Annotated in this window: 53 protein-coding genes, 1 pseudogene and 1 riboswitch (2 of these 55 cut by a window edge); of the genes and pseudogenes, 23 read left to right on the top strand and 31 right to left on the bottom strand. The window is 39.5% G+C overall.

What is annotated here, in order from left to right; translation table 11 throughout:
* From metH to RM539_RS10900, 15 genes are all read right to left on the bottom strand, one after another.
* A protein-coding gene (metH, locus tag RM539_RS10830) for a methionine synthase (protein WP_311503416.1) crosses the window boundary here: on the bottom strand, positions 1 to 823 show its 5' end (the start). Its footprint begins 1,919 nt before the window's first position; only the first 823 of its 2,742 coding nucleotides appear in the window; it begins with the start codon at positions 821 to 823; the stop codon falls past the left edge of the window.
* 5 nt (positions 824 to 828) lie between these two features.
* Positions 829 to 1,845, bottom strand: a complete 1,017-nt coding sequence (locus tag RM539_RS10835; protein ID WP_311503417.1) for a homocysteine S-methyltransferase family protein — start codon at positions 1,843 to 1,845, stop codon at positions 829 to 831.
* 48 nt (positions 1,846 to 1,893) lie between these two features.
* Positions 1,894 to 2,005: riboswitch (SAM riboswitch) on the bottom strand.
* A 157-nt stretch (positions 2,006 to 2,162) separates the two neighbouring features.
* The gene (locus RM539_RS10840; RefSeq protein ID WP_311503418.1) at positions 2,163 to 2,582 is read right to left on the bottom strand and encodes an OsmC family protein; all 420 of its coding nucleotides are present in this window, start codon (positions 2,580 to 2,582) and stop codon (positions 2,163 to 2,165) included.
* 319 nt (positions 2,583 to 2,901) lie between these two features.
* Entirely contained in the window at positions 2,902 to 3,963 is a 1,062-nt protein-coding gene (locus RM539_RS10845; protein ID WP_311503419.1) for an NAD(P)/FAD-dependent oxidoreductase, read from the bottom strand.
* On the bottom strand, positions 3,956 to 4,549 hold the full coding sequence (locus tag RM539_RS10850; protein ID WP_311503420.1) for a precorrin-2 dehydrogenase/sirohydrochlorin ferrochelatase family protein: 594 nt from the start codon (positions 4,547 to 4,549) through the stop codon (positions 3,956 to 3,958). Before RM539_RS10850 ends, RM539_RS10845 begins: the two co-directional genes overlap by 8 nt.
* Before the next feature lie 168 nt (positions 4,550 to 4,717).
* Positions 4,718 to 5,482, bottom strand: a complete 765-nt coding sequence (cobA, locus tag RM539_RS10855; protein WP_311503421.1) for a uroporphyrinogen-III C-methyltransferase — start codon at positions 5,480 to 5,482, stop codon at positions 4,718 to 4,720.
* Positions 5,475 to 7,568, bottom strand: a complete 2,094-nt coding sequence (locus RM539_RS10860; protein WP_311503422.1) for a HEPN domain-containing protein — start codon at positions 7,566 to 7,568, stop codon at positions 5,475 to 5,477. Before RM539_RS10860 ends, cobA begins: the two co-directional genes overlap by 8 nt.
* A gap of 187 nt (positions 7,569 to 7,755) precedes the next feature.
* Positions 7,756 to 9,000 carry a sulfate adenylyltransferase subunit 1 gene (locus RM539_RS10865; protein WP_311503423.1) on the bottom strand — a complete coding sequence of 415 codons (1,245 nt, stop codon included), beginning with the start codon at positions 8,998 to 9,000 and terminating at the stop codon, positions 7,756 to 7,758.
* Positions 9,001 to 9,072: 72 nt separating this feature from the next.
* Positions 9,073 to 9,972, bottom strand: a complete 900-nt coding sequence (gene cysD / locus RM539_RS10870; RefSeq protein WP_311503424.1) for a sulfate adenylyltransferase subunit CysD — start codon at positions 9,970 to 9,972, stop codon at positions 9,073 to 9,075.
* A 12-nt stretch (positions 9,973 to 9,984) separates the two neighbouring features.
* Positions 9,985 to 10,614, bottom strand: a complete 630-nt coding sequence (locus RM539_RS10875; protein WP_311503425.1) for a phosphoadenosine phosphosulfate reductase domain-containing protein — start codon at positions 10,612 to 10,614, stop codon at positions 9,985 to 9,987.
* A 2-nt stretch (positions 10,615 to 10,616) separates the two neighbouring features.
* Complete coding sequence (locus RM539_RS10880) at positions 10,617 to 10,874, bottom strand: DUF2061 domain-containing protein (RefSeq protein ID WP_311503426.1); 258 nt, start codon at positions 10,872 to 10,874, stop codon at positions 10,617 to 10,619.
* A gap of 122 nt (positions 10,875 to 10,996) precedes the next feature.
* Positions 10,997 to 11,416 (bottom strand): RrF2 family transcriptional regulator, encoded by a 420-nt coding sequence (locus RM539_RS10885; RefSeq protein WP_311503427.1) that lies wholly within the window; start codon positions 11,414 to 11,416, stop codon positions 10,997 to 10,999.
* 348 nt (positions 11,417 to 11,764) lie between these two features.
* Positions 11,765 to 12,925, bottom strand: coding sequence for an O-succinylhomoserine sulfhydrylase (locus RM539_RS10890; protein ID WP_311503428.1), 1,161 nt, complete (start codon positions 12,923 to 12,925; stop codon positions 11,765 to 11,767).
* Positions 12,925 to 16,305 (bottom strand): bifunctional aspartate kinase/homoserine dehydrogenase I, encoded by a 3,381-nt coding sequence (gene thrA, locus RM539_RS10895; protein WP_311503429.1) that lies wholly within the window; start codon positions 16,303 to 16,305, stop codon positions 12,925 to 12,927. The genes RM539_RS10890 and thrA overlap by 1 nt, the downstream gene beginning before the upstream one ends.
* Before the next feature lie 81 nt (positions 16,306 to 16,386).
* A complete protein-coding gene (locus RM539_RS10900; protein WP_311503430.1) occupies positions 16,387 to 17,679 on the bottom strand; it encodes an O-acetylhomoserine aminocarboxypropyltransferase/cysteine synthase family protein in 1,293 nt (430 codons plus the stop codon).
* A gap of 790 nt (positions 17,680 to 18,469) precedes the next feature.
* Between RM539_RS10900 and metK the strand changes: the two genes are divergently transcribed.
* Positions 18,470 to 19,726 (top strand): methionine adenosyltransferase, encoded by a 1,257-nt coding sequence (metK, locus tag RM539_RS10905; RefSeq protein ID WP_311503431.1) that lies wholly within the window; start codon positions 18,470 to 18,472, stop codon positions 19,724 to 19,726.
* A gap of 110 nt (positions 19,727 to 19,836) precedes the next feature.
* On the opposite strand, the gene RM539_RS10910 is transcribed toward metK, so the two are convergent.
* Both RM539_RS10910 and RM539_RS10915 read right to left on the bottom strand, forming a co-directional pair.
* Positions 19,837 to 20,979 (bottom strand): Gfo/Idh/MocA family protein, encoded by a 1,143-nt coding sequence (locus RM539_RS10910; RefSeq protein ID WP_311503432.1) that lies wholly within the window; start codon positions 20,977 to 20,979, stop codon positions 19,837 to 19,839.
* 39 nt (positions 20,980 to 21,018) lie between these two features.
* Complete coding sequence (locus tag RM539_RS10915) at positions 21,019 to 21,888, bottom strand: SDR family oxidoreductase (protein ID WP_311503433.1); 870 nt, start codon at positions 21,886 to 21,888, stop codon at positions 21,019 to 21,021.
* Positions 21,889 to 22,160: 272 nt separating this feature from the next.
* On the opposite strand from RM539_RS10915, the gene RM539_RS10920 reads away from it, so the two are divergent.
* From RM539_RS10920 to RM539_RS10935, 4 genes and pseudogenes are all read left to right on the top strand, one after another.
* Positions 22,161 to 23,525, top strand: a complete 1,365-nt coding sequence (locus tag RM539_RS10920; protein ID WP_311503434.1) for an acyl-CoA dehydrogenase family protein — start codon at positions 22,161 to 22,163, stop codon at positions 23,523 to 23,525.
* A 24-nt stretch (positions 23,526 to 23,549) separates the two neighbouring features.
* Positions 23,550 to 24,479: a 2-hydroxyacid dehydrogenase gene (locus RM539_RS10925; RefSeq protein ID WP_311503435.1), complete on the top strand. Its 930-nt coding sequence runs from the start codon at positions 23,550 to 23,552 to the stop codon at positions 24,477 to 24,479.
* Positions 24,480 to 24,491: 12 nt separating this feature from the next.
* Positions 24,492 to 24,941 (top strand): annotated as a pseudogene (locus RM539_RS10930) (universal stress protein).
* Positions 24,942 to 25,401: 460 nt separating this feature from the next.
* Entirely contained in the window at positions 25,402 to 26,340 is a 939-nt protein-coding gene (locus RM539_RS10935; protein WP_311503436.1) for a pyridoxal-phosphate dependent enzyme, read from the top strand.
* Here RM539_RS10935 and RM539_RS10940 read toward each other — a convergent pair.
* Positions 26,337 to 26,849, bottom strand: a complete 513-nt coding sequence (locus tag RM539_RS10940; RefSeq protein WP_311503437.1) for a DinB family protein — start codon at positions 26,847 to 26,849, stop codon at positions 26,337 to 26,339. The two genes, RM539_RS10935 and RM539_RS10940, sit on opposite strands and share 4 nt — an antisense overlap.
* A gap of 39 nt (positions 26,850 to 26,888) precedes the next feature.
* Positions 26,889 to 27,353: a DUF4440 domain-containing protein gene (locus RM539_RS10945; protein WP_311503438.1), complete on the bottom strand. Its 465-nt coding sequence runs from the start codon at positions 27,351 to 27,353 to the stop codon at positions 26,889 to 26,891.
* A gap of 211 nt (positions 27,354 to 27,564) precedes the next feature.
* Between RM539_RS10945 and RM539_RS10950 the strand changes: the two genes are divergently transcribed.
* From RM539_RS10950 to RM539_RS10965, 4 genes are all read left to right on the top strand, one after another.
* Positions 27,565 to 27,981, top strand: a complete 417-nt coding sequence (locus RM539_RS10950) for a DUF2141 domain-containing protein (RefSeq protein ID WP_311503439.1) — start codon at positions 27,565 to 27,567, stop codon at positions 27,979 to 27,981.
* A gap of 265 nt (positions 27,982 to 28,246) precedes the next feature.
* Entirely contained in the window at positions 28,247 to 30,001 is a 1,755-nt protein-coding gene (locus RM539_RS10955) for an SLC13 family permease (protein ID WP_311503440.1), read from the top strand.
* Between the two features lie 137 nt (positions 30,002 to 30,138).
* A complete protein-coding gene (locus tag RM539_RS10960) occupies positions 30,139 to 30,465 on the top strand; it encodes a DUF202 domain-containing protein (protein ID WP_311503441.1) in 327 nt (108 codons plus the stop codon).
* A gap of 10 nt (positions 30,466 to 30,475) precedes the next feature.
* Positions 30,476 to 30,859: a DUF6122 family protein gene (locus tag RM539_RS10965; protein WP_311503554.1), complete on the top strand. Its 384-nt coding sequence runs from the start codon at positions 30,476 to 30,478 to the stop codon at positions 30,857 to 30,859.
* Positions 30,860 to 30,909: 50 nt separating this feature from the next.
* Here the strand turns inward: RM539_RS10965 and RM539_RS10970 are convergent, their stop codons facing one another.
* Positions 30,910 to 31,851, bottom strand: coding sequence for a DUF302 domain-containing protein (locus RM539_RS10970; protein ID WP_311503442.1), 942 nt, complete (start codon positions 31,849 to 31,851; stop codon positions 30,910 to 30,912).
* Between the two features lie 217 nt (positions 31,852 to 32,068).
* Here RM539_RS10970 and RM539_RS10975 point away from each other — a divergent pair, with 217 nt between their 5' ends.
* Positions 32,069 to 32,683, top strand: a complete 615-nt coding sequence (locus tag RM539_RS10975) for a deoxynucleoside kinase (protein WP_311503443.1) — start codon at positions 32,069 to 32,071, stop codon at positions 32,681 to 32,683.
* A gap of 12 nt (positions 32,684 to 32,695) precedes the next feature.
* The gene (locus RM539_RS10980) at positions 32,696 to 33,361 is read left to right on the top strand and encodes a sterol desaturase family protein (protein WP_311503444.1); all 666 of its coding nucleotides are present in this window, start codon (positions 32,696 to 32,698) and stop codon (positions 33,359 to 33,361) included.
* A gap of 8 nt (positions 33,362 to 33,369) precedes the next feature.
* Here the strand turns inward: RM539_RS10980 and RM539_RS10985 are convergent, their stop codons facing one another.
* From RM539_RS10985 to RM539_RS11025, 9 genes are all read right to left on the bottom strand, one after another.
* The gene (locus RM539_RS10985) at positions 33,370 to 34,407 is read right to left on the bottom strand and encodes an App1 family protein phosphatidate phosphatase (RefSeq protein ID WP_311503445.1); all 1,038 of its coding nucleotides are present in this window, start codon (positions 34,405 to 34,407) and stop codon (positions 33,370 to 33,372) included.
* Between the two features lie 17 nt (positions 34,408 to 34,424).
* Positions 34,425 to 36,854: a DNA ligase D gene (gene ligD, locus RM539_RS10990; protein WP_311503446.1), complete on the bottom strand. Its 2,430-nt coding sequence runs from the start codon at positions 36,852 to 36,854 to the stop codon at positions 34,425 to 34,427.
* A 3-nt stretch (positions 36,855 to 36,857) separates the two neighbouring features.
* Positions 36,858 to 37,634, bottom strand: a complete 777-nt coding sequence (ku, locus tag RM539_RS10995) for a non-homologous end joining protein Ku (protein ID WP_311503447.1) — start codon at positions 37,632 to 37,634, stop codon at positions 36,858 to 36,860.
* A gap of 8 nt (positions 37,635 to 37,642) precedes the next feature.
* A complete protein-coding gene (locus tag RM539_RS11000; protein WP_311503448.1) occupies positions 37,643 to 37,891 on the bottom strand; it encodes a DUF7218 family protein in 249 nt (82 codons plus the stop codon).
* Between the two features lie 167 nt (positions 37,892 to 38,058).
* Positions 38,059 to 39,315, bottom strand: a complete 1,257-nt coding sequence (locus RM539_RS11005; RefSeq protein WP_311503449.1) for an MgtC/SapB family protein — start codon at positions 39,313 to 39,315, stop codon at positions 38,059 to 38,061.
* Positions 39,316 to 39,645: 330 nt separating this feature from the next.
* The gene (locus tag RM539_RS11010) at positions 39,646 to 41,931 is read right to left on the bottom strand and encodes a sodium-translocating pyrophosphatase (protein WP_311503450.1); all 2,286 of its coding nucleotides are present in this window, start codon (positions 41,929 to 41,931) and stop codon (positions 39,646 to 39,648) included.
* Between the two features lie 118 nt (positions 41,932 to 42,049).
* Positions 42,050 to 42,562, bottom strand: coding sequence for an inorganic diphosphatase (locus tag RM539_RS11015; protein ID WP_311503451.1), 513 nt, complete (start codon positions 42,560 to 42,562; stop codon positions 42,050 to 42,052).
* Positions 42,563 to 42,626: 64 nt separating this feature from the next.
* The gene (locus RM539_RS11020; RefSeq protein WP_311503452.1) at positions 42,627 to 45,113 is read right to left on the bottom strand and encodes a DUF5686 and carboxypeptidase-like regulatory domain-containing protein; all 2,487 of its coding nucleotides are present in this window, start codon (positions 45,111 to 45,113) and stop codon (positions 42,627 to 42,629) included.
* Between the two features lie 59 nt (positions 45,114 to 45,172).
* Complete coding sequence (locus tag RM539_RS11025) at positions 45,173 to 46,150, bottom strand: pyruvate dehydrogenase complex E1 component subunit beta (protein WP_311503453.1); 978 nt, start codon at positions 46,148 to 46,150, stop codon at positions 45,173 to 45,175.
* A gap of 298 nt (positions 46,151 to 46,448) precedes the next feature.
* Between RM539_RS11025 and RM539_RS11030 the strand changes: the two genes are divergently transcribed.
* The 10 genes from RM539_RS11030 to RM539_RS11075 all read left to right on the top strand — a co-directional run bounded on the left by RM539_RS11030 (position 46,449) and on the right by RM539_RS11075 (position 55,185).
* Positions 46,449 to 47,195 carry an electron transfer flavoprotein subunit beta/FixA family protein gene (locus RM539_RS11030; RefSeq protein ID WP_311503454.1) on the top strand — a complete coding sequence of 249 codons (747 nt, stop codon included), beginning with the start codon at positions 46,449 to 46,451 and terminating at the stop codon, positions 47,193 to 47,195.
* A gap of 68 nt (positions 47,196 to 47,263) precedes the next feature.
* Complete coding sequence (locus RM539_RS11035; protein WP_311503455.1) at positions 47,264 to 48,232, top strand: electron transfer flavoprotein subunit alpha/FixB family protein; 969 nt, start codon at positions 47,264 to 47,266, stop codon at positions 48,230 to 48,232.
* A gap of 76 nt (positions 48,233 to 48,308) precedes the next feature.
* Positions 48,309 to 48,935 carry a bifunctional nuclease family protein gene (locus RM539_RS11040; protein ID WP_311503456.1) on the top strand — a complete coding sequence of 209 codons (627 nt, stop codon included), beginning with the start codon at positions 48,309 to 48,311 and terminating at the stop codon, positions 48,933 to 48,935.
* A gap of 78 nt (positions 48,936 to 49,013) precedes the next feature.
* Complete coding sequence (locus tag RM539_RS11045; protein WP_311503457.1) at positions 49,014 to 50,726, top strand: NupC/NupG family nucleoside CNT transporter; 1,713 nt, start codon at positions 49,014 to 49,016, stop codon at positions 50,724 to 50,726.
* Between the two features lie 107 nt (positions 50,727 to 50,833).
* On the top strand, positions 50,834 to 51,658 hold the full coding sequence (locus RM539_RS11050) for a thymidylate synthase (protein WP_311503458.1): 825 nt from the start codon (positions 50,834 to 50,836) through the stop codon (positions 51,656 to 51,658).
* A gap of 29 nt (positions 51,659 to 51,687) precedes the next feature.
* Entirely contained in the window at positions 51,688 to 52,062 is a 375-nt protein-coding gene (locus RM539_RS11055; RefSeq protein ID WP_311503459.1) for an energy transducer TonB, read from the top strand.
* Positions 52,063 to 52,102: 40 nt separating this feature from the next.
* A complete protein-coding gene (locus RM539_RS11060; protein WP_311503460.1) occupies positions 52,103 to 52,513 on the top strand; it encodes an energy transducer TonB in 411 nt (136 codons plus the stop codon).
* A gap of 102 nt (positions 52,514 to 52,615) precedes the next feature.
* Positions 52,616 to 53,779 (top strand): ergothioneine biosynthesis protein EgtB, encoded by a 1,164-nt coding sequence (gene egtB / locus RM539_RS11065; protein ID WP_311503555.1) that lies wholly within the window; start codon positions 52,616 to 52,618, stop codon positions 53,777 to 53,779.
* 9 nt (positions 53,780 to 53,788) lie between these two features.
* Positions 53,789 to 54,778: an L-histidine N(alpha)-methyltransferase gene (locus tag RM539_RS11070; protein WP_311503461.1), complete on the top strand. Its 990-nt coding sequence runs from the start codon at positions 53,789 to 53,791 to the stop codon at positions 54,776 to 54,778.
* A 125-nt stretch (positions 54,779 to 54,903) separates the two neighbouring features.
* Positions 54,904 to 55,185 carry a DUF427 domain-containing protein gene (locus RM539_RS11075; protein WP_311503462.1) on the top strand — a complete coding sequence of 94 codons (282 nt, stop codon included), beginning with the start codon at positions 54,904 to 54,906 and terminating at the stop codon, positions 55,183 to 55,185.
* A 60-nt stretch (positions 55,186 to 55,245) separates the two neighbouring features.
* On the opposite strand, the gene RM539_RS11080 is transcribed toward RM539_RS11075, so the two are convergent.
* On the bottom strand, positions 55,246 to 55,536 hold the full coding sequence (locus tag RM539_RS11080; protein WP_311503463.1) for an isoamylase early set domain-containing protein: 291 nt from the start codon (positions 55,534 to 55,536) through the stop codon (positions 55,246 to 55,248).
* 170 nt (positions 55,537 to 55,706) lie between these two features.
* Complete coding sequence (locus tag RM539_RS11085; protein WP_311503464.1) at positions 55,707 to 56,789, bottom strand: aminotransferase class V-fold PLP-dependent enzyme; 1,083 nt, start codon at positions 56,787 to 56,789, stop codon at positions 55,707 to 55,709.
* 34 nt (positions 56,790 to 56,823) lie between these two features.
* Here RM539_RS11085 and RM539_RS11090 point away from each other — a divergent pair, with 34 nt between their 5' ends.
* Together RM539_RS11090 and RM539_RS11095 are read left to right on the top strand one after the other, a co-directional pair.
* Positions 56,824 to 57,294: a 2TM domain-containing protein gene (locus RM539_RS11090; protein WP_311503465.1), complete on the top strand. Its 471-nt coding sequence runs from the start codon at positions 56,824 to 56,826 to the stop codon at positions 57,292 to 57,294.
* Between the two features lie 3 nt (positions 57,295 to 57,297).
* A protein-coding gene (locus tag RM539_RS11095) for a dihydrofolate reductase (protein WP_311503466.1) crosses the window boundary here: on the top strand, positions 57,298 to 57,671 show its 5' portion. It continues 109 nt past the right edge of the window; the window shows 374 of its 483 coding nt (coding positions 1–374); the start codon lies at positions 57,298 to 57,300; its stop codon lies off the right edge, out of view.

Genomic DNA, 57,671 nt, shown 5'->3' on the forward strand with positions numbered 1-57,671 from the left:
CATGATAAAGAAAAACCGAATGCATGGCTTCACGCACAGGATTATTTCCGCGGAAAGAAAATGAAACATTGCTCACCCCGCCGCTCACACTACAGTGCGGAAGATTCTCCTTTACCCAGCGCGTGCCCTCAATAAAATCTATGGCATTTCGCTTATGCTCGTCCATTCCCGTTCCCACAGGAAAAATATTAAGGTCGAAAATGATATCTTCAGGAGGAAATTTTACTTTATTTACCAGCAGATCATAAGAACGTTTGGCAATTTCCACCCGGCGTTCATAATTATCGGCCTGTCCAACTTCATCAAAAGCCATTACAATTACGGCGGCGCCATATCTCCTGATTTTTCGGGCGTGTGAAAGAAATTCTTCCTCTCCTTCTTTTAAACTGATGGAATTCACCACACATTTACCCTGCACCACCTGAAGGCCGGCCTCGATAATTTCCCATTTTGAGCTGTCTATCATAATAGGAACCCGGGCAATATCCGGCTCGGCCACCACCAGGTTCAGAAATTTGACCATGGCTTCTTTGCCTTCAATAAGACCATCGTCCATGTTAACATCAATAATCTGCGCGCCACCATCTACCTGATCCCGTGCCACTTCCAGCGCCTCATCAAATTTTTCTTCCTTTATAAGCCGAAGGAATTTTTTAGAACCGGCAACATTGGTGCGTTCCCCAACATTTACAAAATTGCTGTTGGGAGTAATTACAAGTGGCTCCAGTCCCGATAGTTTTAAAGGCCGTACCGCCTCACCAGGATTTTCCAAACCCGAGGAATCTTTCCTTTTTATTTCGTCTGAATTTATTTCTTCTAACATCGTCCTTAAATGCTTTCCGGTTGAAGATGGGTTACAAGCGGCCTGGGCTGATAGTTTTTAGCCATATTAGCTATAGCTGTAATATGAGCCGGTGTTGTTCCACAGCATCCGCCAATAATATTCACGAGGCCTTTTTCCATATATTCTTTAATTTGTGATGCCATTTCCTGATCGTCCTGATCGTACTCACCAAATGCATTGGGCAGACCTGCATTAGGATAAGCCGAAACGCCGAATTTTGCATAACGATTTAAGACTTCAAGGTGCGGCGTAAGCTGTTTGGCGCCCAAAGCACAGTTAAATCCGATACTAAGCAACGGAATATGAGAGACAGAAATTAAAAAAGCTTCCGCAGTCTGCCCCGATAATGTCCTTCCGGAAGCATCGGTTATCGTACCGCTTACCATTATAGGCACATCAACATTTAATTCTTCCTTCAGTTCATCTATGGCGAACAAAGCGGCCTTGGCATTAAGCGTATCAAAAACTGTTTCCACCAGCAAAACATCCACACCACCTTCAATTAATGCACGTGCCTGTTGCTGGTAAGCAACTTTAAGCTCTTCAAAGGAAATTGCCCGAAAGCCGGGATCATTTACATCTGGGGACATGCTGGCAGTCTTGTTGGTAGGCCCCATAGCGCCGGCCACAAAACGGGGTTTATCAGGATTTTCAGCAGTAAGTTCTTCAGCTACGGATTTAGCAATTTTGGCCGACTCGAAATTAAGCTCATAAACCAGCTCTTCCATCTTATAATCAGCCATGGCAATAGTAGTTCCGGAGAAGGTGTTGGTTTCCACAATATCAGCACCGGCAAGAAAATACTTGCGGTGAATGGCAGCGATAGCTTCCGGTTGGGTAATGGATAACAAATCGTTGTTTCCCTGCAATGGCACCGGCCAGTCTTTAAAACGTTCCCCACGAAAATCTTCTTCAGAAAATTTATATTCCTGAAGCATGGTACCCATGGCGCCGTCTAAAACCAGTATTTTTTGAGAAAGTAATTCTTCTATTTTCGACATGTTTTGTATTCTGAATCATTATCAAAAAAGAAGAGAAGAAGTATTCTTTTGTTATCTATCTTCAGAAAAAAATCTAAAGTAGAAGGTAGCACCTTCTCCCATTACAGGAGGGTTGCTAAGGTTTCACCGGGTCTATTCCCTCAACCTTTCTTGATAACGGTGTTATTTAATGAACTTATACCAGCAAATATAGGGTTAAGCCCCGAAATTGCAAGAGATTTAATGAAAAAGTTAATAAATGAATCAGGTCTATAGTTAAAGGAAAAAGGAGTTAGCAGATTCATTCCGCAACTCCTTCCCCATAACTATTACTTTAATTACAAAAGTTTGCCGTTAAGGTTAACTTCATAGGTGATTTCAGCAGCCTTTTCCAACATTTTTGCCACGGAACAATATTTTTCCATAGACAATGCCACCGCCCGCATGGCTTTAGCATCGGGCACATCCCCCTTCAGAATAAAATTAAGATGAATCTTTTTGAAAACATTAGGAATAGCACCATCTTCCCGAAATCCTTCCACTTCTACCTGAAGGTCCTCCAGTTCCAGATGCTGTTTCTTTAATATCATCACCACATCTATACTGCTGCAACCCGCAATTCCCCTTAAAATAAGATCCATAGGACTGGACCCCTGCGGACTTTCTTCTGATTTATTATCTAAATGGACTACGTCTCCGCGTTCATTTTTTGTTTCAAAATGGTATGCATCATTTAATCGTGTGAGGAATACTTTCATTTTATTGGAAATTTTGAGCATTTGAGCAAAGGTAGAAAAATAAACCAGCACGGCTGGAGCCATATAATTGTAAAAAAGAATAATTCACTCTTCCGCCACTTTGCTGAAGTGCCACCTTGCCGATAAAAAAGGAAAGATGCAGCTTTTTCTTAGGAAAAGCGTCACCTCCAGCGTAATCGAGAGGTACTTTTATAATAGGTAATGTAAAAGTTCTCGACTGCGCTCGAACCAACAGATTTTCAAAATGACTATCCCAGATTAGACTTTTCAGCTCCCCTCCTTTTTATGAGGAGGGGTGGCCGTTGACTGGTATGGTTACTTACTCAATACTTTGCACCACTTCTTTTTTAGCTTCTTTTTTGCTGCCATCAAATCCTTCCACACCTCCAACGGTGGTATATTTAAGGACATATTTTTTATCCGGATAGATTTTCTGGTAAGCACTCTGGCACATGATAGCCGCTTCGTGGAAACCGGAAAGGATTAGTTTCAACTTTCCTTTGTAGGTGTTTACATCGCCAATAGCATAAACCCCGGGAATGTTGGTTTGATAATCGTAAGAATTATCCACTTTAATAGCATTCTTCTCTATTTCAAAGCCCCAGTTACCTATAGGCCCAAGTTTAGGAGACAGTCCGAACAAGGGAATAAAATCATCCACCTCTCTTATTTCTTCTCCCCTGGCTTCATCTTTATGGCGAATTACCACCTGTTCCAGTTTATCTTCCCCGCGAAGTCCAACAACTTCAGCATTAGTGATCATTTCAATCTTGCCAAGTTTAGCAAGTTCAGAAACTCTCTCAACAGAGTCCAGCGCCCCGCGGAATTCCTGTCTTCTATGTACCAGGGCTACTTCCGCAGCAACATCGGCTAAATAAATTGCCCAATCCAATGCAGAATCTCCACCTCCGGCAATTACTACTCTTTTATGTCGAAAAACTTCAGGATCTTTAATGAAGTAAGAAATCCCTTTATCTTCATAATCTTCAATATTCTTAATAGGGGGTTTTCTCGGTTCAAAAGACCCTAAACCTCCCGCAATCGCTACTACAGGAGCATGATGTTGAGTACCTTTGTTTGTAGTCACTATAAAGGTGCCATCTTCCTGTTTCTCTAAAGTTTCGGCACGTTCTCCTAAAGTGAATCCAGGTTCAAAAGGTTTTATCTGCTCCATAAGATTGCCCACCAAATCTCCCGCAAGAATTTCCGGAAACGCCGGAATATCATAAATGGGTTTCTTTGGGTAAATTTCTGAACACTGCCCGCCCGGTTGTGGCAAAGCATCTATCAGGTGTGTTTTTAACTTTAACAATCCCGCTTCAAAAACGGTAAACAATCCGGTTGGTCCTGCTCCAATTATCAGGATATCTGTTTTAATCATTTTTCTCTTTCTTTACTGTTAAGGATTCGGTTATACTATTCATCTGGTCCACTTTGGCTTCAAAATCACCTTTAATGGATTTGCGGTATTCATTTAAATTTTCCACCATTTGATTAACATTTTCAGGAATCACCTCCTCAAAAAACTGGCGTAATCTTTTTGCCGTGGTGGGGGATTTTCCATTGGTGGAAATGGCAATTTTCACATGCCCTTTATTTACAATTCCACCCATATAGAAATCACACAACTCCGGAGTATCGGCAATATTTGCCAACAGGTAACGCTTTTTGGCATCTCTGTGAACACGCTTGTTCAGTTGTGAAAAGTTAGTGGCGGCAATTACGAAGTGCTTTTTCTTTAAATATTTCTTCTTATACCGGCCTTTAGTCAATTTTGCACCGTGTTTTTTTGCTAACTCCTCCGTTTCCGGCAAAAACTTCTTCGCCACAACTTCCACGTTAGCATTAGGACTGGATTTGAACAAAAAATGCAGTTTTTCATGACCCACATTCCCGCCGCCAACAACCAGAATATTCAGCTTGTTGACCTTTAGAAATACAGGATATAATTCATTTCTTTCTTCCATTACACTTAATTCTCTTTCATTTCAGCAGGTGTTTTAAACTGATGTCCCGACTCCGTTCAGCGTGACCTATCATCCTTCATCCTGAACTTGTTTCAGGATCTTTTGAGAAGCTTAAACAAGTTCAGCTAGACCTTAATAATCTTAAGCACTTCCTATTCTCAATATTCCTTAATCCTGCGGAAGGCTATTTACCTGTTCAAAAACTGCCTTTAATTCATTTCTTTCTTTTACCACTTCGCCAATTACTATAATAGCAGGAGCGGTTAACTGTTTTTCGGCAACTATTTTTTCAATTGTTTTTATGGTTCCAAAACCAGATTTCTCATTCACTGTAGTTCCATTCTGAATCACTCCAACGGGAATATCTTCTTTCCCACAGCGACTGAAAATTTCAACAATTTCATTCAGCTTACCCATTCCCATTAATATAACAACCGTAGCAGTTGATTGCGCCGCCAATCTAACATCATCAGACAGTTTACGCTGGGTGGTAGTTCCGGTAATTACCCAGAAACTTTCCGAAGTACCTCTTTGCGTTAGCGGAATTCCCACATTTGCCGGCACGGCGATAGAGGAAGTGATTCCTGACACAATTCCCGTGTCAATACCTTTACTTTTAGCGTAATTGATTTCTTCTGAACCTCTTCCGAAGACAAAAGGATCACCACCTTTAAGCCGAACCACATGGCCTCTTTCCGAAGCATATTCCACAATAAGCTCATTTATTTCATCCTGGGAATAGCGGTGTTTATCTTTGCGTTTGCCCACAAAAATATGCTCTGCCTGCGGGGCGTATTCCAGCAATTCACGATTTATAAGCGCATCATAAAGTACCACCTGAGCAGATTTTAATGTATTTACGGCTTTAATAGTAATTAGCTCGGGATCTCCCGGACCTGCACCTACTACTGTTAATTTTGGTAAATTAAGCATGTTGCACCTCCTTCGTTCTAAATGCATCTACCCTTTTTAGGAATAAATGCGCATCTTCAAGATATTTTATAGCGAAAGCCTCTGAAGGCTCATTTTCATTCATTTGATAAGCGAATTCTTTAAATGAAGTGGATAAATCGATTTTTCCGGTGTCCACAAACAACTCATCAAATTGAGAAATAATTCCCGCCTGTATATTGGTCTTCACATCATCTGCCAGCAATAAAGCTTTAGCGGAGTTTACTATAGAAGTGTAAGAATGGTAAATGCTGTCTGCCCAGTCTTTTCTCTGCAGTGCACTTTTTGCATTATCTATTTTTTCCTCACTTTCGAACAAAAGAGTAGCAATCAAATCTATAACCACACCGGCACATTCCCCAACACCAACTGCTTTTATATAGGGTTTCTCATGGCCCCAGTCGATAAAATCATTTTCTGAGAGATTGGAAGTATCGGCAAGATCTTTTAAAAGATCATAGAAATAAGTTTTCCCCTGCCGGTCATAATACTGCGTAAATCTCTCCTCTGCTTCAGAATTTGCCTCATAATCATTAAGAATTAATCTGAACGCTTCGGGGCCGCGCTTACTGGGAACTTTTATTACCTTATCGGCAAAACGTCCTTTTCCGTCACCCAGTGTCCCGCCGCCAAGCAACACCTGCAATGCGGGAGCCACAGATTTACCAACTTTTACAGACATTCCCTGAAAACCAATTTCAGCCATATTGTGCTGGCCACAGGCATTCATACATCCACTTATTTTTATTGTAATATCCCTTCCGTTTACAAACTGCGGATATTCTTCTTTCAATACATCTTCCAGAACATCGGCAATTCCTGTACTGCTGGCAATTCCAAGATTACAGGTATCTGTTCCGGGACATGCGGTAATATCAATCGTTTTATCATAACCGGTTTCAGCATAACCCAGTTTTTTCAATTCAGTATAGAAAAAAGGAATTAGTTCTTCACGTACGTGGCGAACCAGGATATCCTGTCTTAAAGTTAACCGGATCTCATTCCCTGCATATTTCTTTATTAAATCGGCCAGCTTTCTTGCGCCCCCGGTATAAAAATCTCCTAATGGAACACGAATTCCAACCGCAACCAATCCTTCCTGCTTCTGTGGAACCAGGTTAGTTTTTTTCCAGTTTTTGAAATGTTCCTGGTCTTCAATAGTTACTTCAGGCACTTCTACCTCCTGTAAAGGCGGTGCAGCTTCAAATTTTTCAATTTCGAACCCAGGCTGCTTTTTAGATAAAGCAGTTTCCTGCTCGGCAACCAGTTCCATAAAGGCATCTTTACCAATATCTTTAACAAGATACTTCATCCTGGCTTTCATTCTTTTGGCTCGTTCCCCGTGACGATCAAAAACCCTTAGTACTCCCTCAATAAGAGAAAGAATTTTATCTGCTTCAATAAAGTCATAAAGCTCATCGGCTTCTCTTGGCTGAGAACCAAGGCCACCACCCAGCATCACTTTAAATCCTCGTTTGCCATCCTGAAGTTTAGGGATAAATCCAAGATCATGAATATAACTCAGTGCAGTATCTTCATCTGAAGAAGAGAAGGACATTTTAAATTTACGTCCCATTTCCTGGCAAATCGGATTCCGCAGAAAAAATTGGAACGCCGCGTGAGCATAAGGGGAAACATCAAACGGTTCCTTTGGATCAATACCTGCTGTTGGAGAAGCAGTAATATTCCTTACGGTGTTCCCACAGGCCTCCCTTAAAGTAATATCGTCCCTTTCCAGCTGCGCCCATAATTCCGGTGTGCGGTCCAGACTCACATAGTGAATCTGGATATCCTGACGGGTGGTAATGTGCAGTCTTCCTCTGGAATATTCATCGGAAACATCTGCAATTCTGTGTAGTTGTTCAGAAGAAACTTTACCAAACGGCAGTTTTATACGAACCATTTGCACGCCCGCCTGCCTTTGGCCGTAAACCCCACGGGCAAGACGCAGACTCCTGAATTTCTCTTCATCGGCTTTTCCTTCACGAAACAACCTGATTTTTTTCTCTAAATCAATGATGTCTTTCTCAACAACAGGATTCTCTATTTCGGTTCTAAAACTTTGCATGGTTAATATGTATTTAATTTGATGCCTGTAAAACAGGCGTTTAATAAAAAAGGTTCTTTTTAGCATTTGCACTTAAAAGAACCTTTTATAATTTTTTTTATAAATATGTTCTTAAGTGCTGGCTTTGCAGCGCATACACATGGACATTGATAATGATTTCATAATAAAACTCATTTCTCTTCTTTTCTTACTTTATAAAGCCAACTCCGGCAGTAGTATTGGTTTGTGTGTCTACCAGGATAAACCTGCCATTTGCCTTGTTTTTTTCAAAATTATCAGCAAAAATCGGTTTGCTAAGCTTAATAGAAACCTGCCCTATTTCATTTAAACCAAGCGAGGAAGCTTCACTTATTCCGCCGAAATTGGTGGAAATATGACCTTGAATTTTGTCAATTTTCGCCAGTACCCCGTTTGTATTATGCTGAAGCACATATTTTGTGCCAGGCACCAATGGTTTTCCATCCATCCAGCAAACGGTGGCATTCAATAACTTTGCTTCCTGAGGTACTTCAGAAGATTTTACCAAAGTATTTCCACGTGCCACATTAATATCATCTTCCAGGGTAATGGTAACCGAACTTCCTGCCGGAGCTTCCTGAAATTGTTGCTCAAAAAAGAAAATTTCTTTTATGGTTGAAACCGTTAAGGATGGAAGTACGGTGACTTTATCTCCCACTTTAAGACTGTTCCCGGTCACTTTCCCGGCATAACCTCTAAAATCGTGGTGATCATCGGTTTTTGGTCTTATTACAGTTTGTACTGCAAACCTTGCCTGTGCTTCTTCCCTAAAATCTTCAGCCTTAATATTTTCCAGGTGTTCCAGCACGGTATCTCCATTATACCAGGACATTGCAGTAGATTTTTCAGCAATATTTTCTCCCCATAATGCACTTACCGGAATAAAGGTAATTTTTTGTTCCTTAAAGTCGCTTTTCTCCTGAAGCTCCTTAAAATCGGCAACAATCTCATTAAAAACATCTTCAGAATAATTTACCAAATCCATTTTATTTACCGCCACAACCACTTCTTTAACGCGAAGCAGGTTGTTAATGAAAAAGTGACGGTAGGTTTGCTCAATTACTCCTTTTCTGGCATCGATTAAAATAATGGAAGCCTGAGAAGTGGAAGCGCCTGTAACCATATTTCGGGTATACTCAACGTGGCCGGGAGTATCGGCAATGATGTAACTTTTTTTCTTGGTAGAAAAATAGATATGCGCCACATCTATAGTAATTCCCTGTTCGCGTTCTGCCACCAAACCGTCAGTAGCCAATGAAAAATCAAGATAATCAAGACCTTTCTTACGACTGCTCTTATCGATAGCTTCAATTTTATCTGAAGTCAACGATTGGGTATCGTACAGCAACCTCCCGATAAGAGTGCTTTTACCATCGTCTACGCTACCGGCTGTTGCAATTTTTAAAACTTCCATCTTCTTATTCTTTATTTCTTATTTTTTATCTCTAAAAGCTGTATTAATTAACAAAGGTTGAATTTTCACCTTTTAGAAGTATCCTTGTTGCTTTCGGGTTTCCATTGCCGCTTCAGAACGCTTATCGTCTATTCTTGCCCCGCGTTCAGAAATTGAAGATTCCCTTATTTCTGCAATTATCTTCTGTATGGTATCAGCTCTGGATTCCACCGCCGCCGTACAGGTAATATCCCCAACGGTTCTAAATCTCACACTACGGGTTTCAGTTAACTCGTCATCTTCTTTATAGACATATTCTGAAGCCGTCCATATAAGACCATCACGTTCAAAAATCTCCCTTTCATGTGCAAAATAAATAGACGGAATCTCTATTTTTTCCTGATCAATATAACTCCACACATCCAGCTCTGTCCAGTTTGAAATTGGAAACACCCTTACATTTTGACCAATTTCAATCCTTCCATTCAGCATATCAAAAACCTCAGGGCGCTGATTTTTCTCATCCCATTCGCCAAAATCATTTCTTACTGAAAATATTCTTTCTTTGGCTCTTGCTTTTTCTTCATCCCTTCTTGCCCCGCCAATACAGGCATCAAATTTAAATTCTTCAATGGCATCTAAAAGGGTATTAGTCTGAAGGGAATTGCGGCTGGAGTATTTGCCTGTTTCCTCTACTGCCTTTCCATTATCTATATCGTCCTGAACCTTTCTTACAATAAGCTGAAGTCCCAGCTCCTCCACTAGCCTGTCCCTGAATTCTATAGTTTCCGGAAAGTTATGGCCGGTATCGATATGAAGTAACGGAAAAGGAATTTTTGCTGGATAAAATGCCTTTTGAGCCAGCCGCACCAGCGTGATGGAATCTTTTCCGCCGGAAAAGAGCAACACCGGGTTTTCAAACTGCGCCACCACCTCTCTAAAGATGTAAATAGCTTCGCTTTCTAAGGTATTTTGATTTAAAATCGAGTTCATCTATATTTCTTTTTAAGCGTGTAAACCACACTCTCTGTTGGCTAATACTTTTGTTGGGTCAAAATATTTAAATTCATTTGGCAGGCCATGTTCTTCCATGTAGGCATCAAGCTTTTCATCACTCCAGTGATAAAAAGGACTAACCTTCAAGACCCCGTCTTTACTATAACTTAAAACATCTATACTATCCCTGAAGGAAGTTTGTCCCTTCCTTAGGTTCGTAAACCACACGTCGGGTTGCTGCTGTTTCATTGCTCTCAGGAAAGGCTCCAGTTTTACCTGCCTGGTAAATTCTTCGTGCTGTGGATTATCCACCTGAGGAATACCTCCAAAAAGAGCATCCCGGTATGCGGCTGTTTGTTGGGGAGTATACAACTTTACATTTAATTGTAAAAGATCTATCACTTTTTTCGCATGCTTATATGTTTGCGGCGTATTATAACCGGTATCACACCAGATTACTTTTATAGCCGAATCTATTTTTACACAGGCATGCAGGATAGCAGCTTCATAAGGCCGGAAATTGGTGGTTACCACGGGCTTTTCAGCATTGGATATTACCCACTGTACAATTTCAGCAGGGGTAATTCCTTTCAACTGCTGATTCAATACTTTCAATTCTTTTTCGCTATACCTTTTCATAATTATTCCTTTCCAAAATTTATCATATTCCAAAGCCGCTCGTGCCCAAAATAAAGTATCATTTTTGTTACCAGTTCAACCGAACCTATGGCAAGTGCCGTTTCAATCTCTCCCGTTAAAATCCAGGAAATTGCAATAGTATCCATCGTTCCTACTATTCTCCAGCTTATAGTCTTTGCTATACTGCGCAGAGGTCTTTCTGATGTTTTATCCTTTTTGTAGCTCTTTTTCCCTTTCGACTTGTCCAGTAACATAAGCATAGCCATTCTTATTAATCCATTACCCTATCGGGTTAGTAGGTTATTAAACAAAAGTAAACTTCATATTCCATAACACCAATAATTTACAACTTAATTTATGGTTTTTAACATTAAATTCTCAATCACTCTTCCTCTATAACTAAATCGGCAAGAGTATTATCACCCAACACTTTTAAAGTACTGTCCCTCACCTGTATCATCAACGCATGAACCGAGCAGGTTTCTTCACTCTCGCAATCCTCACACTTCTCATAGTAATTAAGGCTTACACAAGGCACCATGGATATTGGCCCTTCCAATACCCTGATTATCGCGGTCATCCTTATTTCTTCCGGTTCCTTAATTAAATAATATCCTCCCCCTTTTCCTTTTTTAGACCCCAGAAAGCCGGATTTTCTCAATTCCAGCAAAATACTCTCCAGAAATTTCTGGGAAATATTTTCGCTTCGGGCAATTTCTGAAGCCTGTACAGGTATTTTCCCTGGTTGTTTCGCAATAAACGCAAGAGCTTTAATACCGTATTTCGTCTTTTTTGAAAGCATATCTGCGAAGATAGCCAATTTTAAAAAGTAAGTGGTATAGAGTTCTTAGTTCAGAGTTTTGTCTTATGCTTTTTATCCCCCGGATGATAGGCTTAGCGTAATATCCGGATCTTTACCATCCAAAACTCATAACCAACAACCGGTAATTTTTTTCCACTCTTCACATTTAACTTCGTACTTCTAAGATATATTCTTCACTCTTTTTGTTTACTATCACACTTCAAAAACCATCCCGGCCTGCGGCCACCCCTCCTTAGAAAAAGGAGGGAAGCTTATTTTCAGTTACCTTCTTTTCAGCTCTCTTTTTAAACTTTTAACTTCCTGCTTCTAGCCTCTTTTCACTTTCCACTAACCAAGCGCCTGCTTTAAATCTGCAATTATATCTTCAACATGCTCCAGCCCTACTGAAATTCTCACCAGTCCGTCTGTTATTCCTGCTTCCTGCCGGGCTTCCTCACTAAGTTTACTATGGGTAGTAGACGCTGGATGGGTAACAATACTCCTGGTATCCCCCAGATTAGCGGACCTTGAACATAATTTAACCGCATCTATAAATTCTCTTCCTGCTTCAATACCGCCCTTAATTTCAAAAGAGATGATACTCCCTCCCTGTTTCATCTGCTTTTTAGCAATTTCATAATGCGGATGGGATTTAAGGAAGGGATATTTGACATTTTCTGTATTTGGCTCTTTTTCTAAAAATTCTGCCACTTTTAGCGCATTTTCGCAGTGACGATCTAACCTGACCGGCAGTGTCTCCAGGCTTTTGGAAAGCACCCAGGCATTGAATGGTGATAAAGCCGGACCGGTATTTCTTGAAAACAGGTAAATTTCCCGCACCAAATCTGCCTTTCCAACTGTTACTCCGCCTAAAACCCGCCCTTGCCCGTCTATTAATTTTGTTGCAGAATGAATTACCAGATCGGCTCCAAATTTAATAGGAGTTTGTAAATAAGGCGTGGCAAAACAATTATCTATAATCAATAGAAGATCGTGCTTTTTCGCAATCTTGCCCAGGTATTCCAGATCAATAATATCAACCCCCGGATTGGTTGGGGTTTCAGCAAAAATGATCTTTGTTTCAGGTTTAATCAATTCCTCAATTTTGTCAACCTCATTGACATTAAAATAGCTGTGTGAGATATTCCACTTCGGAAAAAATTTAGTAAACAGGCTATGGGTTGAACCAAAAACCGCCCGTGCAGAAATTATATGATCGCCACTATCCAGCAAAGCCGCGAGGGTTGAAAAAACTGCAGACATCCCCGTTGCAAAGGCATAACCACTCTCTGCACCTTCCATTTTTGCAATTTTATCCACAAATTCTGAAGTATTCGGATTGGTAAAACGGCTGTAAATATTACGTTCTTTTTCTTCAGAAAATGAAGCCCTCATATCTTCAGCATCTTCAAAAATATAACTCGAAGTGAGGTACAAAGGCGTTGAATGTTCCAGGTATTGTGAACGTTCCATTTGCGTTCTTATGGCAATAGTTTCAAAGTTTTCCATTAAGCTTTTTTTTCTGATAATTTTAAAATGTCTCCAAATACACCTCTTGCAGTAACGGCAGCACCGGCACCGGCACCCTGAATTACAATGGGACGATCGCCGTAAGATTCGGTATAAATTTCAAAAATTGAATCGGCTCCCTTCACCTGCCCAAGACTGCTATCTGCCGGAACCGAAACCAGATTTACTTCCAGCTCGCCCTTATCCTGTTGCAAATCTCCGGAAAGGTCTCCTATAAATCGCAAAACATGATTTGGTTTTTGTTGATCTTTAATTTTTTGATACTTTTTATCTAATTTTTCTAAATTGGAAATAAAACTTTCGGCATCTCCTCCTCTTAAATCTTCCGGAACGAGATTTTTAATTTTTACATCCTCAAATTCGTTCTGCAAATCAAGCTCCCTTGCCAAAATGAGCAATTTTCGGCCTACATCATTTCCATTTAAATCCTCCCTGGGATCAGGTTCCGTGAAACCTTTTTCAATCGCCTCTTTCACAACGCTGCTGAAGGGTCTGTCTTCCGAAGAAAATGTATTGAAGAGAAAGCTCAATGTACCGGAAAAGACACCTCTTATCCTTGTAATATTCTCTCCTGAAAGATGCAGAATTCTAATAGTATCTATAAGTGGAAGTCCTGCACCCACATTTGTTTCATAAAGATAACGCTTCTGATTTTTTTCCAAATCTTCCCGCAAATCTCTATAAAAATTCATGTCTAAAGTGTTCGCGATTTTATTGGAGGAGATCAAATCAAATCCGTTCTTAATTAATTTTGGATACTGCTGAACGAAATCCCTGCTGGCTGTATTATCTATCGCAATAAGATTTTCCAAATGATGCAGCCTTGCGTAATTAATAATTTCTGAAACCGAAGATTCTTTTTCTGATGACTGCAATTTTTCTTTCCAGTCTTGAGAAATACCTTCGGAAGCTAGCAAAAGTTTTCTCGAATTGGCAACCGCAAAAACATTCAGTTTAATTTTTTTCCGTTCTTCAATTGAAGTTGCCGAATGCAAAATCTGGTCAATTAAAGTTCCGCCAACATTTCCGTGCCCGAAGATCGCAATATTAATCTTTTTGTAAACTTCAAAAATCTCCCCGTGAATCACATTCAGCGCTTTATGAAGCTGCGTCTTTTTAACAACCAGACTCACGTTTTTCCCGGTGACGGTATTATTGAAAAGCAGCGGTACAATCTGGTTCCTTATGAGCGCGTTATAAGGTTTGTGAAAAGTGCTTAGGTCCTGCCCCACTATAGATATTACTGAAACATCATCTATAACAGAAATTTTATTGACATCTTTGGAATAAAAATCACTTTCAAATTCCCTTTCCAGGGACTTCACCGCACGATTTGCATTCTGGGCATCTACCACAAGCCCGATACCTCTTTCCGAAGAGCCCTGCGAAATGATGCTTACGCTTATTCCGCTATCTCCAAGGGCTCTAAAAATCCTGGCATCAATACCCGATTTTCCCAAAAGTCCTCGGCCTTCCAGATTTAACAAGGAATTGTTTTCAAGAACGGAGAGCGATTTAATTCCTCCTTTTGTAGGCTTGGCGGTAATTAAAGTTCCCTGATTATCATGATTAAATGTATTTAAAATTCTCAGCGGAATATTCTTCTCAATTAAAGGAATAATTGTTTTAGCGTGCAAAATCGTCGCCCCGAAATTGGCCAATTCGTTTGCTTCACTATAAGAAAGCTCCTCGATGCGTTGTGCATTTCTTACCAAATCCGGATTTGCAGTAAATATTCCGTCTACGTGCGTATAATTCTGCAGTTCTTCCGCATCCAGATAATTGGCCAGCAGCGCTGCGGAATAATTGCTTCCATTTCTACCCAAAGTGGTCGTTTCGCCATCTGATGTTGAACCAATATAACCGGTAATGATATTTACCGTCTGCCCGTTATACTGTTCAAAATGTTTAAGAAAATGTTCTTTTGAAACTGCTTCGAGGGGTTGGGCACTGCCAAACTTGTTATCGGTTTTTAGAAGATTGCGGGAATCTGTAAAATGAGCCTTATGCCCTCTTTGCTGAAGTACTTCGGTTATCAATTTGGCCGATATTATTTCTCCCTGGGCAAGCAGGTGGTCTTTCACTTTAGGGCTGTAATCGCCAAGTAAACGAACTCCTTCCAAGAGATTTTCAATATTTTTAAATTCTTCGGAAAAATCTAAAGAATCAAAACCACCAATCTGATATTTTTTAAATTTCTTAAAGGCATTGTTATAATCCTGATTTGAAGCAGCCATTTCCAACAAATCTTCAAGTTGATCTGTTGTTTTCCCCCGGGCCGAAACTACCACCCCTATTCGCTCCTGTTTTTCAATTTTACCTTCAATAATATTAAGAACCGCTTTAATCCCATTTCCATTGGACAATGATTTACCCCCAAATTTGACAATTTTCAGCTTATTCCCCTGCTGGAAAATCCCGGAAATTATCTGCTCCACCTGCTTGTTTTCTATTAAAAAAGCATCATGGCCGTGAACAGAATGAATTTCGCTATAGGTAACTTTGTTGCTGCTTTGTGCAAGCTGCCGATGGGTTTCCCTGTTCTCTTCCGCCGTAAAAAATAAATCTGAATCTACCCCAATGATGCAAATATTCCCTTCAATTCGCTCCAGGATTTTATCTAATTCGGGTCTGCCACGGGATACATCAATGGTTTTCAATAGCTGATTCATCAATTTATAAGCACCAATCTGGAAACGCTCCTGAAGTTTATTTCCATGATGTAGCAGCCAGCTTTCTACGTTAAAAACCTGTAGCTCTTCATTGGTACTTCGCTTAAAACGGGATTTGAAGGATTCGGGGGTGCGATAACATAACATTGCGTGCATCCTGGCATCATGCACCGGATTTTTGGAATTATTGAGAAACAGTTCCTGCACCTGGCAATTAGCGATAAGCCAGTCGGTAGATTTCCAGTCAGTAGCAATGGGTATTAAGTTTTGAGTAATAGAAGGGTTTATCGCAGCCATTTCCCAGGCAATACCACCTCCAAGTGAACCTCCTATTAAAGCGAATAATTTTGCAATTTTTAATTCTTTCAGACCAAGAAGAAAAATACTTGCGACATCCCGGGCTACAAAATCCTTATAATTCTCTATAATAAAGCCATCATAACCATTTCCGGGAATGTTGAAAGCCAGGATTGTGTATTTATTAGTATCGATACATTTTTCCTCACCAACGAGAGCTTTCCACCAACCATCATTCCCGGCTACATTTGAATTTCCGGTAAGGGCGTGGTTAATCATTACAACCGGAGCCGTGTTTAAGGGCTGGCCAAAGATTTGGTAAGAAAGTTGAATATCCTGAACAATCCCCGCTGAATTTTTAAAGTTCTCTATGCTAATTTCTTCAAGCATTTTTTTCTTTTTTCGGAAGGCTGAAGGGGAAAAACCTTTAACCTTAATACTTTTCCCCAAAACCTTCCAACCAACAAATTTTTAAATCAAAGATTTTTTCTGAATTTCAGCGAAAGCTTGCTTCAAATCTTCTTTAAGATCTTCAATATCTTCCAACCCAACAGATAATCTTATTAAATCCTGAGTCACCCCGGCGGAAGCCTGCTGCTTCTCATCAAGCTGCTGATGTGTGGTACTCGCAGGATGTATAATTAAAGATTTTGTATCGCCGATATTTGCTAAAAGCGAGAAAATTTTAGTTTCATCAGCCACCACTCTTGCTGCTTCAAATCCTCCCTGTACACCAAAAGTCACCACTCCGCTCTGACCTTCAGGAAGATATTTCTTTGCCAGATTGTGGTATTTATTATCCTCCAGCCCGGGATAGTTCACCCAGGTAACCTCTTTCTGCTCTTTCAACCATTTTGCCAGTTCAAGAGCGCTTTCGCTATGTTGCTTTATTCTAACCTTTAGTGTCTCCAGTCCCTGAATAATCTGGAAAGCATTAAAAGGGCTTAAGGCCGCACCATGATCCCTCAAACCTTCTACTCTTAGTTTTGCTATAAATGCTGCTTCTTTAAGCGCTTCGTGATACACTAATCCGTGATACCCGGGCGAAGGTTCAGTAAATTCAGGAAATTTCCCATTGGCCCAGTTAAATTTTCCGGCGTCTATCACCACTCCGCCAAGCGCTGTCCCGTTGCCATTGATGTATTTAGTAAGGGAATGGATTACGATGTCTGCTCCATATTCTATAGGGTTTAACAAATACGGTGTAGCAACTGTATTATCAACTATAAAAGGAACTTTATGGGCTTTAGCTTCCGCAGAAATCTGCTCAAGATCAATAACATCCAATTTTGGATTTCCAAGCGATTCCGCAAAAAACACCCTTGTATTCTCCTTTGCCGCTTTCTTAAAGTTTTCAGGATTTCCGGGGTCTACAAAAGTGGTATTAATTCCCAGCCTGGGCAGGGTGACGCTAAGCAGATTATACGTACCTCCATACAGGCTGTTGGAAGCCACAATATGATCTCCTTTTTTAAGCAGGGTTAGAAGGGTAGTATTTATCGCGGCAGTTCCCGAACCAGTAACCACAGCTGCAATACCTCCTTCCAATGCAGCGAGACGCTGCTCCAAAATATCGTTAGTAGGATTGTTAAGCCTGGTATAGATAAATCCAGGTTCTGCCAGCGAAAATAGATCGGCAGCATTTTGGGAATTTTTAAACACGTAAGACGTGGTTTGATAAATTGGCACTGCCCTTGTGCCTCCGTTAGCAGTAACATCGTGGCCGGCGTGAAGTGCGTTTGTTGAAAATTTTGGTGTACTCATAAATATAATTTTAAAAATTGTTGTTCTTGTTTTATCTCTCCTGAACCTTTTCAGACATTAACATTCGCGAAAAGGATTAAAGTTTTCGCATAAAAAAATCCCCCTGGTTAGCTATTACCAGGGGGACTTTCGAATTGAACTATATAAACTAATTTATATCCTCGAGTTTTGGCAATAGCTTTTCATGTGACGCATACACATCACCATCATTATGCTGCACATTATCATTTGTATTGCTTTATTATTTGCCATTGCTATTCTTTAATTTCCGGTTTGATCTCTTTTTTATATTCCGGAAAAATTCTACATCCCAAAATTTGCTACTTCTGAAATCACTGGATTTTAAACAAAAAAAGCCGCTGCGATCGGCAGCGGCTTTTTACATTTTATATCTTCAGTTTTATGCAAAAATGTGCGCTGCGGAAATTTCCCCCATCATACACATCATTATATTGCAAATAAACTGCTTCATTTTTCATTTTTGTCTGAAACAAAGATAAGCACAGAAAAAATTAATATGCAAATTAAATTTCAATTTTCTTTAATAGAATTTTTTACGATTTAATCTTTTCCGCAGAAATACAGAAGCGACAATGTTTAAAAACAAGTTAAAGCAATTTTGAATCTAAACTATTTTTATACATTTGTATGCGATTTATTTACAGGGAAAGATTTGACTGATTGCAACCCTAAAACCGAAAAAATTCGGTTGAAAATGCTAAAGCAGTAATATACTTCTGTAGCCCTTGCACGTCACCTCTACCTGTTTACTTTAACTAAAAAAGAAAACATGGCATATTTATTTACTTCAGAAAGTGTTTCTGAAGGTCATCCAGACAAAATTGCAGACCAGATTAGTGACACCCTTTTAGATAACTTTCTTGCTTTTGATGAAAACTCCAAGGTTGCCTGTGAAACTCTTGTAACTACAGGACAGGTAGTATTGGCAGGGGAAGTACGCAGTGACACTTACCTTGATGTTCAAAATATTGCCCGGGAAGTAATTAATGATATAGGTTATACCAAAGGTGCTTATAAATTTAGCGGCGATTCCTGCGGGGTAATTTCCCTTATTCATGAGCAGTCCCAAGAAATTTACCAGGGGGTGGACCGTGGCAAGAAAGAAGAACAGGGTGCCGGGGACCAGGGAATGATGTTTGGGTATGCCACTAATGAAACCGAAAATTACATGCCGCTTGCCCTGGATATTTCTCATAAGATACTCATTGAACTCGCCAGATTGAGAAGGCAGGGAAAAGATATTAAATATCTTCGTCCCGATTCCAAAAGCCAGGTAACGATTGAATATAGTGATGATAATGTGCCGCAGAAGATAGTGGCTATTGTAGTTTCCACTCAGCATGATGAGTTTGATGAGAATGACGAGGAAATGCTGAAAAAGATTAAAAAAGATATTATTGAAATTCTTGTTCCAAGAGTGAAGGAACAGTTGCCGGAATACGTTCAGAAATTGTTCTCCGATGATATAAAATATCACATTAATCCCACAGGAAAATTCGTAATTGGCGGACCTCACGGGGACGCAGGATTAACCGGAAGAAAAATTATTGTTGACACTTACGGGGGCAAAGGTGCTCACGGCGGGGGTGCATTTTCAGGTAAAGATCCAAGTAAAGTAGACAGGTCTGCGGCTTATGCCAGCCGGCATATAGCTAAAAATCTTGTTGCGGCCGGGCTTTCAGACGAAGTTCTGGTACAGGTGTCTTATGCTATTGGAGTGGTGGAACCTACCTCTATTTTTGTAGATACTTATGGCAAATCAAAAGTAGATATGACAAATGGCGAAATTGCGCAAAAAGTTAGTGAGATTTTCGATATGCGCCCTGCTGCCATTGAGGAGAGATTGAAATTGCGCAACCCTATTTATCGGGAGACTGCTGCTTACGGCCATATGGGTAAAGAACCCCGCAAAGAAACCAAGGTTTTTCATAGTCCGTATAAGGGGAAAATCACCAAGGAAGTAGAATTGTTCACCTGGGAAAAGCTGGATTATGTGGATAAGGTGAAGGAGGCGTTTGGGCTTTAAAACAAACCGCTTTCACCTCTGCAGCGGGAAGAACAATTAAATGAAAGAATTCCATTAAAAAACCTCACAGATCCTGAAGACCTGTGAGGTTATTATTTATCGGGAAAAAACTAATTATGTATCTCCACTCTTTTTCCTCCTGCTTCTGCAGATTCATAAATGGCCATTAAGATCTTCATGTCGCGCAGTCCCATTTCTCCGGGAACAATAGATTTCTCATTTTTCCTGAAGCTTTCTGCCTGACCATCCATTTGTTTTACCTGCTCATATATATTGGGATAATCCATTTTTCCTTCACTGGTTTCTCCTTTTTTACCTTCATAAGCATATGCCGGACTAACCTTCCACCATCCATCCTCGGCCTCAGCTGAAAGTTCATTTTGATCTTCTGCATAACTGCTGTTGCTTTTTGCTTTAATCCCTTCTTCAAATTCCAGTTCCCAATTTATAGATTGCTCTACATCATGAAAAACCAAGGGCTTTGTCACCTCACCATAATTAGCGGTTACCGCTACCGGTGGTTTTCCCATAGTATAAACTGCCCCCTGCACCGCATAAATGCCAAGATCCATTAAAGGCCCTCCTCCGGCAAGTTTCTTATCAAGACGCCAAATATTAGGTTTTTCAGAAGTCATATCACTGCTGTTATTTGCGGTAATACTTTCCACTTTACCAAAAACCTGCTGTTGTCCCAGCTCCATTACTCTTTTATTAAAGGGTTCGAAATGCAGCCGGTAACCTATGGCCAACTGTACACCATTTTCATTACAGGCCTCCAGCATCCGCTGTGCGTCTTCCACATTGGTGGCCATAGGTTTCTCACAAATTACATCTTTTTTAGCTTTAGCTGCCCTGATAACATATTCAGCGTGCAGAGCATTCGGCAGTACCACATATATAATATCTATATCATCATTATTCGCTATCTCATCAAAATTCTCATAATTATAGACGTTTTTATCGGGTATATTATATTTCCTTTTCCAATCATCTACTTTTGATGGTGTGCCGGTAACAATCCCCGCTAAATAGCAATTTTCGGTTTCTTGTAAAGCAGGTGCCAGCTGATGGGTACTATAACCTCCCAATCCAACCAGTGCAATCCCAAGTTTTTTATCCTGTTTCTTTCTTCCTGCAGCCCGTGAAGACATTAGGGACATAAAAGGTGCGCTAAGCATTATTCCTCCCACACCTAATGTTACGCCTTTAATAAATTTACGTCTCTGTACTGATTGTGAATTATTCTCTTCCATAGCAATTATTTGATGTTCTGCGGGGAGTGATAAAATCTTTTAAATAGTGGGCCTTCCACCGGTAATCTGTATTGTAGATCCAGTCATATAACTGGAATCCTCTGAAGCAAGGAGCACATAACTGGCCGCAAGTTCAGCAGGTTGTCCTGCCCTTTTCATAGGAGTATCTTTTCCAAAGTTCTTCACTTCTTCTAGAGGCATGGTGGCAGGAATCAACGGAGTCCATATTGGGCCGGGAGCCACACAATTAACCCTGATTCCTTTCTCAGCCATTAATTGCCCAAGGTTAGCCGTCAGGTTTTGAATAGCTCCTTTTGTAGCCGCATAGGCCAGTAAGGTAGGCTTTGGTTTGTATGCATTAATAGAGGTGGTATTTACAATGGTACTTCCCGGCTTCATGTACGGTTCTGCAGCTTTACATAAATAGAACATAGAATAAATATTCGTCTTAAAAGTATAATCCCATTCTTCAGCCGAAACATCCTGTAAAGATTCCCTTGCCATCTGGAATGCAGCATTATTTACAAGAATATCAATCCTACCAAATTCATCAACGGCACGTTCAACTATTTTTTTACAGTGTGATTCCTCCCCCACATCACCTGCCATAAGGATAGCCTTTCTTCCGGCCTCCTCCACATATTTTGCAGTTTCCTTAGCATCTTCAGTTTCTTCAAGATAGGAAATTAAAACATTAGCACCTTCCCGCGCATATGCTATGGCCACCGCCCTGCCTATACCGCTGTCACCGCCGGTAATTATAGCATTTTTGCCTTCCAGTTTTCCGGAACCTTTATAAGAATTCTCCCCGTGATCTACCTTTGGTTCCATCTCAGCTTCATGACCCGGAACGTCTTGTTTGTCATTTGAATACGGTGGTTTTGGATGTTTTTCCTGTGGATCTTTCATAATATTTATTTTAATATGTTATTTCCCTGTTTAGCACTATCGTCTTCTCTCTAATCGTCTTCTCTCTAAATGTAACCACTCTTATACATTTCCGGAAGAGGACACCCGCTAAATCTTTCATAAAAATCAGTTTATTTTTTAAATAATTATAAGACCAAAAAGCCATAATTGCACAGTAATCAGTCTTTTCTATTTTTACTTTTTCTTCGGAAAGCTTTAACAGCTGCCAAGGTTTTAATTAGCTACTTTGTGAAAATAACAATACTACTATTATGTCTTTCTTCGGAAAAGTGAGAAACACTATTAACCTGTTAAAATCGGTAGATTTGGACCAGTTAGCAAAAGTGAATGAGCAAATTGATCTTTCTGAAGCAATGAAAACTTTGGGCACTTTAGATGAACGACAATTGCAGGGATTGATGAAAATGTTAAAAACCAAGCGTACAAAAAAACAACATGAGCTACCGCCGGTGGATGGCGATTTTTACAATCTTGAAGAAAAATTAACACCAGACCAGAAAGCACTTCAGTTTAAAGTACGCGAGGTCATGCAAAATGAAGTTCGCCCCATAGTCAACGATTACTGGAACAGGGCAAAATTCCCTTTTGAAATTATAGAAAAATTCCGTGAACTTAATATAACGGGAGTACCATATAAAGGTTATGGCTGCCCGGATTTACCATTTTTGATGGAAGGTATAATTGCACAGGAAATTGCACGTGTGGATGTTTCAATATCTACTTTTTTTGGAGTGCACAGCGGTCTGGCTATGGGTTCCATATATTTATGCGGAAGTGAGGAACAAAAACAGGAATGGCTTCCAAAGATGCAAAAGCTGGAAAAAATAGGAGCGTTTGGATTAACCGAACCCAATGTAGGGTCAGGGGTGGCAGGAGGCCTGGAAACCACCTGCAAATTTGATGGTGAAAACTGGGTTTTGGACGGACAAAAGAAATGGATTGGAAACGCTACATTTGCCGATGTTATCATTATTTGGGCCAGGGATGTAGACAGCAATCAGGTAAAAGGATTTTTGGTAAGAAAGGAAAATCCCGGTTTTAAAGCCGAAAAAATGCAGGATAAGATGGCGCTTCGGATTGTACAGAATGCTCTTATTACATTAACCGATTGCAGAATTCCTGAAAGTGACAGGTTACAGAAAGTCAATTCTTTTAAAGACACCGCCAATGTTCTTAGAATGACGAGGGCCGGTGTTGCCTGGCAGGCAGTTGGCTGTGCCCGCGGTGCTTACGAGAGTGCTTTAAAATATACAAAAGAAAGAGAACAATTTGGAAGGCCGATTGCTTCATACCAGTTAATTCAGAACCATTTGGTGGAAATGCTTTCCAATTTAACGGCTATGCAGACGCTGGTTTTCCGGTTGTCAGAAATGCAGGATCAGGATTTGCTTACAGATGAGCATGCATCCCTTGCAAAGGTTTATTGCAGCATGAGAACGAGAGACGTGGTAAGTCGTGCCCGTGAAGTTATGGGTGGCAACGGTATACTTTTAGAATATGATGTTGCCCGTTTTGTAGCCGATGCGGAGGCTATTTACAGCTATGAAGGAACTAAAGAAATAAACTCATTAATTGTGGGACGGGCCATTACCGGCTTCAGCGCATTTGTGAGCTAATATTTAATATAAAAACAAAAAAGAATGTCATTTTTAATTGTAAGCCCGGGTAGAGACCCGCAACCATGGATAGAAGCTTTAAAAAATCAGCATCCCGGTTTAGATATTTATGTCTATCCTGAGGACCATAATAAAGAAGAAGTTGAATTTGCACTCGCCTGGAATCATCCAAGAGGCCTTTTTAAAAATTATCCAAACCTGAAGGTAGTGGCTTCTATGGGTGCGGGTGTAGACCATATTACCAGTGATAAGGAATTACCGGAGCATGTAAAAATCACGAAAGTGGTAGATGACCAGCTCACAACGGATATGAGCGATTTTGTGCTGAGCCTTGTTATGGACCATACCAGAAGATTATCCATATATAAAGATCAGAAAAAGGAGAAAAGTTGGAATCGTACCCCTTATAAAAGACCAAGAAATGTAACCGTAGGAATTATGGGAGTTGGAGTACTTGGTTCTGCCGTAGGTGAAAAACTTTCCGCTAACGGATTTAACGTATTGGGCTGGGCCAAAAGCGAAAAGGATAAACAAGATATGAATACCTACTGCGGACAGGAAGGCCTGGAAGAATTTCTTTCCAAATCTAATGTTCTGGTGTGTTTACTTCCTTTAACTTCTAAAACCGAAAACATCCTGAATGCTGATGTTTTTGAAAAGTTACCTAAGGGAGCATACGTGATCAATGTAGCCCGTGGAGAGCATCTGGTTGAGCAGGATTTACTTGAAATGATTGGCAGCGGGCATTTATCAGGTGCTGCGCTTGATGTATTTAGGGAAGAACCTTTGCCGGAGAATCATCCGTTTTGGGAAAATTCAGAAATCCTCATCACTCCTCATATTGCCAGTGTAACCAGTGCAGAGTCTGTGATGCCTCAAATAATTGAGAATTATGAACGTATGAAAGAAGGGGAACCGCTTAAAAATGTAGTAGAAAGAGATAAGGGTTATTAAACCACAGAATTCATGAATGGAATAAGGAATATCCTTGTTGCTGTAGATTTTAATGAAACAGTGGGAGAACTGCTGAACTATGCTGAGAGTTTTGCACTAAAATATACTTCAAAAATCTGGCTCCTCCACGTTACTAATCCGGAGCCGGATTTTATAGGTTATGAGCCCGGCCTCAATATATAAGGGATTTAAAGGCCGAAGAATACCGGGATGAGCACAGAAACCTGCAGGCATTATGCAAGGCTTTTAGACAAAAATATAAAAGCTGAAGCTTGGCTTATCCAGGGCTCTACCGTAGAAATGATCCTAAAAGAAGCTAAAGAATTGCAAGCAGATCTATTGATCGTAGGTGCACATCAACACGGGTTTTTCTCTAACCTTTTTTCTGAAAGCATCTCTTTAAAACTGTTTAAGAATTCGAAGATCCCGTTGCTCCCTATTCCTGTTGAGGAAGATGAGTAACTTTAGTTGCAATTTTTCCTGTAAAATCTTCACCACAAATACTGTATTTTAAAAGACCATACCTCCCAAGCCCTTAAAAATCTGGGAGGTTTTATTTTTCAAAGAGACTAAAGCTATATCAGCTTACCGAAAAAGTAGAATTTCACACAAATCCAGTCGTAGATTAGTGTTCTATATTTCCTTCACTTTAATGCTATATTCATAAAGATGAAGGTCCTGAAACAGTAATACGATGTTTTTAACATTCTCTTATTTAAATTCTTAGTACAAAATTCTCGACACGAGAGACCTCAAAGGTTTCAAAAACCTGTGAGGTCTGGTGGTGCTGGTACTCGATACAGATTTCTGAATTTATGAATAAATACGGATATTCAATTCACAAAGCCAATTTTCGACCTCTAATAACTTTTTATCCTGATTAATTCCCTCTAATGCCTTAATTTTACAGTAAAAATCAGCTATGCATTCTAAGCAGGAACTTAAAAAAGTACATCAACGGATTCTTCCTTACATCCATAGAACACCTGTTTTACAATCATCACTGGTGAATGAGATTTCAGAAACCAAATTATTCTTTAAGTGTGAAAATTTTCAGCGGATGGGCGCTTTTAAAATGCGTGGGGCCACCAACGCCATCCTTCAGCTTTCTAAAGAACAGCAGAAAAAAGGCGTAGTCACTCATTCCTCAGGAAATTTTGCCCAGGCTTTGTCACTGGCTGCCAAAAGCATCGGCGTCCCTGCCTATATCGTGATGCCTTCCTCTGCCCCGCAGGTAAAAAAAGATGCGGTAAAAACATACGGTGGAAAAATAACCGAATGCCCTCCCAACCTTAAAAACCGCGAAGAAACCGCACAACAAATAATACGGGAAACAGGAGCCAGTTTTTTACATCCTTCCAACGATACTAACGTAATTCTGGGTCAGGGTACAGCAGCAATTGAATTACTGACCGAAATTGAAGATCTTGAATTTATCGTTACTCCGGTTGGCGGCGGTGGATTGATTGCCGGAACGGCCCTTGCCGCCCATTTCTTTGGAAAAAACTGTAAAACCATTGGTGCCGAACCTTTTGAAGTTGATGATGCTTATCGCTCCCTGCAAAGCGGAAAAATTGAAATTAATGAAACTACAAATACAATTGGTGACGGCCTGAAAACACAGCTTGGCGACAAGAATTTTCCCATCATCAAGGAACATGTTTCTCAAATAATTCGTGTAGAGGAAAAAGAAATCATTGAAGCTTTGAGGCTTATCTGGGAAAGGATGAAAATAATCATTGAGCCTTCCAGCGCAACTGCTTTGGCTGCCGTTCTAAGGGAAAAGGAGAAATTCCGCAATAAAAAAACCGGGATCATTATTTCCGGTGGAAATGTTGATTTAAAAAATCTGCCGTTTTAGTCTATTTTCACCACACTTATGGTTACCAATAGCTGCCCCACATGACGCTGACTATGTTCTGCAGCATGAAAATACAGGCCGATAACAGAAGATGGTAACTGCTTTCTGCCCACGCCACGTTTTTCAGTTAAAACCCTTTCGGGGATATTCCTGAAAATACTAATAGCCTCCTCCACTTTCTTTTGAAAGGCATTCACAAGAAGCTTCACATTAACCTCATCTAAAGGCATACCTTCATTTTTGAGATAATCCAATTGTTCAGCGGTAAGTTCTTTTCCTGCTGCGTAAGTTAGCATCCTGTCTAAAACGCCGGTTAAATGTTGAAGATGAAAACCTGCCGATGCCCTTCCCGCAGGTCTTATCCACAGCTTTTTTTCAGAAAAATCTTCCGTATATTTTTGAACATCTTCCACTGCCTGCAGCAAAGCATGTGCGGCAGGCTGGAGTAAATCAGGAACCTCCGGAATTTTTCCTCTTAGCCATACTTCAGGTTTATTTGCAGTATTCATTTCAAAATTTTATATAAAAGCAAAGATAACAGGAGTTATTCATTGTTGTTCATCCTGAATAAGGGTAGAATGCAGCATTTGCAATTTCCAACCGTTTTCAGTAAATACAGCAGTAGCACTTTCCAGCCAGTTCATTTCATTTACAACTTTATCATCCTTTTTAAAAATAGCTTTATTGCGGTAAGCAACCCAGGCCATTTTATCCCAAATTTTAATTTCTATAAAATCGAACGAATTTATTCTTTCTGGCTGTGCCCCCTGTGCTTTTGCTCTATTCATATAACTGGTAATAATATCCATATCCCAGACTTCTCCATTTTCCAGAAGTAAAAAATCATCTGAATAATATTTTTCAAGTTTTTCTGTATCCATATCAGAAAATATATCATCAAAAGAACTGATAATTAAATCCTTTATCTGCTCCTCATTTTCCTTTACACAGGTTTGTGCTGATGCCGGAGCAATTAGAAACAGCAGGAGTGAAAGTTGTATGATTTTTATCATCTGTAGCATTTTATTTGTTACGCGAAAGTTATAAAAAGGATTATAGAATTTTAGTGGCGCATATTTTGATTCGTTCTTTATTTTATTGGAATCAAATATGACTTTAGAGATCTTTGATAAGTTCAGGTTAACGAACTCTTTTATCACTTTTAAAAGATATTCAACCAAATATCAACTATTATTGTAACTTAACACCCTATTTTATTAGCTTATGAAACTACTGCCTATTTTTCTCAGCTTTTTCTGCGGAATTCTTAGTCTAAATGCCCAAAACAATATAGAAGTTGAAATTACCGATTTTGAATCTGATAAAGGACAGGCCATGATTGGTCTTTACAATACAGAAAACTCTTTTCTTAAAAAGGAATTTAAGGGGAAACAGTTAAAGATACAGGATAAAAAAGTGATGTTCACTTTTGCCGATATTCCTGAAGGCAATTATGCCATAATGGTTTTTCACGATGAAGATAAAAATAATGAACTCACCACCAATTTTCTCGGCATTCCTAAAGAAAATTATGGTGCTTCCAACAATGCTCCATCAAAATTTGGTCCGCCAAAATGGAAAGATGCAAAATTTGAGGTTAAAAACGGTAAAACCCTGAAGCAAAAGATCATGCTCAACTAACAGTGAGATTTTTATAGTTCTTGAGATTGTACCTTACAGCCCCGCATTTGAATGGTATGAACAGAGCCTCGGTATACATTTATCAGGAGATGGTAATAGTCCATTAGTTTTATCGCTGCGCTGGGAATTTGGAGTTTTAGTTGTAAGTCTTTTCAACTTAAAATTTTTATTTTCTCTTCACTATCCTCTTAATTCCTGCTAATCGTTAGGAAAAATATGCCTCAATTTTATATATCTTTAGTTCCCTAAAAAAACTCAAGGAATTATGGAAATAGCTTTAGTGGTCGGTCTTTTGATTGCAGCCATAATTCTTTTTGCGACTGAAAAATTCTCTGTTGATGTTGTAACCATTGGATTACTGGTAATTCTATGCCTTTCAGGAATTCTAACCCCCGGAGAAGCTTTTGAAGGTTTCAGCAGCGATTTTATGATTATTCTGGCTTCGGTATTTGTCATTTCCGGTGCGTTATCTGAAACCGGTTTACTGGATACACTGGGGGCAAAACTGGTAAGGCATACAAAAAGCAAAACGTCATTTATCGCCTACACCATGTTTGTTACCGGAACATTTTCAGCTTTTATGAATAATACCACGGTAACAGCATTGGTCACCGGGCCTGTGGTGGGAATCTGCAGAAAATTAAATATTAGTCCTTCCAAAGTTTTGATTCCTGTTGCATATTCTTCCATACTTGGCGGCACCTGTACGCTTATTGGCACCTCAACCAATGTAGCCGTTAGCGGATATATGACGAGTGTGGGAATGGAAGCTCTTCATTTTTTCGAAATTTTCGGAATAGGTCTTATCTTATGTGTCACTGGAATGATTTTTATCCTGCTTTTCTGGAAAAAAATCCTTCCGGATTATAAGGAAGGAAGTTTTGCTGAAGAATATAAGATCAAAGAATATCTTTCAGAAATAATAATAAAAGAAGAATCTGCACTTATAGGCCAGCAGGCTTTTCGTTCAGACCTTAATAGATGGAATGTAAGGATAATAAAAATCATTAGGGGAAAAGATGAATTGATACCAAACCGCTTCACCAGGCTTGAACTAAACGACATTTTACTTGTTGAATGTAAAATGGAGGATCTTATAAAGATAAAGGAATCGGCAGGACTTCAAGTTCTTGCCGATACCATTTCAAACCATGATATACAAAGTGATAAGATTAGGCTAATGGAAATTTTAGTAACTCCGGGCTCTATCCTGGCAGATAAATCACTAAAGGAAGTACGCTTTCGCCAGAATTACGACCTGGTGGTTTTGGGCATTCACCGTTTTAGAGATACCGTATCCCAGAAAATCGGCAGCCTTAAATTTAAGATAGGAGATGTACTCCTGGTGCAGGGCACAGAAGAATCCATAGATGCAATGAAACATTCGGTTGAATTTTCTGTGGTTGGAGATTTCAAGGTAAACATGTTCAAGGAAAGAAAAGGAATATTTTCTGCCCTGGCATTTTTTATTGCTATTATAGCAGCATCCCTTCAGCTTGTTCCACTTTCCATCGCTTTCCTCACTGCCGCACTACTTACCGTAATAGTTGGCGCCATAACTATTGAAAGGGCTTATGAAATTATGAACTGGAAGCTTCTTGTTTTAATTGGAGGAATGAGTGCCTTTGGAACTGCTATGCAAAATTCGGGAGCCTCAGAATTTATGGCTATGAATATTGTCTCCCTGCTGGGGGATTTTGGAGTGATGTACGTACTGGCCGGTTTTGTGATTTTGGTTATTTTACTTACCCAGCCCATGTCCAACGCCGCTGCAGCCCTTGTTGTGTTACCGGTGGCCATTGAGGCTGCCCAAATGTTAAATTCCGATCCACGGACTTTCGCAATAGCCATAATGCTAGGGGCCTCGGTTTCACTCATCACTCCTTTTGAGCCTTCCTGTATCCTTGTTTACGGTCCCGGGAAATATAAATTTGTTGATTTTATTAAAGCCGGTGTGCCGCTTACAATTATTTTACTAACTATAATCCTCCTCCTGGTACCTGTCTTCTGGCCGCTATAATGAATTTGGCTGTTTCATAAAAGAATTTAGCCGGCTTTTGGCTAAGTTTAATTTTTCTAATTACCTTTCTTTTGCAAATTGCAGTAACAAAGGTTTCTGCCTTAAATTCAGCTTTTATTTTTAATTTTCCTTTTGTTATGAGAAAAGTAAAATTACACAATCCGTTCAAGACCAGAATTATTGATGAAAAGCTCATTAGGGAACACCTGGCCCTGGAACGCACCAAGCTGGCCAATGAACGTACCGTACTTTCTTATATTAGAGCTTCCCTTTATTTACTAATTGGCGGCCTGGCACTTTTACAGATTAAAGAATATGAACATGTAAAATGGCTTGGATACCTCTCGCTGTTTATTTGTGTGGTTTTTATTACTGTGGGGATCTCACGGTATATTGCTTTGGAACGAAAATTAAACAGGCTTCTCCAGCCACAGGATGAAGAGGACAAACCTTCTGAAACCTGAGAGAATTTTGATGCTACAGCCTTACCTGCATTATTTTCTTCATTTTATAGCTATTGGTGCAATCGCATGGTTGTATGACAAGAAAAACTGGAAGCGCAACTGGGTTATTTTACTGGCTACTATGCTGGTGGATCTTGATCATCTTTTTGCCAATCCAATATTTGATCCTAAACGCTGCGGAATAGGTTACCATCCATTACATTCTGAACTGGCAATTATTACTTATTTTCTTGGAGTAATTTTTACTAAAAACCGGTTATTACGATTAATTTTCATCGGTTTGATTTTTCATATGTTCACCGATTTTATTGATTGTCTATGGACATTTTCAAAATGCCGGGAGTGCTACTTCTCTTCTGAAGTTTTTGAATGGGCACAACAGCTTTCATTTTGATTTAATCTTCTTACACACGATTTTCAAACGAGATGTTGGAATAAATAAACCTAATTCGCAGAAGCGATCCCTGAAATTTCATCCAGAATGGTGATTATTTGCTCCAATTCTTCAGGATTGGTAGTCAGGTTATGACGTTCTGCAAGAAACGCAGGATCATTGTAAGAAATTCTCACTATTCCCTCTTCATCTTCCCAAACCAGAATTTTCTGCGGAAAATCCAATGCCAGCGTCTGGGAACCCTGCATTAAAGCAGTACCTAGATCTGGCATTCCGAAAATTATGAGTCTGGTTGGCTTCAACCCCGTTTCCTCATTTTCTTCATTTCCCTCAGTTTGATATTCTGCATCTGCTTGAAAATCTATTTCAGCTAAAAACTCTAAATTCTCACGGGAATTAATATTGTTTCTCACTTCAGCATAAGTTTCTGCAAAGGTATGCGGACTGTCTTTGGTTATAATTCCTTGCTCCGGTTCAACAACAAGATCTGCAGAAGATCTAATTTCGGCCATGGTTGCATTAGTGGATAAATCATTAAGTACAGTTGCCGAATTTTGAAGATTTCCTGCCTGTTCAATCCCATAGCGGGAGGCGAGGTACGCTACAGCATTATAAACCGCGAACACTTCAGAATTTTCATTTTGAAAAAATAACATTTTTTGAGGCAGATCCAGGCCGGCCAACTGATTTTCCCGTAGAAGGAGATTGCTTATTTCCGGATTCCTGAAGAAAACAAGGCTTGTAGCGTCCAAAACTCTGCCTGTAGCAATGGCATTGGCAGCATGGTCTATTTCAAGAAAAACCTCCAGGCTGTCTTCTTCATTTAAGGCTGTTATAAATCCGGAATATGTATTCTCAAAATCAACATTGCTGGCCGAATACCTGGTGCCGGTAATTTGAACTACATTTGAAGAGAACACAACATCTCCCGGCTCATCATTTACACATGACATCAAAATTATCAAAAAAAGAATAAAGAAGATTTTTTTCATTTCGAGTGGAAATTATTGCAGGTAATTTAAGTTTTATCCGGCAGGCACTAAAATCTTAAAACATTTTCCTTCTCCATTATATTCCCTAACAATATTGCCCAACGCCATAAACACCTGCAGAGATAACAGGAAAACCCATATTTTATTTGAAAACTTGTATCTTTGCGCCGTTGTTATAATATCAGTTGCATCAACAATCACCCTAAATTCTTACTTTATGCACGTAGCCATTGCCGGAAACATTGGAGCGGGAAAAACCACTCTTACTAGATTACTTGCAAAACATTATAAATGGGAACCACAGTTTGAAGATGTTCTGGAGAATCCTTACCTGGAGGATTTTTATAATAACATGGAGCGATGGTCTTTTAACCTTCAGATTTATTTTTTAAACAGCCGGTTTCGCCAGATTCTTCAAATTAGGGAAAGCGGTAAAGATATTATCCAGGACCGGACTATTTATGAAGACGCGCATATTTTCGCGCCTAACCTTCATGCAATGGGATTGATGCCCAACCGGGATTTTGAGAATTATAAGTCTCTTTTTGATCTTATGGAAAGTGTTGTGCAGGGGCCTGATCTTCTTATTTACCTCAGGAGTACTATTCCCAATCTGGTAGCACAAATTCAGAAACGAGGCAGGGATTATGAAAATTCTATTTCCATAGATTATCTAAGCCGGTTAAATGAACGCTATGAAGCCTGGGTGCATAATTATAATAAGAGCAATTTATTGATATTTGACGTTGATAATATTAACTTCGTAGAAAATCCCGAAGATCTCGGAGACATCATCAACAGGATTGATGGAGAATTACATGGTTTATTTTAAAAAATTGCAGTTATGGAATCTACAAAATTAAAAAGGCCTAAACATAAAGGCTCACCAAAATTGTTCGATAATCCCATTCTCGAAAAATTAACTCACACGCATATTTCACTGCCGCTTATCATTTTTTCAGTAATTGCGGCCGCACTTATTTATTATGGAATCATTGAAAAAGGTTTTGAAGCACCCTTTATGATTCTTCTTTTTGCAGCAGGATTATTCTTTTTCACCTTTGTGGAATATATCATGCACCGGTATCTATATCATATTCCGGCAACCAGTGAGAGAAAAAAGAAAATTTCTTATACCATGCACGGGGTACATCATGATTATCCTAAAGACAAATCACGGTTAGCCATGCCCCCTCTTTTGAGCCTTATTATTGCTACAGTATTATTTATTATTTACAGAGCTGTTCTGGGAGATTACGCTTTTGGATTTCTTGCAGGATTTCTAATTGGTTATGCTGCTTATCTCGCTGTCCACTATTCGGTGCACGCTTTTAAAGTACCGGACAACTTCCTGAAGACCCTATGGCATCATCATAGTATTCATCATTATCGTGAACCGGACAGGGCTTTTGGTGTTTCTTCAGCATTATGGGACCATATTTTCAGAACTATGCCAAGAAAATCACCTATGGCTAAAAGAGCTTCCGTGGGGACAAGTATAGATGAATAATAAAGAATTTATCGAATAAATCCATTCTCCCGCGCGTGTTTAAGTGCTTCTTCAGAGGAATTGGCCAGTAATACAGGAGTAGTATCAAAATCATCAATTACACTCCTTACCCTTTCCATTTGTCTTTTATGTTGAACACTACGCAAATAAATCGCTAAAATCCTATCAGAATATTGCGCGGCAATTTCAGTATATATTGAAGCATCATGCTCCCCGCTGTCACCAATCAGAATAAATTTAAGATCGGGATAAGCTTGTAGAATATTTGAAATTTCCTTTTGCTTATGAGGTTTTTCAGGCTTTGTTGCCGCCTCAAAAGGTGTACGAAAATCCCTGAGCAAAATCGGACCTACGGGAAAATCATTATGATCCAGGAAAAGCTTAAGATATTCATACATATTCCACGGGCTATTGCTGAGATAGAACATGGGGTTTCTGTTCTTTCCGCTTTTGCCGGCCTGTAGTTTTTTGTACAAATCCGGTGCGCCCTTTAGCGGAATTCTCTTATAAGCATTGGTAAGTAAAGAATTTTTTAGCAGGCGCCACTTTAAGAAGGAAGTAACTCCTGTATGTAAGATAGTATCATCAATATCGCTAATCACACCAAATTCTGCATCTACAGGAGGCACAAGAAACTCCCCCTGAAAGTGACTTTCCAGGACGTTGGTTTCCGGCTCCAGCTTTTCTTTATAGTGCAATTTATAAGACACCCAGCCCTCATTTGAGGAATGTTCTGCCAGGTTATTTTCCAGGATTTCATCAAATCTAAAATAGCCTTCAGAATTTGTCTTTGCAGACAATTTCACTTTCCCCGGCAGCACCAATTCAATTTCAGCGTCCGGAATTTCAAAACTGTCAAATTGTTTCCACGTATTTTTCACTGTTCTATAAGCAGACTGATCTTTTACAATCTTAAGCGGTTCATTGTCCAGCGCCCTTCCTTTTACATACAATCTTGAATAAGTACCGTAGCTGCGGTAAGGTATCAGCAAAATTTGCTCATAATTTCGATATCTTCCCAACAGTTTCTTTATACGTTTCAGCATTAAATTTTCTTTCTTTTCTAATTATTAAGTCGCTCCAGGACTGCCCCCATATCTATTCCTTTTTCAAGCACCCCTTTAAAAAAGTCTCCTTCCTTCTCTATCCTCTCCGGCATATTTTTTATATTAAAATCTGAAATTTTTAATCCGTTTTTCACTTCCTCCCAATGTAAAGGGGCAGAAACGGTAGCTCCTTTTTTAGGCCTTGCGCAATATGGCGCGGCCAGTGTTTGCCCCCTCCTGTTCTGAAGAAAATCCAGATAAATCTTTCCTTTCCTGCTTTTTACCGCCCGCTCCATACTGGTGATTTTAGCAGTTTTCTCCTGAACAAAATAACAGAGCAATTTCGTAAAATCCCGGGCTTCCTCATAAGAATATTCTCCGCCCAATGGTATATAAATGTGCATCCCGCTGGATCCGGAAGTTTTACAAAAACCATCTATTTTTGCCATATCCAGCACTTCTTTGGTAGCCTGTGCCACTTCAATCACTTCTTCAAAAGTATTTTTATCTGTAGGGTCTATATCAATTACTGTATAATCCGGGTTTTCCAGATTACCCACTCTTGAATTCCACGGATTTATTTCTATACATCCAAGATTTGCCATATAAAGCAAAGTAGCTTCATTCTGGCAAAGCATGTATTCTATATCACGATTATTATGTTTGGAAAAGATTTTCACAGTTTCCACCCAATCTGCCAATAAGCCTTCATTATCTTTCTGATAAAAGCCGGTGTGGCTAATTCCGTTGGGATGCCGGTGCAAATTTTGCGGCCTGTCTTTTAAGTAAGGTATTATATATTCTGAAACCTGCAAATAATAATCAATCAGATCGTATTTTCTGAAGCCGTCTTCCGGCCAGTATATTTTTTCAAGGTTTGTAAAAGAAACCGGAATCCCTCCAATTTCCAACTGATTGGAACCTACTCCTACTTTTGTTTCAGAATCTTCTTCAGGATTTGCTGTTTTCTTCTCTTTATGAACTTCGGTAATATTCTTGTCCTGTCGTAAACCTTTATAAGCAGGATGCCGCATATTGCCGCTCTTTGTCCATTCTGAAAATCTCACCTCACAGATAAGCTCCGGCCTCACCCATACCGGTTTTCGCCCCTTAAGATTAATATTCTTTTCAAAAGGATTTTCTTCAGTTTCCAGTGATTTTAGCTGCTTCCGCAACTCTTTTTGTTCAGCATGGGAAAAACCCGTTCCGCAGTTTCCTATATACTTCAGCTTATTATCCTCCAGCATTCCCAGGATCAAAGAACGAAAAACAGAATTATCTTTATCAGATTCTGTATAGCCACAAATAATTGCTTCCTGGCTCTCCATTGCCTTTATCTTTAACCAATGTTCGGTGCGATAACCCGGAGCGTAAGTAGAATCAGCCTTTTTGGCAATTACTCCTTCCATTCCCGCGTCTATGGCTTTCTTATAAAAAGCACTGCCCATGCCCTCAACATGGTCACAATAAAGTGTAATACTGGCCTCTTCAATTACATCGGGAATTAAACTTTTTCTTTCCAGGAGTGGTAATCGCAGCATACTGTGGCCATTAAGGTAGAGCATGTCAAAAACATAAAATCTTAAGGCACCTTGAGTATCTGAACTGTAATTCTGCAATTCCTGGAATATAGGAATACCATTTTTATCCAGCACCACCACTTCACCGTCCAAAATCACGTCCTGCTGAATTTGCTCCAGGTCATTCACCAGATTGGGAAATTTTGAGTTATAGGAAATCCCATTCCGGGAATGTATGCTTACATTTCCATTTTCAATATGAGCGATAAGGCGATAGCCGTCCCACTTCAGTTCATAAATCCAATCCGGATTATTAAAAATTTGCTTCGTGGAAGTAGCCAACATAGGTTTTACAGGATCTTCAGGGTTAAGTTCCCTTATTACCGGCTCCTTTTTTTCTTCGGAAGTAGTATAAGTTTCCGCATTGTAATCCAGATCTGTAGAAAATTCATCCTTCTTTTTGATGAGCAGCCATTGGTTATCTTTTCCACCGCGCGTGTGCACCAGAGCAAATTCTCCTCTTATTCTCTTCCCTGAAAATTTGATCTTTAGATTGCCTTTATCAAGCTGCTCCTCCAAATCTTTATCTGCGGCAGCTTCTGCGGAAAAATATTCGCCTTCATCCCAAATGGTCATTTCCCCGGCGCCATAGTTACCTTTGGGAATGGTACCGTGAAAATTAAGATATTTTATAGGATGATCTTCTGTTTGGATTGCCAGGCGTTTATCTGAAGGGTTCATAGAAGGACCTTTAGGAACAGCCCAGCTTTTAAGAACGCCTTCCATTTCCAGGCGCAAATCATAATGCAGGCGGGTAGCTTTATGCCTCTGGATTACAAACCTACCGCGATTATCACTGTTTAATTCACCTTCGGGTTCAGGAGTATTGGAAAAGTCCCTTTTTCTTATGTAATCGTCAAGGCTCATTATTTATGATGCCTTACCTTTTTTCTTCTTATCCAGACTGGCTTTTAGCTGGGACATTAAATCTTTGGCAGGCGTAGGCTTATCTTCAAATTCTTCCGGTTGCACAGTTTTCCCTGCAGATTTAGATTCAATAATCTTATTTAGCTGATCATTATATACATCTTTGAATTTTTCAAAACTAAAGTCGCTGGTGTACTTCTCTATGAGGGAAATGGCCATATCAACCTCCTTCTTCTTTATTTTTGTATCAGGTAATTTAAGGTCTGAAGGATCCCTTATTTCTTCTGCAAACCTTATAACATGCAAAACCAATGCATCCTTGTAAACTCCCACAAGGCTAAGATGTTCCTTTTGGCGCATCACGAAAGTGGCAACTCCCAGTTTTTGCGTCTTTTTTAATGCATCACGAAGTAAATTATAAGATTTACCGCCTTCTTTTTGCGGCTCAAGAAAATAAGGTTTCTTAAAAAGAACATCAGCAACATCTTCCTCATCAATAAATTCTTCTATATCTATGGTTTTGCTCTTTTTCAAATTGGCACTTTCAAAATCCTCTTTTTCAAGTACCACGTAACCTTCATCTTTTTTGAAGCCCTTTACAATATCTTTCCATTCCACTTCCTTGCCCGTAGATTCATTTATGCGTTTATAGCGTATACGGGAATGGTCATGCCTGTCCAACATATCCAGGTCCAGCTTTCGTTCTTCAGAACCCGAATACAATTTAACAGGAATTGACACCAATCCAAAGCTTATAGAACCGTTCCAAATGGATCTCATACCTATTCTTAATGATTGCGCAATGCGTTAATCAATTCCTTTTTACTCATCTCACTTCTTCCTTCAATTCCCACTTTCTTGGCTTCCTCATATAGATCTTCTTTAGTTCTTTCCTCATATTTATCAGCCTTCCCACCTTTCTTCCCAGAGTTGGGATCATTAGCTATACGGGCGGCTTTATTCTTACTCATCCCTTTATCCCGCAGTTCTTCGTACTGCTTATCATTTTTAATTTGTGATCCATGATCTTTAGCCATAACGAAAAAAATTAAATATTTATAATCTTCTAAATCTACAAAGAAAGCTGTGTTCAGCTTAAAAAAACCTTGTTGATTAACGCTGTTTTAACTTCATAATAAAATGAAAATTGGTTGCGAAAGCCGAGAAGCAAATCCCTGCCCTTTTAAAATTTATAAAAAAAGTATTAAAAATGCCAGTTTTCGGGCCAGAGGAAGATGGTAAGTAAGCCTATTGCTATGGAAAGCCCGAAACTAAGGGCAAGCCATTTTACAATTTTACCGGTTCCTATTATCATTGCCATTATTCCCTTGAAAAGCAGATTAGCCAGGGAAGCTAGCAGGATAAGTTTCCAGCCTAACTGAGTAGAAACTCCCCCGTTTTTAATCATTTTAGACATAGAAAGAGTGATGGCATCAACATCTGTAAGGCCACTGATAATTGCTACTACATAAAGCCCCTGATTCCCAAATTGTTCTTTTGTAAAGGCAACCAATAGCAAGATAAGCCCATATAATAATCCGAAAATAAGGGCGGCCTTAAATTGGGCCGGATTTTCGGGTTCAGGCAATTCACCTGTGTCTTTGTCTTTTTTAATATTATAAAAAAGCCAGGAGCAAATAAGGCACATTATTACAAAATTAAAAGCTATAGGCATAGCCAGTTGTGGCAATTCGGCAGGTGCCACTACAGAAATCTCTATTAATACACGGGCAAGTGCAATAGCCGAAGCTGTGGTTATAATAAAAACCGCAATTTTAGCAATATCCGGCGCCTGTTTTTGTTTACGCGCAAAGCTTACTGTGGTGGCGGTACTGCTAATGAGCCCACCCAGAACTCCGTTGGAAATCACTCCGGAATCCTTGCCTACAAATTTGTAAATAAAATAACCAACCACGCTTAACCCTACAATAAATACCACCATTAGCCAGATATTATGCGGATTAAGCACATTATAAGGTCCATATGTTTGATCAGGAAGAACTGGTAAAATTATTAGTGAGATCCCCGCAAGAGTCATAATTGCAGAAACATCGGAGTCTTTTAGTTTGTCGATAAAATTATGAAGACGGGATTTTGCGTACAGCAGCATTGTAAGAAGGCCGCCTGCTATCACTCCTATTACACGGTTCCCCAAAACCAGGTATGCACCAATGGCGAACATGAGCAAAATAGCGACTTCAGTAGTTTTTCCGGGGTCTCTTTGATCTTCCTTACTTCTCCCGCCGGTGTAAACTAAAGCCGCCAGGGACAAACCAAGTGCCGGAAGTATAAATTCATTCTGCATGTCCCTGGTTAAAAATCCCGCCACAGCTCCAAGAATAGAGATTATTGTAAAAGTCCTTACCCCGGCAATAACCTGGTGGGAATGCTCCCGCTGTAACCCCACAAGCATACCTAATCCCAGCGCAATTCCTAAAGTAGTTAAGTCATCATAGTTCATAACCCGTTAAAATAAATAATCCCTGAAGATTAGAAGATCTGCTTAAAATGAAATTAACATTTAAATTACCATTGCCCGGTGAGGACTTCATGACTGCACTGCTAAAGGAAATAAGAGACGGGATTCAACTTTATAGTGAATTCAAGGCCATATTCAGGGTTATTAATTTCAGAAGAAAAAATATCCTGCTATACAAGGTTTAAGTGAATTTCAGTTAGCTTCTGAAATTGATATGCTGTAATTTTGAATGATAGATTTTATTATTGCCTTGACATATAATATTGTTTATTTGAAACTCCTCATTATTAATTGCCAATTATCAATTGTTCATTACCTCTGTTCGATGTTCCGTTGTACCTCCCTGCTTACCTTTTCCACTTTAGAAACCTGCGTCTGCTCTTCCCTTACCTCTTCGGCATCAGTGGTATGGCCACCTAAAATTGGCGCCAGCACAAGACCAATAAGACAGGTTAATTTAATAAGTATATTCATGGATGGTCCTGATGTGTCTTTAAAAGGATCTCCAACCGTATCACCGGTGACTGCCGCTTTATGGGCATCAGAACCTTTATAGGTCATCTCCCCATTAATCATTACCCCGGCTTCAAAAGATTTTTTCGCATTGTCCCATGCACCGCCGGCATTGTTCTGAAATATAGCCCACAGGACTCCGCTTACCGTTACCCCGGCCATATATCCCCCTAACATCTCGGCAATCAGAACTTTTTCATAACCGAATACCATTGGCAAAAGGGCAATTAGAATAGGAAAACCAATAGTCAAAACTCCAGGCAACAACATTTCCTTAAGTGCTGCATTTGTTGAGATCTCCACACATTTATCGTACTGCGGTTTTGCGGTCCCTTCCAAAATTCCCGGGATTTCTTTAAACTGCCTTCTAACCTCATTTACCATTTGCATGGCGGCTTTTCCCACAGAACTCATAGCCAGAGCTGAAAATACCACCGGTACCATTCCGCCTACAAATAACATGGCCAGTACAGGTGCTTTAAAAATGTTTATTCCGTCTATTCCTGTAAAAGTAACGTATGCTGCAAAAAGTGCCAGGGAAGTAAGTGCTGCTGAAGCAATGGCAAAACCTTTCCCGGTAGCTGCGGTGGTATTTCCCACGGAATCCAGTATATCTGTTCGCTCTCTAACCTCGGCGGGAAGTTCGCTCATTTCTGCAATTCCCCCGGCATTATCTGAAATTGGCCCGAAAGCATCAATGGCAAGTTGCATGGCAGTGGTAGCCATCATTGCTGAAGCTGCCAAAGCCACTCCGTAAAAACCTGCAAAGGCATAAGAAGCCCATATTGCTACCGCGAAAAGCAATACTGAAGAAAATGTGGAAATCATTCCGGTAGAAAGCCCGGCGATAATATTTGTAGCCGCCCCGGTGCTGGAATTCTGAACAATTGAAAGCACTGGCTTTTTTCCCAGGCCTGTATAATATTCGGTTACTGCAGAAATAATTCCGCCTACACCTATTCCCACAAGCGTGGCATAAAAAACGCGCATGGAAGAAATATTCACAAATTCAAAGCCTTCGCGTCCACCCACAAAAAAGCCCATTTTCATGGTATTTTCAGGCAACATCCAACGTACAAGAAAAAAGCTGGTAACAGCCACCAGAGCTATGGAAACCCAGTTTCCAATATTCAATGCTTTCTGTACCTCATTTTCTTTGGCATTATTGTCTTTTATTTTAACCAGTAAAGTACCGATGATTGAAATAATAATCCCGGCACCGGCGATTGCAACAGGCAAAAGAATGGGGCCTATTCCGCCGAAACCTTCAGCAACAATATTACCGCCCATGTCTTCAATAATATAATTTCCCAGCACCATGGCAGCCAGTACAGTGGCTACATAACTTCCAAATAAATCGGCGCCCATTCCTGCCACGTCTCCCACATTATCCCCTACGTTATCTGCTATAGTCGCAGGGTTGCGAGGGTCATCTTCAGGAATCCCGGCTTCCACTTTTCCAACCAGGTCGGCTCCCACATCGGCTGCCTTGGTATAAATTCCGCCGCCCACACGGGCAAAAAGTGCAATAGATTCTGCTCCAAGAGAAAATCCTGCCAGGGTTTCCAATACTACGGTCATGTCTAAAGTATTGGTCCATTCCGCATCCATAAAGTAGTAGAAGAAAAAGATAAAGAACAGGCTAAGGCCCAAAACTGCAAGACCGGCAACGCCCAACCCCATAACTGTACCGCCTCCAAAAGAGATCTTTAAAGCTTTAGGTAAACTGGTTCTTGCCGCCTGAGTAGTACGCACATTGGTTTGGGTAGCGATCTTCATGCCCATATTTCCTGCCAGAGCTGAAAAGAATGCACCAAAAATGAATGCAATTATGATTAGCCAGTGAGTGGTAGGAACAACAAAAGCAATTGCTGCCAGCGCAATGCTTGCACCAATAACAAAAATGCTTAATAACTTATATTCTGCTTTAAGAAAGGCAAGAGCCCCTTCATAAATGTGTGAGGAAATATCTATCATTTTTCCATCGCCGGAATCCTGTTTTAAAACCCAGGATCTTTTGAACCACATATAAAGCAGCCCGAGAACCGCCATTACAGCAGGCATGTATATCATTATTGATTCCATAAATTATTAATTGTAAGTTAATTACAGCTAATGTAGTAAATCAATAATAATTAAAAAAGCAATAATTTTTTAAGATTATTGCTTTTAAATCATTAATTGTATAAGGATTTTATTGTGATTATATCCCAAACTTACTTTTATCTCCATCATAATTCTCAAATCTCTCCACACATTGTCTAATAATTTCACGTGCTTCTGCCGCGTCACCAAAATCACCGGTATCTACTTTTTTCTTCTCAAGATCCTTATAAACCTTGAAGAAATGCTCTATTTCCTTCAACATATGGCCGTTTAGCTCCTTTAAATCATTTAACCTATTCCAGATAGGATCAGATACGGGAACACAAATTATTTTTTCATCAGGACCTTTTTCATCTGCCATGTGGAAAACCCCTATAGGCTTTACTTCCATTACAATTCCCGGGAAGGTAGGTTCAGAAACCAACACCAACACATCAAGCGGATCACTGTCCTGCGCAAGGGTGTTTGGGATAAATCCATAATCTGCCGGGTACATCATGGAGGAAAAGATCATACGATCATAACGGACTTTCTTAAGATCAAAATCGTATTCATATTTGTTTCTACTCCCTTTCGGGATTTCTATCATTACGTCAAAAGTTTCAGACATTTTTATATGTTTTTCTATTTCTAAGGGCGACAAATATAAGTAATTCCACTTTTAATTAATGTTATTAAAAGTGTAAACCCATAGAAGCTGTAATGGCGAATGACCTGGCATCCAGATTATCAAAATAATTTCCGCGGAAATGTGCATCCAGCCGCAGGAATTTTAAAATATTCCCAATCCCTAAACTATACTCCCAGTAAGGCCCGTCTTCAGGAGCTTGTAAAAGCAGGCCGGAAGCATTAATTGCTTTATTTTCTTCGGAAAGGGATCCCCATACAGCCCTTGCCCCAACTATTTCCCTGAGATTAAGGTCACGAATTAAAGGTATCCTTGAAAACAATCTTCCGTTAAAATTATGTTCCAGGTGAGCTGAAAGATAAGTATCAGTCACAAATTCATAAAAATTGAGCACCGGAAAGGAGTTGTAGGTAGCAAAGTAGGTTTGATTTCCCGGAACCACACTTAACAACCCCAGGGGTACATTTCCGAAGTTTTTACCTGCTTCAAGATTAACATAAGACCTTCCTAAACCACCAATCTTTAAAGGCTGATTATAAAAAAACTGCACCCGCTCATAATCAAAATCACTGTTAAAGATGTCTTTTACGCCTATACAGTAGTTGAGAAAGAAGGTGGGGAAATCTTCTTCATTTATTATCTCCCTTTCCACCCCATAACCTACAGTTTCCCTACCCGGGGTAAAAGTAAGAATAGTAGATATCTCGGTTTGCTTAATTTCAGAACTGGTGGTTGTATAAGAATCATCAATGTAATAATCCAGGCTAAATTCCGGCGAAGCAGATTCCATAGTTCTGTAGGAACCACCAACACGTACAGTAAAATTTTTGATTGGTTCCAGTTCAAAATTAAGCGCAGTAAGATTTATGGAAGTAAGTTTGTTGTTATCACCTACACTAATTATAGAGGAAGAAGCAAGGCTCCTGCCCAGGATATCTGTACTATTGGTAAGGCTGGCGCCCAGCTGCTCCACATCCCTGCGATTGCCGCCGGAAATAATAAGCCGCAGTTTTTTATCCAGGAGCAATTTGCCCGAAATTCCATATTTGAACTTGTTATCCTTAAAGCCGTACGCTCCGTAGCCTTCAATACGCCAAAGGTCATTTTGGCCAAAATACGTCCTTCCCCCAAGCCGTGTCCTAAAACCCTCTACCTGATTATACCCAAACAGGGAATACACCGGGCCAAAATCCCAGCCATCAAATTCCACATAACCCGATTCTGCTATAGTCACCAAATCGTATAACCGGTTAAAAGCTTTTGTTTGTTTCAGGGAATCCAGCATCACGTAGATATCTTTTTCCTGGGAACTTAATGGTTCACGACGATTTTCTTCCCAAAAACCATCACTCCTACTGTATATTTCCTGCTTTTGTTTATAAACAGCTTTTTTATAAAAGCTGCGGGGCTTCTCTTTATTAAAATGATAATCGTTATAAAGCACAGTTTTTTTTCCATAAATACCGCCTGATTTATCTTTTTTATCATAAGAGAAATCCACCATAAAGAAGTCCCTGGTAAGCAAAAAAACCGAATCGTTAAGTACATTAAATTCCTGCTCTATATAAACATTTCGCACCCAATTAATATTAGCATCTTTGGAGGTCTCCAGGTTTATTTTTTTTATTGCCCAGGTAGAATCGTTTACCCAAAAATTGCCTTTAAAAGTCAATTCATTCTGCCTTCGTGGATAATATATTATATTGTAACAAAGCTTATCTTCAATATAAGCCGTATCTGCTAGAACATAATTATAGGTATTGATTCCGGTTTGCGAAAGTGGACTCACAAAGCTTTTATCAAAAAACTTCAGGTAATTATCATAAATATCATACTCATCGTAGACATCTTTGACCATGGCAATTAAATTCTGATTTTCACTAAACCCGGAATTTTTATTGCCTAAAACCTCTTCTGTTTTTTCTCCAATAATATTATCACCGTAAACTCTGGAAACAGATTCGTTGATAAAGACCGGCAGATAGGTTTTCCCAGTAAGATTGTTGGTATCGGCATAATCAAAAATAAATTCCATCCCATTGAAAAGAGGGTTTTTGACTACCGTACTGTCTATACCATTCAGATCAAATTCCAGTTTTTCATATTTTTGAAATTGGTATTGATCAAATGCCTTTACGCCATTCTTCCTTTTATTTTTCCATATCTTTTTCAGAATATCAACAGCCGGATTATTCTTTTTTGAAGTTTTTCCACTCACAAGCCTTACTTCCCCCAATTGATCTGTCTTTTCTTCCAGCACTATTTTCATTTCCACACTTACAGGATTTTCCAGTGGAACCACCCTGGTACGATATCCTAATAGTGAAAAGACCACTGTTCTGAAGTTTCGCGGAGACTGCAGGTAGAATTTCCCATCCTCATTGGTAGTGGTACCTTCTGAAGAATTTTGGAAAACCACATTGGCAAATGGCACCGGGGCTCCATTATTATCTACTACCTCCCCACTTATTCTGGTTTGGGAAACCGCACCCAAAGCGCACAGCAAAAAGAGGAAGAAAATTTCTTTTTTCATACAGGGGCAAAAAAAAACTTCATCGGTTAAGATGAAGTTTCAAAGATAAGTTTATATCACTATTTGTAAAGTACCTTTTTTACGGCTTTTATTACGTCTTTGCTCTCTGGCAACCATTCCTTCAATAGCACCGGGGAATAAGGTGCAGGAGTATCGGCAGTGTTTATTTTAATAATTGGAGCATCCAGATAATCAAAAGCTTTTTCCTGAACCTGATAGGTGATTTCAGTAGAAATATTTCCAAATGGCCAGGATTCTTCAAGAATTACCAATCGGTTTGTTTTCTTAACAGATTTGATAATGGCATCATGATCCATTGGGCGAATTGTTCTAAGATCAATAATCTCACAGGAAATATCTTCTTTTTCCAATTCTTCAGCTGCTTTGTAGGCTTCCTTGATTATTTTTCCAAAGGAAACAATAGTGACATCTGTACCTTCACGCTTTATATCAGCTTTCCCTATTTCAATAGTATATTCTTCTTCAGGAACTTCACCTTTATCCCCGTACATCTGCTCACTTTCCATGAAAATAACAGGATCATCATCACGAATTGCAGATTTCAGCAATCCTTTTGCATCATAAGGATTTGAAGGTACAATTACTTTTAAACCGGGACAGTTGGCATACCAGCTCTCAAAAGCCTGGGAGTGTGTGGCCCCTAATTGTCCGGCAGAACCTGTTGGGCCCCTGAAAACAATTGGAATATTAAACTGTCCACCACTCATCTGGCGCATTTTAGCCGCGTTGTTTATTATTTGGTCAATTCCAACCAGAGAGAAATTAAAGGTCATAAATTCAATAATCGGGCGGTTACCGTTCATTGCACTTCCCACTCCAATTCCGGAGAAACCAAGCTCAGAAATAGGGGTATCGATTATACGATCGGGACCAAACTCATCCAACATCCCCTTAGACGCTTTATAGGCGCCATTATATTCGGCTACTTCCTCACCCATAAGATAAATGGTGTCGTCTTTGCGCATTTCTTCGCTCATTGCCTGCTGAATGGCTTCCCTAAATTGAATTGTCTTCATTATAATGTATTATAATTATTGTAAAACTTGCGAGAACAAAAATAGTAATTCAATAAAGTTTTCAGCACAATAGCATGACAAAAATTTAGCATATTTAACGCTGAAGGGAATATTTAGTTATTTTACCTATAAAACCACTAATCCCGCACGTTTTAATTCCCTATCCACCCGGATTTTTCTTCACATTAGCGTTAAAATTCGGTAGAAATTTAACAAATTTTACTATGCATGCATAGTATTTACTATTTAAATTATGTACCTTCGTGATCAAACGATTTATTAAAAAACGACCTTATATATGAAAATCTTAGTATGTATTAGTCACGTACCTGATACTACCTCTAAAATTAATTTTACCGAAGGGGATGTCAAATTTGATATTAATGGTGTACAGTTTGTTATTAATCCTAATGATGAGTTTGGACTTACCCGGGCAATGTGGTTTAAGGAGAAGCAGGGAGCTACTGTGGATATTATAAATGTTGGAGGCCCGGAAACCGAACCTACGCTTAGAAAAGCGTTGGCCATTGGTGCCGATAGTGCCATACGTATAAACATGACACCAACAGATAGTTTTCAGGTAGCTAAAGAACTTTCCGGTGCTGTTAAAGATGGAGACTACGATCTTGTTATTGCCGGCCGTGAATCTATAGACTATAACGGTGGAATGGTACCGGGAATGCTTGCCACTATTTTAGGCGCAAATTTTGTTACCAATTGTATAGGCCTTGAAATAGAGGGAGATAAGGCTACTGCTATTCGCGAAATAGATGGCGGAAAAGAAACTTTAACCGCCGCTTTACCACTTGTAATAGCAGGCCAAAAAGGACTGGTGGAAGAGAGTGACCTTAAAATTCCAAATATGAGAGGAATTATGCAGGCACGTAAGAAGCCGCTGAAAGTTGTGGAACCTTCACAATCTGAAACCAGAACCGAAGCTGTCAAGTTTGAAAAACCTGCTCCAAAAGGAGAAGTGAAAATGATTGACCCCGATAATCTGGACGAACTTATAGACCTTCTTCATAATGAAGCCAAGGCTATCTAAGAAGCTGAAAGAAAAAAACTAAGTAGTAATTGACTTCCGCTTTCGCGGACACACCAAAATACAAAAGCATGTCAGTTTTAGTATATATAGAATCAGAAGAAGGAAAATTTAAGAAAGCATCCTTTGAAGTTGCTTCCTACGCCAAAGAAGTTGCCGGTATGATGGACACTTCAGTAACCGGGGTAACATTTAATGCCCCCGATACTGCAGAATTAGGCACTTACGGGATTGAAAAAGTTTTGAATATTAAAAATGAAAAATTAAATAAATTCAATGCTGAAGCTTATGCGGATGCTTTAAAACAGGCCGCCGAAAAAGAAAGCAGTAAAGTCATTGTGCTTTCCCAAAGCGCAAACAGCCGCTACCTGGCTCCTGCTTTAGCCGTACAGTTAGAAGCAGGATATGCTTCCAATGTAGTAGCCTTACCTGAGAGTACCGAGCCTTTTACAGTTAAAAGGAATGCCTTTACCATGAAAGCATTTAACATCACAAAGATCACCACAGATGTTAAAATAATAGGATTGGCAAAAAATGCTTTTGGAGTTAAAGAACATCAAGCTGAAGCAACTGCTGAAGAATTCAGCCCCGTTCTTTCTGATGAAGATTTTTCTGTAAATGTGGAATCTGTAGATAAAGCAACCAATAAAGTAACCATTGCCGATGCCGAAATTGTGGTTTCCGGTGGCCGTGGGCTAAAAGGTCCTGAAAACTGGGAAATGATTGAAGAAATGGCTGAAATTCTTGGTGCAGCCACAGCATGCTCCAAGCCCGTAAGCGATATGGGATGGCGGCCTCACAGTGAACATGTGGGGCAGACAGGAAAGCCTGTAGCATCTAACCTTTATATCGCCGTGGGAATTTCCGGTGCAATACAGCACCTTGCAGGAATTAATGCTGCTAAAACCAAAGTAGTAATTAATAATGATCCTGAAGCTCCGTTTTATAAAGCTGCAGATTATGGCATAGTAGGCGACGCTTTCGAGATAGTTCCAAAGCTGAACGAAAAATTGAAGGAATTTAAAGCTAAGAACGCATAATTTTTATAACTTGCGCCCCATTAAAGGGCTGTCTAAATGTCCTTATTTAGACAGCCCTTTTTCAATTTTTTGGAATATGAGTTTAGTGCGCCTTAACATTAAAGGAATTTCTTACAGTCAAACACAAAACGGAGCCTACGCCCTGATACTTAATGAGGTAGATGGTGAAAGAAAACTTCCTATTGTTATTGGGGCTTTTGAGGCACAGTCTATTGCCATAGCCCTTGAAAAAGAAATAAAACCTCCCAGACCGCTCACCCACGATCTATTCAGGAATTTTGCCGACAGGTTTAACATTGTTGTGAAGCAGGTAATTATTCACAAACTGGTGGACGGGGTTTTCTACTCCAGCCTTATTTGTGAACGTGATAAAATTGAAGAAATTGTAGATGCCAGAACCAGTGATGCAATTGCCCTGGCACTTAGATTTGAAGCCCCTATTTTTACTTACAAGAATATCCTGGATAAAGCAGGAATTTTCCTGAAGGGAGAAGAACCGCAGCGAAAAGAACCTTCAGGCAGGGAAGAGGAAGAAATAATTTCTGAAGAGTTGCTCTCTGACGATATTGAAATAAAACCGGATAATACAAACTATAAAAAATTATCCTTAAAAGAACTTCAGGATTTATTATCTCAGGCCGTTCACAATGAAGATTATGAAAAGGCGGCCCGTATTAGGGATGAGATTTCCAAAAGGAAATAATGCAGGATGCATTTCAGGTGCTTATTTATTAAAAGGCCGGCAATAAACCATTACTCGGCCGGTAAATTCCCATTTTAGATGAATAAAATCTGTTACTGTCTGTTTTTTACTATTTTCGGGATAAGCGCTGCTTTCTCACAAAATATTTCCAAAAGCTGGCAATTTCAGCCCAATGATGCCGACTCTCTTCAACCTGTAAAAACTGCCTTTTCTTCTGAAAATATCCTGAATCTTTCTGAGGGACGTTTTACTATAACCAGGCTAAATTCAAGGGACACTCTCGCCGCAGGAGATTATATTTATCAAAATAATAATTTGATATTCTTTTACAGTAAACCTGAAGATACCATTCGGAACTTCAGGGTTTCTGGCCTTACCGAATCGGAGATGGGACTCTCGGAAGGAAAAAATGATTATTTATTTCAGGAAAATTCAGAAACAATAAAAGAAGCGGTCCCGGCAAAAATCGCCAAGGAAATGATCCCCAGCCAGGGGATTACCTTCAGCGGAATTGCCCGTGGAGCACTGGGAATGCTGGTTCTTCTTGTTATTGCTTTTCTATTTAGCAGCAACCGAAAAGCTATTAACTGGAGAACTATATTGATTGGCCTTGGTGCTCAGCTTTTACTAGCAATAGGTGTTTTAAAAATCAGCTTCATTCAGAAGATTTTTGAATTTGTGGGTAGTATTTTTGTCCTTATCCTGGACTTTACTGCCGCGGGTAGTGAATTCCTGCTTGGCGGGATGATGGATGTGGAAAGTTTCGGCTTTATTTTCCTGTTCCAGGTACTTCCAACCATTATCTTCTTTTCGGCTCTTACTTCGGTACTTTTCTACCTGGGCATAATCCAGATTGTTGTACGCGGAATGGCCTGGGTCCTCACCAAACTCATGGGAATCTCAGGAGCAGAAAGCCTAAACGTGGCCGGAAATATTTTCCTGGGCCAAACGGAAGCCCCACTTATGATAAAAGCTTACCTGGAAAGAATGACCAGGTCTGAAATACTGCTGGTAATGATTGGAGGAATGGCCACTGTGGCCGGCGGTGTCCTTGCTGCATACATTGGCTTTCTTGGAGGTGATGATCCCGCATTAAGACTGCAATTTGCCAAACATTTGCTTGCAGCATCGGTAATGGCTGCCCCGGGGGCAATTGTGGTTTCCAAAATTTTATACCCGCAACAGGAACCTATAGATTCCAGCGTAGGTGTCTCTTCTGAAAAAATTGGTTCCAATATTCTTGATGCCATAGCTAACGGTACCACTGAAGGTTTAAAGCTTGCGGCCAATGTTGCTGCCATGCTGCTGGTATTTATTGCCTTTATCGCCATGATTAATTATGTCCTTGGCAGTATTGGCGGCTGGACTCATCTTAATATTTTAATGGCAGAATATACACCTTACTCCAGTTTTTCAATAGAATCTGTTCTTGGGCTAATTTTCGCCCCGCTAATGTGGATAATTGGAGTAGCAAGGGAAGATATGATGTTAATGGGACAACTTCTCGGAATAAAATTAGCCGCCAGTGAATTTGTAGGTTACGTGCAACTGGCCGATTTAAAAAATCCTGCAAACGCGTTAAGCCTCTCTTACGAAAAATCGGTAATTATGGCCACCTATATGCTCTGCGGATTTGCGAATTTTGCTTCCATAGGTATCCAAATTGGCGGGATTGGCTCCCTGGCTCCGGGACAAAGAAAAACTCTTTCAGAATTTGGAATGAAAGCGCTTATTGGCGGTACTTTGGCTTCATTACTTTCAGCGACTATTGCAGGAATGCTTTTAGGCTAGTACATGGCTTTAAACCATAGTTGAAAATTTATGTATAAAATTCCTGAACTTTAGCCTTTCCGCTTAACTCAGTTTCCTATTTTTAGCTTCAATTATAACCTTTAGTAATGAAACAATATCAGGATTTACTCAGGCACGTACTGGAAAACGGAATAGAAAAAGGAGATCGTACAGGTACAGGTACAAAAAGCGTATTTGGATACCAGATGCGGTTTAACCTGAATGAAGGTTTCCCTATGGTTACTACAAAAAAACTTCATTTAAAATCTATTATTTATGAACTGCTTTGGTTTTTAAAGGGAGATACCAATGTAAAATACCTGCAGGAAAACGGGGTAAGAATCTGGAATGAATGGGCTGACGATAAGGGGAACCTAGGCCCTGTCTACGGCCACCAGTGGCGCAACTGGAACAGCGAGGAAATTGACCAGATTAGCGAAATTATTGAAACGCTGAAAAACAATCCTAACAGCAGGAGAATGCTTGTGTCTGCTTGGAATCCTTCAGTGTTACCCGATACTTCAAAGTCTTTTGCTGAAAATGTGAAAAATAGCAAAGCTGCTTTGCCGCCATGCCATGCCTTCTTTCAATTTTATGTAGCACAGGGGAAATTATCCTGCCAGCTTTACCAGCGTAGTGCAGATATTTTTCTGGGAGTACCTTTTAATATTGCCTCCTATGCCCTTCTTACCATGATGATGGCCCAGGTTTGCGATTTGCAGCCCGGCGACTTTATCCACACCTTTGGAGACGCCCATATTTACAGCAACCATATGGAGCAGGTAAAACTGCAACTTTCAAGAGAACCACGAAATTTGCCAACGATGAAACTCAATCCTGAAATTAAAGATATTTTTGAATTTAACTTTGAAGATTTTATATTAGAGGATTATAACCCGCACCCGCCGATAAAAGGCAAAGTTGCGGTATAAATCTATTTTAATCTAAAATCTTAATTATTATGAAAAATTTATTGGTGATCGCGTTTATGTTTATTGGAGGATTGTGTATGGCCCAGGATCAAACCTCCCCGGTATGGCCCGGATGTGAAGACAGTGACGATGTAAAAAAATGTTTCAATCAGAAATTTTCCCAGCACGTACGGGAGAATTATGAATATCCAAAAAACGATGCTGGAGAATATGTTCGTGGAAATGTAAAAGTTTCATTCACTGTAAATAAAGAAGGAGAAGTTGTTATAAATTCTGTGGAAGGCCCGGAGGCTGAAGTCAATCAGGCAGCAAGAGAAATGCTTGAAAAAATGCCCAAAATGGAACCAGGTACTCTTGGAGGAGAGGTAGATGACAGGAATTTCACTAATACATTTAAATTCTAATTTACCAACTGCCCCACACCCCCTAAACCTACAATCAGTTATGAAAAATATATTTACAATTTTCCTGTTTTTTACCTCATGTATCAGTTTTGCCCAACAGGATGTTGATGTTACTGGCAATAAAGTCACCATAAAAGAATCGGCTCCTGTGTGGCCCGGCTGTGAAAACAGCAAAGATCAAAAAGCATGTTTCAACGCCGAACTAATGCAACACATAAAGGAAAATTATAAATATCCCAGAAATAACAATGGAGATCTTATAAGGGGAAAAGCGGTTATAAAACTGGAAATTAATAAAGCAGGAGAAGTTGTTGTACGATCTGTTGAAGGTGAAAAACCGGAGGTTAATCTTGCAGCGGAAACTATGATTAAAAAAATCCCCAAGTTAAAACCGGGAAGAAAGGGAGGCAAACCCACTACGGCTAATTATACTATCCCATTAACCCTTTAAGAGCTGCTGCGGACTTTAACTTCGCCTTAACGAGCGTTAATTTCTGCCATTGCTAAAAATGTGTAAATTTGAGTGGCACACTTAAAAGTGTCACTCTTTTTTATGCTTTCACAACAGGAACTAATTACCTTATTTAAAGAAACAAGAGCTCAATCTGAGCTTATATGTTCTTTTCTTGAAACTGAAGATTACGTGGTACAACCCGTGGTGGATGTCTCTCCCCCTAAATGGCACCTGGGACATACCACATGGTTTTTTGAAGAATTTGTACTAAAGGAATATGCAAAAGATTATCAGCTTTTCGACAGGCATTCGGCATATGTATTTAACAGTTACTATGAAAGTGTTGGTGAAAAAGTAATCCGGACAGATCGCGGAAATCTTTCCCGCCCTACCGTAGCCTGGGTATATGAGTATCGCAATTTTGTTACAAAAGCCATGGCCCGGTTTCTTGAAAAGGAAAAAGTTTCAGAAAAATTATGTGGAATTATTGAGATTGGGTGCCATCACGAAAAGCAACATCAGGAATTACTGCTTACCGATATTAAATATATACTTGGTCACAATCCACTTTTCCCGGTTTATAATAAGCAATTTAAAGAAAACCCTATTCAGGATATTGAAAGGGATTGGGTTAAAATTGAAGAAGGCGTATATGAAATAGGACATAAATCTGATGATTTTTGTTATGATAATGAACTGGGTGTACATAAAGTCTATATCAACAATTTTGAGATTTCCAACAAACTGGTAACCAACAAAGAATATATTGAATTTATAGAAGCCGGTGGATATGAAGATGTACTGCTATGGCATGCTGAAGGCTGGGACTGGAAAAACACCAATAGGATTTCTTCTCCCTGCTACTGGCATAAGATCAACGGGGAATGGCATCAATATACCCTTGGAGGAATGACTCCGCTTATACCAGATGCGCCTCTTAGCCACATCTCCTTTTATGAAGCTTTTGCTTATGCACAATGGAAAGGTATGCGATTACCTACAGAAGCTGAATGGGAAATTGCCCAAAATAATTTTAACTGGGGAAGCCGTTGGGAATGGACGGAAAGTGCTTATACCCCCTACCCTGGTTTTAAAACTGCTGAAGGGGCACTGGGAGAATACAATGGAAAATTTATGGTTAGCCAGAAAGTGCTCCGTGGAGGTTCTGTTGCCACTTCAAAAAAGCATACCCGCCCAACCTACAGGAATTTCTTTCACCCCCAGCTAAGATGGCAGTTTACCGGGCTGCGCCTTGCCAGATAATCACAATTTATGAAGTCCACACCAATGACCGAATTTGATACTGCCTTTGCAGAAGACACCTTTAAAGGGTTAATAAATTTCCCAAAGTACCTGCTCTCCAAATATATTTATAACGAAAAAGGTGATAAGCTATTCCAGAAGATTATGGAAATGCCGGAATACTACCTTACCAACTGCGAAAAGGAAATTCTGGAGGAGCATACCGCAGCTATAGCCGATTCTTTTAATGGCCCTCAGGGTTTTGATATTATTGAACTTGGTGCCGGTGACGGAAAAAAGACTAAAATTCTCTTACGACATTTAGCTGAAAAAAAGTACAATTTCACTTACCAGCCGGTGGATATAAGTCAGCATGTGCTGGATGAACTAGAAGAAACTCTGGCGAAGGAAATGCCCCAGGTGGAGGTAAAAACCCAACAAGGCACTTATTTTAAAACTTTGGAAAGACTCGCAGATTATAATACCAGAAAAAAAATCATCATGGTATTGGGTTCCAATATTGGCAATTTATTGCATAAAGATGCTATTAATTTTCTAAAGAATATCCAGAATTCCATGAGTGCTGATGATATGCTCTTTATGGGCTTTGACCAGAAAAAGCATCCGCAGAAAATTTTGAATGCTTATAATGATCCTGCGGGAATTACCGAAGCTTTCAACAAAAACCATTTGGAGAGGATCAATATTGAACTTGAGGCTGATTTTGATACCAAAAATTTTCTACACTGGGAGAGTTATAATCCTGAAACCGGAACGGCAAAAAGTTTTCTGGTAAGTAAAATTGCGCAGAAAGTAAATATTAAAAAATTAGACCTTAAGGTAAGCTTTGAAGCCTGGGAAACCATACATACCGAAATTTCCCAAAAGTACGATGATGCTGTGGTGGATTGGTTGGCAAGTGAGGCAGGTCTGGCTATAGAAAATTCTTTTAGCGATGGGGAAAATTACTATAAGAACTACGTTTTTAGAAAGAGTAATCAGGGAAATCCGAAAGCTTAATCTATCTTACGTGACTTTTTCTGTCTCTCACCAATCTTGAAGTCTTCCTCACAGGTATTAAAATTTGCAAGAATTGAGGCATTTAATTCAAAGATCATGTAAATTCAGTAAACCTAAAAAAATTGATGAAAGCCATCTGGAATAACACTGTTATAGCAGAAAGCAACGAAATTAAAATTGTAGAAGACAATCATTACTTTCCAATGTCTTCGGTTAAACAGGAATATTTAGAGAAAAGTAATAAACATACCCGTTGCCCCTGGAAAGGAAAAGCATCATACTTCCATATAAAAATAAACGGAAATATCAATAAAGATGCTGCCTGGTATTATCCAAAGGCCAGCTTTGCAGCAAAACCAATAGAAAATTATGTGGCTTTCTGGAAGGAAGTAGAAATTAGCGAATAGCGATAAAAAATTATCACCTCTGTAACCTGCTTCTTCAAGTAATATTCGGAAAGAACAGAATTACAGCTCCAGAACAGAGTTTTCTGCAGCCGCATAATCATTCCAGTTATAGCGGTCTGCTTGCTCCTCGTTTTTCCATTCGCCGTCTATGCAGTACTTAAATTCGTAAGACCTGTCTGCCGGCATATTTATCTGACACTTAAAGTTTCCGTTTTTAAGTTTCTTCAACTCAACCTTTTCCCAGTTGTTGAAATCTCCGGCCACTGCAACAGAAGAGGCTTCTTTTGCGGGAATATTAAAAGTTACCTTACATTCCGGTTTAGACTTCAGGTATTGTTTAGTAATTGACATAGGTGTTTTATTTATCATATTATGAATGATGTAAAAATAAGAATTGAGCCGATTTAAAACACCACAAATCAACAGGGTAAAGCACTTTTATGAAATTTTTAATAACATAAAGGAAATTTGACAGAACGACAATTACCGCCTGCCTCGTTCTAAGATTTATTAAATTAAGATTAAACTTTCTCCTTTATTGCCTTTACCAATTCTTCGATTTCTTCCAGGGTATTGAAGTAATGGAAACTAACTCTTATTCCCTCCCCCCGCTGAGACGCAATGATATCTTTTTTCCGAAGGTGATGAAACAAAGCATCATCTCCTTTTATATTAAAAAGTGAAGAATGCTCTTTTCTATCCAGCACATATTGCTCAAGAAGATCCATTTCGGCAAATTTCTCCCTTGCAAAGTTTTTCAGTTTTATAATCTGGGTTGCAATATTTTCCATTCCTGTTTTTTCCAGAAGCTTAAGGGCCACCCCCAGGCTTCCGTAATTAAGTGTATCCTGGTGGCCTGGTTCAAATTTTCCCAGAAAATTTCCTTCGTGTGCTTTGTATTTTCCCTGAAGTGAACCAAAACCAAGATGTTTTGGCTCAATTTTCCCTTCTACATTTTCATTAAATAAGATAAACCCATTACCATAGCCGGCATTAAGCCATTTATAAGTGCTGCTAATTACCACATCTATTCCTGTTGCCTCAAAATTAAATGGCTCTGTTCCCAGGTATTGTGTCCCGTCTGCAATAAAAAGAGTTTCGGGAAATTCCTTTTTCAACTCCTTCAGAAAATCAATGTTAAGCTTGATCCCATTTATGTACTGCACGATACTAAATGCAAAGAAATCCGGCTTATCTTGCTTTAATGCCTTACGTATATTTTCTTCCAGCTGTGCGTTTATTTCAGCATAAAAAATTTCAAAATTTCTCGATTTAACAGGCCAATTAATAGATGGGTAATCCCCCTTTAGCAATAATGCTTTTTTTGGCTTTTCCAAACCTTCCAGAAGTGTATTAAACCCGTAGGAGAAGTTTGGCACCAATGCCACTCGAGAAGCTTCACAACCAAAAAACCGCCCAACCGTTTCCCTGACATCAGTTAAAATCTCTCCCTGCTTTTCTTTTAAAATACTGGCTGAAATAAGGAAATCCAGGTCATGATCCTGCCGGTATTCAAACACTTTTTCAGGTAAAAGCCCTGAGGCAGCCGTGTTCAGGTAAGTATATCTTTTTAAAACAGGAAAGCCTTTTCTTAAATTATCCATAGGTGCTCGGGGAATTCTTTTTAAAACTGTAAATTTGATTTACACTAAAGTACTCCTTATTATGTTTTCCAAAAAGAAAAACCAGTCCAAACTAGATGCCGAAAACAGGGAACTCTATGAGTATGCCCGCAAGCGAACACTTCAGAAAAAAAGACTTTTCCAGCACTTTGTAGTTTTCCTTATAGGTTCAGTCTTTCTTATTGTTTTAAATGTTGTAATCAAGTTTAAGGAAGATTTTCAACCCCTGGGTTATAACTGGTTTGTATGGGCAGTATTGCTTTGGGCGCTAATATTCCTAATTCATTTTTTTAATGTTTTCGTAATAAATACTTTTATGGGCAAAGAATGGCAGGACAGGCAAATGGAACTTTTGGTCAAAAAACAGAAGGAGAAAATTGCCAAAATGAAGGATAAGGTAAATACTGAGCATCCCATACCAGAAGCTGAAAATTCACAGCCAAAAAAAACAGATCCCGAAACTCCGCGTAAACCTTACAACACCTGATTTATGATTACAATAATTGCCGCAGCCGCGGAAAATAATGCCCTGGGTAAAAATAATGACCTTGTATGGCACCTCCCACATGATTTTAAGCGTTTTAAGAAGCTTACCTCCGGGCATCATATAATTATGGGACGCAAAACTTTTGAATCTTTTCCAAATCTGCTGCCAAAGCGCACACATATAGTGATTACCCGGAATGAAGATTATCAACCGGAAGGTGCTATTGTAATTAATTCTCTGGAAAAAGCTATAGATGCAGTTAAAAATGACGATCAGCCATTTATAATTGGAGGCGGGGAAATTTATAAACTGGCTATGGAGAAAGCTGATAAAATAGAACTAACCCGTGTTCATGGCAGTTTTGATGCTGATACTTT

It is taken from the genome of Autumnicola musiva (genome assembly GCF_031846585.1).
In the GTDB taxonomy this organism is placed as follows: domain Bacteria; phylum Bacteroidota; class Bacteroidia; order Flavobacteriales; family Flavobacteriaceae; genus Autumnicola; species Autumnicola musiva.

Excerpts from the sequence above, each read along its gene's own strand:
- RM539_RS10835 (WP_311503417.1), bottom strand. The coding sequence starts at position 1,845 with ATGTCGAAAATAGAAGAATTACTTTCTCAAAAAATACTGGTTTTAGAC.
- RM539_RS10840 (WP_311503418.1), bottom strand. The coding sequence starts at position 2,582 with ATGAAAGTATTCCTCACACGATTAAATGATGCATACCATTTTGAAACA.
- RM539_RS10845 (WP_311503419.1), bottom strand. The coding sequence starts at position 3,963 with ATGATTAAAACAGATATCCTGATAATTGGAGCAGGACCAACCGGATTG.
- RM539_RS10850 (WP_311503420.1), bottom strand. The coding sequence starts at position 4,549 with ATGGAAGAAAGAAATGAATTATATCCTGTATTTCTAAAGGTCAACAAG.
- cobA (WP_311503421.1), bottom strand. The coding sequence starts at position 5,482 with ATGCTTAATTTACCAAAATTAACAGTAGTAGGTGCAGGTCCGGGAGAT.
- RM539_RS10860 (WP_311503422.1), bottom strand. The coding sequence starts at position 7,568 with ATGCAAAGTTTTAGAACCGAAATAGAGAATCCTGTTGTTGAGAAAGAC.
- RM539_RS10865 (WP_311503423.1), bottom strand. The coding sequence starts at position 9,000 with ATGGAAGTTTTAAAAATTGCAACAGCCGGTAGCGTAGACGATGGTAAA.
- cysD (WP_311503424.1), bottom strand. The coding sequence starts at position 9,972 with ATGAACTCGATTTTAAATCAAAATACCTTAGAAAGCGAAGCTATTTAC.
- RM539_RS10875 (WP_311503425.1), bottom strand. The coding sequence starts at position 10,614 with ATGAAAAGGTATAGCGAAAAAGAATTGAAAGTATTGAATCAGCAGTTG.
- RM539_RS10880 (WP_311503426.1), bottom strand. The coding sequence starts at position 10,874 with ATGCTTATGTTACTGGACAAGTCGAAAGGGAAAAAGAGCTACAAAAAG.
- RM539_RS10885 (WP_311503427.1), bottom strand. The coding sequence starts at position 11,416 with ATGCTTTCAAAAAAGACGAAATACGGTATTAAAGCTCTTGCGTTTATT.
- RM539_RS10890 (WP_311503428.1), bottom strand. The coding sequence starts at position 12,925 with ATGGAAAACTTTGAAACTATTGCCATAAGAACGCAAATGGAACGTTCA.
- thrA (WP_311503429.1), bottom strand. The coding sequence starts at position 16,305 with ATGCTTGAAGAAATTAGCATAGAGAACTTTAAAAATTCAGCGGGGATT.
- RM539_RS10900 (WP_311503430.1), bottom strand. The coding sequence starts at position 17,679 with ATGAGTACACCAAAATTTTCAACAAACGCACTTCACGCCGGCCACGAT.
- metK (WP_311503431.1), top strand. The coding sequence starts at position 18,470 with ATGGCATATTTATTTACTTCAGAAAGTGTTTCTGAAGGTCATCCAGAC.
- RM539_RS10910 (WP_311503432.1), bottom strand. The coding sequence starts at position 20,979 with ATGGAAGAGAATAATTCACAATCAGTACAGAGACGTAAATTTATTAAA.
- RM539_RS10915 (WP_311503433.1), bottom strand. The coding sequence starts at position 21,888 with ATGAAAGATCCACAGGAAAAACATCCAAAACCACCGTATTCAAATGAC.
- RM539_RS10920 (WP_311503434.1), top strand. The coding sequence starts at position 22,161 with ATGTCTTTCTTCGGAAAAGTGAGAAACACTATTAACCTGTTAAAATCG.
- RM539_RS10925 (WP_311503435.1), top strand. The coding sequence starts at position 23,550 with ATGTCATTTTTAATTGTAAGCCCGGGTAGAGACCCGCAACCATGGATA.
- RM539_RS10935 (WP_311503436.1), top strand. The coding sequence starts at position 25,402 with ATGCATTCTAAGCAGGAACTTAAAAAAGTACATCAACGGATTCTTCCT.
- RM539_RS10940 (WP_311503437.1), bottom strand. The coding sequence starts at position 26,849 with ATGAATACTGCAAATAAACCTGAAGTATGGCTAAGAGGAAAAATTCCG.
- RM539_RS10945 (WP_311503438.1), bottom strand. The coding sequence starts at position 27,353 with ATGATAAAAATCATACAACTTTCACTCCTGCTGTTTCTAATTGCTCCG.
- RM539_RS10950 (WP_311503439.1), top strand. The coding sequence starts at position 27,565 with ATGAAACTACTGCCTATTTTTCTCAGCTTTTTCTGCGGAATTCTTAGT.
- RM539_RS10955 (WP_311503440.1), top strand. The coding sequence starts at position 28,247 with ATGGAAATAGCTTTAGTGGTCGGTCTTTTGATTGCAGCCATAATTCTT.
- RM539_RS10960 (WP_311503441.1), top strand. The coding sequence starts at position 30,139 with ATGAGAAAAGTAAAATTACACAATCCGTTCAAGACCAGAATTATTGAT.
- RM539_RS10965 (WP_311503554.1), top strand. The coding sequence starts at position 30,476 with ATGCTACAGCCTTACCTGCATTATTTTCTTCATTTTATAGCTATTGGT.
- RM539_RS10970 (WP_311503442.1), bottom strand. The coding sequence starts at position 31,851 with ATGAAAAAAATCTTCTTTATTCTTTTTTTGATAATTTTGATGTCATGT.
- RM539_RS10975 (WP_311503443.1), top strand. The coding sequence starts at position 32,069 with ATGCACGTAGCCATTGCCGGAAACATTGGAGCGGGAAAAACCACTCTT.
- RM539_RS10980 (WP_311503444.1), top strand. The coding sequence starts at position 32,696 with ATGGAATCTACAAAATTAAAAAGGCCTAAACATAAAGGCTCACCAAAA.
- RM539_RS10985 (WP_311503445.1), bottom strand. The coding sequence starts at position 34,407 with ATGCTGAAACGTATAAAGAAACTGTTGGGAAGATATCGAAATTATGAG.
- ligD (WP_311503446.1), bottom strand. The coding sequence starts at position 36,854 with ATGAGCCTTGACGATTACATAAGAAAAAGGGACTTTTCCAATACTCCT.
- ku (WP_311503447.1), bottom strand. The coding sequence starts at position 37,634 with ATGAGATCCATTTGGAACGGTTCTATAAGCTTTGGATTGGTGTCAATT.
- RM539_RS11000 (WP_311503448.1), bottom strand. The coding sequence starts at position 37,891 with ATGGCTAAAGATCATGGATCACAAATTAAAAATGATAAGCAGTACGAA.
- RM539_RS11005 (WP_311503449.1), bottom strand. The coding sequence starts at position 39,315 with ATGAACTATGATGACTTAACTACTTTAGGAATTGCGCTGGGATTAGGT.
- RM539_RS11010 (WP_311503450.1), bottom strand. The coding sequence starts at position 41,931 with ATGGAATCAATAATGATATACATGCCTGCTGTAATGGCGGTTCTCGGG.
- RM539_RS11015 (WP_311503451.1), bottom strand. The coding sequence starts at position 42,562 with ATGTCTGAAACTTTTGACGTAATGATAGAAATCCCGAAAGGGAGTAGA.
- RM539_RS11020 (WP_311503452.1), bottom strand. The coding sequence starts at position 45,113 with ATGAAAAAAGAAATTTTCTTCCTCTTTTTGCTGTGCGCTTTGGGTGCG.
- RM539_RS11025 (WP_311503453.1), bottom strand. The coding sequence starts at position 46,150 with ATGAAGACAATTCAATTTAGGGAAGCCATTCAGCAGGCAATGAGCGAA.
- RM539_RS11030 (WP_311503454.1), top strand. The coding sequence starts at position 46,449 with ATGAAAATCTTAGTATGTATTAGTCACGTACCTGATACTACCTCTAAA.
- RM539_RS11035 (WP_311503455.1), top strand. The coding sequence starts at position 47,264 with ATGTCAGTTTTAGTATATATAGAATCAGAAGAAGGAAAATTTAAGAAA.
- RM539_RS11040 (WP_311503456.1), top strand. The coding sequence starts at position 48,309 with ATGAGTTTAGTGCGCCTTAACATTAAAGGAATTTCTTACAGTCAAACA.
- RM539_RS11045 (WP_311503457.1), top strand. The coding sequence starts at position 49,014 with ATGAATAAAATCTGTTACTGTCTGTTTTTTACTATTTTCGGGATAAGC.
- RM539_RS11050 (WP_311503458.1), top strand. The coding sequence starts at position 50,834 with ATGAAACAATATCAGGATTTACTCAGGCACGTACTGGAAAACGGAATA.
- RM539_RS11055 (WP_311503459.1), top strand. The coding sequence starts at position 51,688 with ATGAAAAATTTATTGGTGATCGCGTTTATGTTTATTGGAGGATTGTGT.
- RM539_RS11060 (WP_311503460.1), top strand. The coding sequence starts at position 52,103 with ATGAAAAATATATTTACAATTTTCCTGTTTTTTACCTCATGTATCAGT.
- egtB (WP_311503555.1), top strand. The coding sequence starts at position 52,616 with ATGCTTTCACAACAGGAACTAATTACCTTATTTAAAGAAACAAGAGCT.
- RM539_RS11070 (WP_311503461.1), top strand. The coding sequence starts at position 53,789 with ATGAAGTCCACACCAATGACCGAATTTGATACTGCCTTTGCAGAAGAC.
- RM539_RS11075 (WP_311503462.1), top strand. The coding sequence starts at position 54,904 with ATGAAAGCCATCTGGAATAACACTGTTATAGCAGAAAGCAACGAAATT.
- RM539_RS11080 (WP_311503463.1), bottom strand. The coding sequence starts at position 55,536 with ATGTCAATTACTAAACAATACCTGAAGTCTAAACCGGAATGTAAGGTA.
- RM539_RS11085 (WP_311503464.1), bottom strand. The coding sequence starts at position 56,789 with ATGGATAATTTAAGAAAAGGCTTTCCTGTTTTAAAAAGATATACTTAC.